The organism is Pseudomonas sp. KB-10, from assembly GCF_018221585.1.
GTDB classification, from domain to species: Bacteria; Pseudomonadota; Gammaproteobacteria; order Pseudomonadales; family Pseudomonadaceae; genus Aquipseudomonas; species Aquipseudomonas yangonensis.
In genome coordinates, this window is the sequence record NZ_QYYB01000001.1 from 230,687 (window position 1) to 288,357 (window position 57,671).

General features: G+C 62.3%; 48 protein-coding genes (2 of these 48 running past the window's edge). 23 read left to right on the plus strand and 25 right to left on the minus strand.

All coding sequences use genetic code 11. The annotated features are described in order from the left end of the window. The 6 genes from DXK50_RS01015 to DXK50_RS01040 form a co-directional block, all read right to left on the minus strand. A protein-coding gene (locus DXK50_RS01015; protein ID WP_212629062.1) for a glycosyltransferase crosses the window boundary here: on the minus strand, nucleotides 1-559 show its 5' portion. It extends 320 nt beyond the left edge of the window; 559 of the gene's 879 nt are visible here — the first part of the coding sequence; it begins with the start codon at nucleotides 557-559; the stop codon falls past the left edge of the window. After that, on the minus strand, nucleotides 559-1,704 hold the full coding sequence (locus DXK50_RS01020; RefSeq protein ID WP_212629063.1) for a glycosyltransferase family 4 protein: 1,146 nt from the start codon (nucleotides 1,702-1,704) through the stop codon (nucleotides 559-561). The genes DXK50_RS01015 and DXK50_RS01020 overlap by 1 nt, the downstream gene beginning before the upstream one ends. Next, entirely contained in the window at nucleotides 1,697-2,608 is a 912-nt protein-coding gene (locus DXK50_RS01025) for a glycosyltransferase family 2 protein (protein ID WP_161864670.1), read from the minus strand. Before DXK50_RS01025 ends, DXK50_RS01020 begins: the two co-directional genes overlap by 8 nt. Beyond that, nucleotides 2,608-3,660, minus strand: a complete 1,053-nt coding sequence (locus DXK50_RS01030) for a glycosyltransferase family 9 protein (RefSeq protein WP_212629064.1) — start codon at nucleotides 3,658-3,660, stop codon at nucleotides 2,608-2,610. The genes DXK50_RS01025 and DXK50_RS01030 overlap by 1 nt, the downstream gene beginning before the upstream one ends. Nucleotides 3,661-3,771: 111 nt before the next feature. Next, entirely contained in the window at nucleotides 3,772-5,586 is a 1,815-nt protein-coding gene (gene msbA / locus DXK50_RS01035; protein WP_212629541.1) for a lipid A export permease/ATP-binding protein MsbA, read from the minus strand. Between the two features lie 98 nt (nucleotides 5,587-5,684). Beyond that, nucleotides 5,685-6,359 (minus strand): lipopolysaccharide kinase InaA family protein, encoded by a 675-nt coding sequence (locus tag DXK50_RS01040; RefSeq protein ID WP_212629065.1) that lies wholly within the window; start codon nucleotides 6,357-6,359, stop codon nucleotides 5,685-5,687. A 125-nt stretch (nucleotides 6,360-6,484) separates the two neighbouring features. On the opposite strand from DXK50_RS01040, the gene DXK50_RS01045 reads away from it, so the two are divergent. Next, nucleotides 6,485-7,726 (plus strand): hypothetical protein, encoded by a 1,242-nt coding sequence (locus DXK50_RS01045; protein WP_212629066.1) that lies wholly within the window; start codon nucleotides 6,485-6,487, stop codon nucleotides 7,724-7,726. On the opposite strand, the gene DXK50_RS01050 is transcribed toward DXK50_RS01045, so the two are convergent. From DXK50_RS01050 to glnE, 16 genes are all read right to left on the minus strand, one after another. Then, nucleotides 7,707-8,567, minus strand: a complete 861-nt coding sequence (locus DXK50_RS01050) for a glycosyltransferase (RefSeq protein ID WP_212629067.1) — start codon at nucleotides 8,565-8,567, stop codon at nucleotides 7,707-7,709. The two genes, DXK50_RS01045 and DXK50_RS01050, sit on opposite strands and share 20 nt — an antisense overlap. A gap of 25 nt (nucleotides 8,568-8,592) precedes the next feature. Beyond that, the gene (locus tag DXK50_RS01055; protein WP_161864664.1) at nucleotides 8,593-9,384 is read right to left on the minus strand and encodes a glycosyltransferase family 2 protein; all 792 of its coding nucleotides are present in this window, start codon (nucleotides 9,382-9,384) and stop codon (nucleotides 8,593-8,595) included. A 20-nt stretch (nucleotides 9,385-9,404) separates the two neighbouring features. Then, nucleotides 9,405-10,478, minus strand: coding sequence for a CgeB family protein (locus DXK50_RS01060; protein ID WP_212629068.1), 1,074 nt, complete (start codon nucleotides 10,476-10,478; stop codon nucleotides 9,405-9,407). Nucleotides 10,479-10,584: 106 nt separating this feature from the next. After that, a complete protein-coding gene (locus tag DXK50_RS01065) occupies nucleotides 10,585-11,499 on the minus strand; it encodes a glycosyltransferase family 2 protein (protein WP_349292056.1) in 915 nt (304 codons plus the stop codon). Next, the gene (locus DXK50_RS01070; RefSeq protein WP_212629069.1) at nucleotides 11,496-12,632 is read right to left on the minus strand and encodes a glycosyltransferase; all 1,137 of its coding nucleotides are present in this window, start codon (nucleotides 12,630-12,632) and stop codon (nucleotides 11,496-11,498) included. The genes DXK50_RS01065 and DXK50_RS01070 overlap by 4 nt, the downstream gene beginning before the upstream one ends. Before the next feature lie 222 nt (nucleotides 12,633-12,854). After that, a complete protein-coding gene (locus DXK50_RS01075; RefSeq protein WP_212629070.1) occupies nucleotides 12,855-13,937 on the minus strand; it encodes a polysaccharide pyruvyl transferase family protein in 1,083 nt (360 codons plus the stop codon). A 2-nt stretch (nucleotides 13,938-13,939) separates the two neighbouring features. After that, on the minus strand, nucleotides 13,940-15,715 hold the full coding sequence (locus DXK50_RS01080) for a carbamoyltransferase family protein (RefSeq protein ID WP_212629071.1): 1,776 nt from the start codon (nucleotides 15,713-15,715) through the stop codon (nucleotides 13,940-13,942). Nucleotides 15,716-15,792: 77 nt separating this feature from the next. Further along, entirely contained in the window at nucleotides 15,793-17,223 is a 1,431-nt protein-coding gene (locus DXK50_RS01085) for a lipopolysaccharide kinase InaA family protein (RefSeq protein WP_212629072.1), read from the minus strand. Then, nucleotides 17,220-17,969, minus strand: coding sequence for a lipopolysaccharide kinase InaA family protein (locus DXK50_RS01090; RefSeq protein WP_212629073.1), 750 nt, complete (start codon nucleotides 17,967-17,969; stop codon nucleotides 17,220-17,222). Before DXK50_RS01090 ends, DXK50_RS01085 begins: the two co-directional genes overlap by 4 nt. Further along, entirely contained in the window at nucleotides 17,966-18,703 is a 738-nt protein-coding gene (locus DXK50_RS01095; RefSeq protein ID WP_212629074.1) for a lipopolysaccharide kinase InaA family protein, read from the minus strand. The genes DXK50_RS01090 and DXK50_RS01095 overlap by 4 nt, the downstream gene beginning before the upstream one ends. Further along, entirely contained in the window at nucleotides 18,700-19,527 is an 828-nt protein-coding gene (gene rfaP, locus DXK50_RS01100) for a lipopolysaccharide core heptose(I) kinase RfaP (RefSeq protein WP_212629075.1), read from the minus strand. The genes DXK50_RS01095 and rfaP overlap by 4 nt, the downstream gene beginning before the upstream one ends. A 130-nt stretch (nucleotides 19,528-19,657) precedes the next feature. Beyond that, nucleotides 19,658-20,779: a glycosyltransferase family 4 protein gene (locus DXK50_RS01105; RefSeq protein WP_212629076.1), complete on the minus strand. Its 1,122-nt coding sequence runs from the start codon at nucleotides 20,777-20,779 to the stop codon at nucleotides 19,658-19,660. A gap of 9 nt (nucleotides 20,780-20,788) precedes the next feature. Further along, nucleotides 20,789-21,793, minus strand: a complete 1,005-nt coding sequence (gene rfaC / locus DXK50_RS01110) for a lipopolysaccharide heptosyltransferase RfaC (RefSeq protein ID WP_212629077.1) — start codon at nucleotides 21,791-21,793, stop codon at nucleotides 20,789-20,791. Between the two features lies 1 nt (nucleotide 21,794). Further along, nucleotides 21,795-22,838, minus strand: a complete 1,044-nt coding sequence (gene waaF, locus DXK50_RS01115) for a lipopolysaccharide heptosyltransferase II (RefSeq protein ID WP_024306702.1) — start codon at nucleotides 22,836-22,838, stop codon at nucleotides 21,795-21,797. Between the two features lie 60 nt (nucleotides 22,839-22,898). Continuing rightward, the gene (locus tag DXK50_RS01120; RefSeq protein ID WP_143502430.1) at nucleotides 22,899-23,822 is read right to left on the minus strand and encodes a branched-chain amino acid transaminase; all 924 of its coding nucleotides are present in this window, start codon (nucleotides 23,820-23,822) and stop codon (nucleotides 22,899-22,901) included. Nucleotides 23,823-23,885: 63 nt separating this feature from the next. Further along, nucleotides 23,886-26,828: a bifunctional [glutamate--ammonia ligase]-adenylyl-L-tyrosine phosphorylase/[glutamate--ammonia-ligase] adenylyltransferase gene (glnE, locus tag DXK50_RS01125; protein WP_212629078.1), complete on the minus strand. Its 2,943-nt coding sequence runs from the start codon at nucleotides 26,826-26,828 to the stop codon at nucleotides 23,886-23,888. Nucleotides 26,829-27,099: 271 nt separating this feature from the next. Between glnE and aceE the strand changes: the two genes are divergently transcribed. From aceE to DXK50_RS01140, 3 genes are all read left to right on the plus strand, one after another. Then, nucleotides 27,100-29,745: a pyruvate dehydrogenase (acetyl-transferring), homodimeric type gene (gene aceE, locus DXK50_RS01130; protein WP_212629079.1), complete on the plus strand. Its 2,646-nt coding sequence runs from the start codon at nucleotides 27,100-27,102 to the stop codon at nucleotides 29,743-29,745. 11 nt (nucleotides 29,746-29,756) lie between these two features. Further along, nucleotides 29,757-31,736: a dihydrolipoyllysine-residue acetyltransferase gene (gene aceF, locus DXK50_RS01135; RefSeq protein ID WP_212629080.1), complete on the plus strand. Its 1,980-nt coding sequence runs from the start codon at nucleotides 29,757-29,759 to the stop codon at nucleotides 31,734-31,736. Nucleotides 31,737-31,895: 159 nt separating this feature from the next. Further along, entirely contained in the window at nucleotides 31,896-32,336 is a 441-nt protein-coding gene (locus DXK50_RS01140) for a CopD family copper resistance protein (protein ID WP_212629081.1), read from the plus strand. A gap of 15 nt (nucleotides 32,337-32,351) precedes the next feature. Here DXK50_RS01140 and DXK50_RS01145 read toward each other — a convergent pair whose 3' ends face one another. Then, nucleotides 32,352-32,858, minus strand: a complete 507-nt coding sequence (locus tag DXK50_RS01145; RefSeq protein WP_212629082.1) for a hypothetical protein — start codon at nucleotides 32,856-32,858, stop codon at nucleotides 32,352-32,354. A gap of 164 nt (nucleotides 32,859-33,022) precedes the next feature. Between DXK50_RS01145 and DXK50_RS01150 the strand changes: the two genes are divergently transcribed. The 4 genes from DXK50_RS01150 to DXK50_RS01165 all read left to right on the plus strand — a co-directional run bounded on the left by DXK50_RS01150 (nucleotide 33,023) and on the right by DXK50_RS01165 (nucleotide 37,977). After that, nucleotides 33,023-35,728, plus strand: a complete 2,706-nt coding sequence (locus DXK50_RS01150; protein WP_212629083.1) for a putative bifunctional diguanylate cyclase/phosphodiesterase — start codon at nucleotides 33,023-33,025, stop codon at nucleotides 35,726-35,728. A gap of 51 nt (nucleotides 35,729-35,779) precedes the next feature. Beyond that, nucleotides 35,780-36,433, plus strand: coding sequence for a peptide-methionine (S)-S-oxide reductase MsrA (msrA, locus tag DXK50_RS01155; RefSeq protein WP_161864647.1), 654 nt, complete (start codon nucleotides 35,780-35,782; stop codon nucleotides 36,431-36,433). 16 nt (nucleotides 36,434-36,449) lie between these two features. Further along, nucleotides 36,450-36,647 (plus strand): putative motility protein, encoded by a 198-nt coding sequence (locus DXK50_RS01160; RefSeq protein WP_212629084.1) that lies wholly within the window; start codon nucleotides 36,450-36,452, stop codon nucleotides 36,645-36,647. Nucleotides 36,648-36,723: 76 nt separating this feature from the next. After that, nucleotides 36,724-37,977: an HD-GYP domain-containing protein gene (locus DXK50_RS01165; protein WP_212629085.1), complete on the plus strand. Its 1,254-nt coding sequence runs from the start codon at nucleotides 36,724-36,726 to the stop codon at nucleotides 37,975-37,977. A 104-nt stretch (nucleotides 37,978-38,081) separates the two neighbouring features. On the opposite strand, the gene DXK50_RS01170 is transcribed toward DXK50_RS01165, so the two are convergent. Continuing rightward, entirely contained in the window at nucleotides 38,082-38,936 is an 855-nt protein-coding gene (locus tag DXK50_RS01170) for a 23S rRNA (adenine(2030)-N(6))-methyltransferase RlmJ (protein WP_161864644.1), read from the minus strand. 116 nt (nucleotides 38,937-39,052) lie between these two features. Between DXK50_RS01170 and DXK50_RS01175 the strand changes: the two genes are divergently transcribed. The 9 genes from DXK50_RS01175 (at nucleotide 39,053) to DXK50_RS01215 (ending at nucleotide 52,983) form a co-directional block, all read left to right on the plus strand. Further along, nucleotides 39,053-40,102, plus strand: coding sequence for an NAD(P)H-dependent flavin oxidoreductase (locus DXK50_RS01175; RefSeq protein WP_212629086.1), 1,050 nt, complete (start codon nucleotides 39,053-39,055; stop codon nucleotides 40,100-40,102). Between the two features lie 119 nt (nucleotides 40,103-40,221). Next, complete coding sequence (locus DXK50_RS01180; protein WP_212629087.1) at nucleotides 40,222-42,027, plus strand: acyl-CoA dehydrogenase; 1,806 nt, start codon at nucleotides 40,222-40,224, stop codon at nucleotides 42,025-42,027. Between the two features lie 200 nt (nucleotides 42,028-42,227). Further along, nucleotides 42,228-43,973 carry a potassium/proton antiporter gene (locus DXK50_RS01185; RefSeq protein ID WP_212629542.1) on the plus strand — a complete coding sequence of 582 codons (1,746 nt, stop codon included), beginning with the start codon at nucleotides 42,228-42,230 and terminating at the stop codon, nucleotides 43,971-43,973. Between the two features lie 125 nt (nucleotides 43,974-44,098). Next, nucleotides 44,099-47,449: a mechanosensitive channel MscK gene (gene mscK / locus DXK50_RS01190; protein ID WP_212629088.1), complete on the plus strand. Its 3,351-nt coding sequence runs from the start codon at nucleotides 44,099-44,101 to the stop codon at nucleotides 47,447-47,449. Nucleotides 47,450-47,467: 18 nt separating this feature from the next. Beyond that, the gene (gene selO / locus DXK50_RS01195; protein ID WP_212629089.1) at nucleotides 47,468-48,931 is read left to right on the plus strand and encodes a protein adenylyltransferase SelO; all 1,464 of its coding nucleotides are present in this window, start codon (nucleotides 47,468-47,470) and stop codon (nucleotides 48,929-48,931) included. A gap of 239 nt (nucleotides 48,932-49,170) precedes the next feature. Next, nucleotides 49,171-50,961 (plus strand): SLC13 family permease, encoded by a 1,791-nt coding sequence (locus DXK50_RS01200; protein ID WP_161864638.1) that lies wholly within the window; start codon nucleotides 49,171-49,173, stop codon nucleotides 50,959-50,961. A 59-nt stretch (nucleotides 50,962-51,020) separates the two neighbouring features. After that, nucleotides 51,021-51,455 carry a thioredoxin TrxC gene (trxC, locus tag DXK50_RS01205; RefSeq protein WP_212629090.1) on the plus strand — a complete coding sequence of 145 codons (435 nt, stop codon included), beginning with the start codon at nucleotides 51,021-51,023 and terminating at the stop codon, nucleotides 51,453-51,455. A gap of 163 nt (nucleotides 51,456-51,618) precedes the next feature. Further along, on the plus strand, nucleotides 51,619-52,062 hold the full coding sequence (locus DXK50_RS01210) for a YiiD C-terminal domain-containing protein (RefSeq protein ID WP_212629091.1): 444 nt from the start codon (nucleotides 51,619-51,621) through the stop codon (nucleotides 52,060-52,062). Nucleotides 52,063-52,185: 123 nt separating this feature from the next. Beyond that, nucleotides 52,186-52,983, plus strand: coding sequence for a universal stress protein (locus tag DXK50_RS01215; RefSeq protein ID WP_212629092.1), 798 nt, complete (start codon nucleotides 52,186-52,188; stop codon nucleotides 52,981-52,983). Nucleotides 52,984-53,029: 46 nt separating this feature from the next. Here the strand turns inward: DXK50_RS01215 and DXK50_RS01220 are convergent, their stop codons facing one another. Further along, entirely contained in the window at nucleotides 53,030-53,800 is a 771-nt protein-coding gene (locus DXK50_RS01220; RefSeq protein WP_161864634.1) for a ParA family protein, read from the minus strand. 252 nt (nucleotides 53,801-54,052) lie between these two features. Between DXK50_RS01220 and DXK50_RS01225 the strand changes: the two genes are divergently transcribed. The 6 genes in view from DXK50_RS01225 to DXK50_RS01250 are tightly spaced (at most 12 nt apart) and all read left to right on the plus strand, a layout consistent with a single transcriptional unit that may run on beyond the window. Beyond that, on the plus strand, nucleotides 54,053-54,769 hold the full coding sequence (locus DXK50_RS01225) for a beta-ketoacyl synthase chain length factor (protein WP_212629093.1): 717 nt from the start codon (nucleotides 54,053-54,055) through the stop codon (nucleotides 54,767-54,769). Beyond that, a complete protein-coding gene (locus tag DXK50_RS01230; protein ID WP_024306677.1) occupies nucleotides 54,742-55,551 on the plus strand; it encodes a lysophospholipid acyltransferase family protein in 810 nt (269 codons plus the stop codon). The genes DXK50_RS01225 and DXK50_RS01230 overlap by 28 nt, the downstream gene beginning before the upstream one ends. Beyond that, nucleotides 55,532-55,789 carry a phosphopantetheine-binding protein gene (locus tag DXK50_RS01235; RefSeq protein WP_212629094.1) on the plus strand — a complete coding sequence of 86 codons (258 nt, stop codon included), beginning with the start codon at nucleotides 55,532-55,534 and terminating at the stop codon, nucleotides 55,787-55,789. Before DXK50_RS01230 ends, DXK50_RS01235 begins: the two co-directional genes overlap by 20 nt. A 12-nt stretch (nucleotides 55,790-55,801) precedes the next feature. Next, nucleotides 55,802-56,068: an acyl carrier protein gene (locus DXK50_RS01240; RefSeq protein ID WP_024306675.1), complete on the plus strand. Its 267-nt coding sequence runs from the start codon at nucleotides 55,802-55,804 to the stop codon at nucleotides 56,066-56,068. A gap of 4 nt (nucleotides 56,069-56,072) precedes the next feature. Then, nucleotides 56,073-56,618: a COG4648 family protein gene (locus DXK50_RS01245; protein WP_212629095.1), complete on the plus strand. Its 546-nt coding sequence runs from the start codon at nucleotides 56,073-56,075 to the stop codon at nucleotides 56,616-56,618. After that, nucleotides 56,615-57,671, plus strand: partial view of an acyl-CoA synthetase family protein gene (locus DXK50_RS01250; protein WP_212629096.1) — the 5' portion only. It continues 749 nt past the right edge of the window; only the first 1,057 of its 1,806 coding nucleotides appear in the window; its start codon is at nucleotides 56,615-56,617; its stop codon lies off the right edge, out of view. The genes DXK50_RS01245 and DXK50_RS01250 overlap by 4 nt, the downstream gene beginning before the upstream one ends.

Below are 57,671 nucleotides of genomic sequence, written 5' to 3' on the forward strand. Positions count from 1 at the left end.
CCTCGATGCGGATGCTAGGATCGAAGCCGCCCACCTCCTCCAGCGCCTCGCGGCGAAACAGCAAGGTCGGTGCCGGCGGTCCCGGCTTGCGGTCCATGAACAAGTCATCGAAATCGAGCCGCCGAGCCGGGCGATGGCGCTGTTTCTTGTCGGGCAATGGCTTGCCATCCCCGTCGATAAGCACGATGCCGCCCGCACAGATGCCCGTTTCTGGATGCTGTTCCATGAACGGGACCTGCAGTGAAAATCGCTCGGGCAACATCACGTCATCGGAGCCCAATGGTGCGATGTAACGGCCCTTGCTTCGGCCGATCATCTCGTTGAGCGTTGTGCACAATCCTTTATTCGCCTGCGCCACGAAATCGAAGCCGAGCTCCGCCTGCAGTTGCCGGATCACTTCGACGCTGCCGTCGCGCGAGCCATCATCGACTACCAGCAGCTCGATGTTGGGGTAGCTCTGCGCATAGACGCTGCGAATGCTGGCCTCGATGAAGTCTGCATGGTTGTAGGAGGAGATAAGTACCGACACCAAGGGAGGTAGGTTGTCACTTTCGGTCATCAAGACGATCCTTTCAGCAGCTGATCGCCTTCGAGCAGCTCACGGTATTTACGACGGAAATCCTCGATGTCGTGTTCGCGCCTGAGGTATCGGTAGGCTCGCTCCCCCTGCTCGATCCGCGCGGATTCGCTATCGGCCAGACTGGCACGCAGCTGCTCGGTCAGCGAGGCGACATCGCCTGGGGTGAACAGCCGTCCGCCAGCCCCCTGTAACAACGGCCGCATCGCAGGAATATCCGAGCCCATCACCGGCAAGCGACCGCACATACCCTCCAGCAGCGCGAGCCCAAGCCCTTCCTGCAGCGAAGGCATAGCGAAGATATCAAAAGCCCTTACATAGCGCATGGCGTCGGGCTGTGTACCGCATAGATACACACGCCCCTGCAGACCGGACTCGGCGACCAGCGCCTCAAGATTACCCTGCTCGCGCCCACCGCCGATGATGGCCAGCTGTGCGCAGGGGAACTCCTGGCTGAGGGCCGCGAACGCGCGAATCAGATGAGTGTGCCCCTTGATCGGTACCAGGCGCCCAATGGCACCTACGATCACCGGTTCCAGCGGCAAACCCAGTGCCTGACGCGCCTCGTCTCGCGACAGCTGCAGTGACTCGGCAAGATCGATGTCCAGCGCGTTGGTGATCGCCACCGTATTCGCTTTCGTGAAGCCACAGCGCAGCGACACCAAATAATCGACCACCGCCGGTGACACGCCGACAAAGCGCCAGCACTCATCGATCAGGCGCCTGGCCTGCCAGCGCCGATAGAACCGGTCGTATTCGCCAAAACCGTGGGACACGCCGATGCAACGGGCGATACGCAGCTTTTTGTTAAGGTGCATGAACAGGTTGACGGCCTTGAAGCGGTGCAGTAATACCACATCGAAACCTTCCTCCCGACAGAATGCCAGCAGGCGCGCTCGTACCTTGCGGCGCAAACCGCTCATGTCCTTCTCGCTGAACTCGAAAAAAACTTGCCGGCGACCAGCTGGGCTAACCGCACTGTCAGCAGGCCGGCCTTCAAGGTATGCATTGACCACCTGGAAGCGTTCCGCAGGCAGCCCCTGCAAAATCTGTTCGCCCAGATCGGAGTTGGTGTCCGCAGCGTTGTAACGAGTCTGCAACTGCAGGACCTTCAGCATCCTAGCCATCCAGACGGCCCATCCACAGACGAATCGCCTTGCGGAGATAGGAAAGCTTGAGCAGCACTCGCCAGTCGCTCGCCACCGCCTGGCGATAGAATCGCTTGGCGGCTACCGGATCCCCCGCCAGACAGGCACTACGGAATAGCGACAGACAACGCTGCTGATAAAAGGCTGCACGCAGCGGCTGCAACTCTTCAGGCAACCTCCTGAATACCTCGTCGACCAGCTCGACGCCGCCGGCCAGGCTGGAACTGAAATCATGACGCAGGCTATCGCTGTGCTTGTGAATCAATGCCAAGGGCTCTGGCAGCAGCGTAACCGGAAAGGCCGCAAGCGTTTGTGCAAATACCGGAATGTCCTCAGCGTTGCGAAAGCGCTCTGGATAGTTGCCGGCCCGAAAAATAGAACGATGCATCACACAAGCGCCGTTGGAGATGCTCAAGGTTTTGTCGAGCAGGTAGCTTTTGACCCGCTGGATAGGCGTCTGCGGCAGCTTTTCAGGCGAATGCTGGCGACGACGCCCGCTCTGATCGACCGACCAATGCCCACCGATGACCATGCGCGTCTGACCGTTGGAAGCAAGATGTGCGCGAATCAGGGCCAGGCTGTCTGGCGCCATTTCGTCATCCGCATCAAGAAAGATCAGCCAGTCATGGCGAGCCCTCTCGATACCCAGATTACGCACCGAGGCCAATCCGCCATTGTCCTTGCGCAACGCAATGAATCTCGCGGGGAACTCGGCTTTCAATGCTTCGATGACTTGCGGCGTGTGATCCCTGGAGCCGTCATCGATGATCAGCAACTCATCGTCATTACTCAGCTGCGGCACTACCGAGCGAACGGTGCGTCCCAGGGTCTTGGCATAATTGTAGGCCGGAATGACGATCGTGATCGCGGTAGAGCCACTCATTATTGGTCCCCTCCGACCCTTCGACTCAACATGTGGAACCCCCTGGCCACCCGATTGACACTCATGAACATCGCCCATCGATCACGCATGAAGCTCAGCGAGAAGATTGGGCGCACGACCTGACCAATCCCCCAACCCGGGCGCCAGCAAAACCCATCACGTCGCTTGCGGTAAAGAGTCAGAACCGGCACCCCTAGCGCCGAGGCAAGATGGCCGACCCCCGAATCGTTGCCGATCACATAACCGGACTCGTACAGGTAGGCGGCCAGAGCTTTCGCATCTGGAAATTCGGGAACCTCGAACTCGGCTGCAAACACGTCGAGGTGATCGCAGCGCTCCTTGGGAGACAGCACGAACTGAGGCTGGTAACCCGCCGAACGCAAGCGCCTGGCCAAAGCGAGGTATTTATGTGCGGGCCAGTTTTTCTTCACGTTGTATGAAAGCGGGTGCAACATCACACGCCGTGCATGGCGGCGATACTGGAGCGTGGGGGGCATCTGCAGGCCGATATCGCTATTGGCATCATTCAGCCCCAGGCGTATGCGACAGAAGGCGACAGCCTGCTCGACCATGCTGACGCTATCGTCCGGCAGGCAACGCAGCGGCCCGGCGGCTGCAGCCAGAGGGGTGAGAAGGCGCGCTTTTTCCGTCGGCAGTCGCCCCAGGGTATCGACCGCCGGATCCTGCACGAATCGTGAGTCGACTTTCAGCGTGCCGACGAAGACATAACGTCTGGCCAGCTCATCGGCCGCCTCACCGTAGCGGGTCAGCATGCTGCCCATATCGGAAATCACCAGATCGAAATCATCAAGCACCGAGAACGTGTCCGCAGGCAACGGCAGCGGCTGGGTCTCAAACAACGGCAGCCAGTCGTTGAGCGCGCCGAAGTGATTGCTCAGCACCGTCACCCGGTAGCCAGCGCGCGCCAGATTGGCGGCCAGCACCAGATAGATGCATCCGTCCCCCAGGCCCATGGAAGGCACCAATGCGATACGACAATCGGCCGACACCACCGATAGATGGGTATCAGCGTGCGTTAAAACCTCGGCCATCAAAACTCCCGCATAATCCAATATCGTCCGTGATCAAGTGCTGCAAACCTTTACTGGACACATCCGCCCATTCGGAGCGCCATGTCGATGTCGCTTCGACGCTTCTTCCTATCAGGATTCGGGCTGCTCTTGCGACTCGTCCTTTTCCTCTAGGCCCATGGCATGAAGTCGGGCGTAGTAACCGTTCTGCGCGAGCAGCGACTCGTGGGTGCCGCGCTCGACGATGCGCCCCTGATCCATGACCAGGATCAGATCGGCCTTTTCGATGGTCGACAACCGATGCGCGATGACCAGTGTGGTACGACCTTCCATGACCTTGTCCAGCGCGGCCTGAATATAACGCTCGGACTCCGTGTCCAGCGCCGAGGTCGCCTCATCGAGAATCAGCACGGGCGCGCTCTTGAGCAAGGCCCGGGCGATCGCCAGACGCTGACGCTGCCCGCCCGACAGCATGACGCCATCCTCCCCCACCTTGGTGTCGAAACCCTGCGGAAGCAGATCGATGAATTCGCGGGCATAGGCAGCCTCGGCGGCCTGCTCCACCGCCTCGCGCGGCAAATTGCGCAGATCACCATAGGCGATATTGTTGACGACGGTGTCGTTGAACAGGGAAACCTGTTGCGTGACCAAAGCGATGTGCTTTCTCAGGTTCTCGATGCGGTAGTCTTCTATAGGCGTGCCATCGAGCAGAATTTGCCCTTGATCATGCTGATAGAAGCGCGGAATCAGATTGGCCAGCGTAGACTTGCCGCTACCTGAGCGACCGACCAGCGCCACCATCTGCCCCGGCTCGACGCTAAAGCTGATGTCTTGCAGGACGGTTTTCTCAGTGTCCGGGTAGACGAAGCTCAGATGTTTGACTTCGAGAGCTCCGCTGACCCGTTCTTTCTCGACTGTACCCCGATCCGGTTCGGGCGCCTCGTCCAATTGCTCAAAGATACTTTCGGCGCCGGCAAGCCCTTTCTGAATGGTCGAGCTGACCTCCGAGAGCTGGCGAATCGGCTTGGGCAGAAGTCCCGCAGCAGTAATGTAGGCAACCAGATCACCCACACTGGCATCGCCGCGCAGGAACAGCACCAGGAACATCAGAAATGCCATGGCGGCGTAGTTCACCAGTTGCAGGCTAGGCGTGTAGATCGCACTGGTACGCGTCATACGCAGTTGCTTGCGCGTACTGTCCTCGCTCGCGTCATAAAAGCGCTCACGTTCGTAGCGCTCGCCACCGAAACTGCGCACCACACGGTAATTCTGGATGGTTTCGGAGGAGACATGGGTCAACTCGCCCATCGCGCTCTGGATCTTGCGGCTCTGGCTGCGGAATTTCTTGCTCGCACTCTTAACCATCAGTGCAATGAGTGGCAGGATCGCCACCATCACCATGGTCAGCTTCCAGTTCATCCACAGCAGGTAGCCGAACAGGAAAACCACTGTCAGGCCTTCGCGCACCATGACCTTCAGGGCGTCCGTCGCCGCGCCGGTAACTGAACCGACGTTGTAAGTGATGCGCGAAATCAAGTAGCCGGTGGAGTGATTGTCAAAGTAACGGTTGGGCAGCGTCAGCAGGTTGTTGAACAGCGCGATGCGCAGATCCTGCACCAAGCCCAGCGACACCCGGGCAAGGTAATAACCACCGAGAAAGGAGCCGATACCCTGCCAGAATGTGATCAGCAACAATGCCAGCGGCACACCATAGAGCAATTGCATACTGCCGAGCAGCGGCAGCTCGACCATGCCGGCCTCGGGGCTGGCGAGCCCGTCGACGAAGTACTTGAGTAGCCCGGCGAGCATCGGCTGAGTCGAGGCGAAGATGATGTAACCGATCATGCTGACGCCGAACATCACCCAGTAGCGCCTCATGTAGCTCAACAGCCGCATGTACAACTTGAAGCTGGAGATCGGGGAGGCTTTGGTGCTTGAATCAGGCATGAGATGCTGGCTCTGGGGTGAAGCCGGCGATTGTACCACCAGGGAACACGCAACCAAATGCGCCTGAAAGCCGGTGTATTGCGACCGGCTCCCTGCGCTCAGAGCAAGCCTTGCAACTCTTGGGGTGGCCGCCAGCGCGTAGGCTTGCGAACCACACTTACCCCTTGTAGCCCAGCCAATACCGCCTGCGCATCGAATACCGGCGAATCGGTCGCTGAGCAATAGCTTGCGGCAAGCGTTTCGAGCATCTCGTCACTCAACCCCAGGTCACGCAGGCGCAACATGATTTTCTTGAAGTCATCCACGGCAGCTTCCTGACTGAAACCAGCCGCACGCTCGAAATCCAGCAGATAAGCCTGATCGGCCACGAGAAAGTTGTAAGGATTACAGTCGCCGTGGACGACCCCATGACCGTGCAGTTGGCCGAGCAAGCTGAGCGCCTGCTGAGCACCTCGCTGCAACGCCTCCCCCGCCAGAGTGGCCAGCGGCACCCCCGGCAGGAAACGGGTGAACAGCAGGCTTTCGTGAAAACCCGGGTGACGCGACTCTGTGTACAGCAAAGGCTCAGGCGCCGCGAAACCGAGCGTTCTCAGCTTGGCGAGCACCATCGCCTCGGTTCTCAGCGGAGAGTGATAGGGGCGGCGCAAAATCCGCTTCCACCAAGGTTTCATGGATCGTCTATAGCGCTTGACGAACAAGGACTCATTTCCCAGGCCAATCCTGGCGACCGCCCGTCCAGGTGCGAAGTCGACCAGATCGACGAGAGGTGCCATTAGCCTCTTGATCTGTTTGCGCCCCATATGCTCATTTTGGAAGACTAGGGTTTTTCCCACCTCAAGCCTCCAAGTGAGTATCAGGTGCTTGCGGTGCAGCCTGCCGCTGCCCGATGGACCCATTCATGTATAGCCTCTACGCCCAAACGAAAGAAAAGCTCAGGTTCGCCACCTATCGGGGCTACGACCTCTGCAACCCAACGGCAGCAGTGCTGGCGCACTTGCTGTTTGACAAGCGCTCACCCCGCAAAAAGATCCGTAGCGCGATCAAGCTGATACGCCTGACCCCGCGCTACAGCCAACATGAGCAGTTAAAAGGTGACGCGTACATCTGGCATTGTGATCGCGACGACCAGACCAAACTCGCCCTGAACATCGGCAAACGACTCAGCGAACAGCGCCGCCGGACCATCAGCTACATGCCCGCCATCAAGGAAGACAGCGTCAAGGCACTGGACTGGCGCGCCATGTACGCAGCCTGGAGGATAACACGGCGCTGTTCACTGCCTCTGCGGCTGAGGCTCTACGTATTCAGCGCACTGTGCCACACCATCAAGCACTTCAGAGCCATCGACAGACTGCAGATTACCCAGCAGCTAACCTCACTGGTCAGCTACAACAGCGCCAATATTCCCGAATGTTTTCTGGTTGCCGCCTGCCGGCAAAAGGGCCTGCCGACCTATTCGCTGCAACACGGCCTGTATCATCGTTACCGTGGCGAGCAGCCAATCGACATCATCAACTACGAAAACGTCACTGCCGGCACCTTGCTGGTCTGGAGCGAGTTCAGTCGCGCCGAGATTGTAGCGTTTCACCGCGATATCGGTCGCATGCCCGACTATCATATTCAGGTGGCAGGCTATATCGCACCGCCGGAGTCTCACCGCACTCCCCTTCCATCGGCACAGAGAGGAAAGCACATTCTCTGCGTGCTACCGGGCAAGCGTTATGTAGCTGACAGCATCGAATTGCTTGAGCTGTTGATGAAGCTGGCCTCTCAGTGTCGACTGACGGTGCGCCTGCATCCATTACTCGCTGATGACGCAGCATTGATGGCTGCGCTTCCATCGAACGCCTCCCTTGATGACAGCCCGACCCTAGCGCAAGCGCTGGCTAAAGAGCGCTACGACCTGGCCATCGGCTTCAACACCACGAGCCTGTTCGAAGCGATGCTGTTCGACGTGCCTTGCGCGCTGTACCGAGCGAACAGCCTGAACTTGATAGCCGACGGCGTGCCCGTTTTTTCAAATGCCGAGGAACTGGCGCAGCTCGCCGACGCCCCTATCGACACGCGCCAGCTTGCCGACTACCTGCTGGGCGCATCCTTCTTTCGCTACGCCGACATCATCAACGCAGCAGAAACCTGAGGGCCACGCGCCACTGGGCGGGGTAACGCAGTATCGCCACAGCCTGGAGCCAGCGAATGCGTAAGGGCAGCGGCAGATGCGCTCTTCTCAGTAGACGCAGCCAATAGCGCACCGCCAGTTCCTCCTTACGGCGTGTCCGGGCTGCAGTGGCAGGCGTGGAGCAAGAGAACGGCAGCGACACCGGTGCCGAACCGGCATAAGCGAGCGCCTGCCTGGCCCAGTCCTCCCGAAAGCTGCCCATTGAGAAGTGCAGAAGCTCAATGTCGAAAACCACGGCAACCTTGCGCTTCTGAGCGACGCGCAAGCTGAAGTCGACATCATAAAAATGAAAGCCCGTCAGCCGCTCATCGAAGCGCGTTTCAGCCCATACCGAACGGCGCACAAACAGCCACACCCCATCCAGCGCAACAACAGGCACGCATGGACTCGTGCCGCTGTCGCCGGGCCTGGCGAAAGCAGCGTCGCTGCACTCTCTTGACGGCCCGTGCCAAACATTGATGCACAGATCGTCCTCATCACCGCTGTGCCAGCCAGACGGCGTAGCCGCCTTGTAGCGGCTTCCCGCCAAACCGATAAGGGCAAGCTCTGCATCGCCTGAGAAATGAGCGAGCGCACGCGCCCCCCAATTCGGGCTCAGGAACTCGACATCCTCATGCACGAAACACACGAACGGGTGGCTCGCCCTGGACGCGCCCTCGTTGTAAACCGCGCAGATACCTCGTCCCTCGATGCTGTTGTCTATGGCAATCAGCTCGTGTTCGACTCCGATCGTGGCCTCGATATTGCGAGCCACTGCCTGCAACCGTGCGGGTTGAGCGCTGCAGATCACAACGGAAATCACGCGACACGTCCCGAAAAGCCACTGTTCATTTAACTTTCTTTAGTCCCAGATAATAGAGCGGAAACTTGAGGTACAGCTTGAGCTTCTTGCGCAACAGGTAGCCTCGACTGCGGCCGAGCCACTTTTCCTCGAAGACGTACTTGGCTCGCTTGGTCATCAACCACTGGCGAGCGGAGGTATGAGTGCTCAGGGTGCGGCTATCGAGATGATCGACCACCGAAGAGGTGACCAGCACATGCCGCAATCCGTTTGCCTGTAGCGTCAAGGCATAGTCGTTGTCGGCGTACCAGAAGAAAAACCGCTCATCCAGAGCGCCGATAACATCCAGAATCGAGCGACGAAATACCAGGCACCACCCGGAAATTTCCCGCAGCACGCCGTAACCCGGATAGACGCCGCTGTCCAGAGGAAATCCCTTGGCTGGATGATGCAGCGAACAAGCCGGGCTGGCACTGCTGACACTCGGGTCCTGTTCGAACACGCTGAGCAGCTCAGAAGCCCAGCCAGCATGGAAAGACAGATCGTTGTTGCAAATGGCCACGAAAGGCGCCTGCCCTTCGCGAATGCCGATGTTCATATAGGCATGGTAATTGAACGCGCCCTTGGGATAGAGCGTTTCCACTCCCGGCTGCGTATAGACAGGCGCTTGTGCATTCGACTCGAGCACCCAGATACGGAAGCGAATCTGCTCAGGATCTTCGGAGGCGACCAGAGAGTCCAGGCAATGCTCGGTAACCTGGCGCAGGGCGTCATCCCTGGCAAAGCTGAGTATCACCACATCAAACCACACGGGCGACGATGAGGAAAAATCGTTCATGCGATATCTCATCACCGCCATCAGGAGCAGGCCAGAATGCGCGCCACACGATGCGCCCAGGTGTGCTCCGCAAGGAAGCGCTCCCGTCCCTTACGAGCGATACGCTCACGCTCTTCAGGGTTGGCCAGATAATGACGCACCTTGTTTCTCAGTTCGGTTCCTGAGCGAAAGACCTCGATTTCCTCGCCTGGCGCGAACAGCTCAGCGATTTCCTCACAGTAATCGGTCAACAGGAAACAGCCTGCCGATAGCGCTTCGAAAATCCTTAGATTGACGCCTGTTTCGGCGCCATAAAAATCCGAGCGGGTGATGTTGAGCAGGACACGGGAGCTCTGCAGCAACCGCTGCAACTCCTCGCCCCATACCGTTCTGTCGTCAACGCGCTGCTGCAGGCCCGAAGACATCAGGGCCCGGTTACGACGCCAGCGATTACCGCGCACTGAGACGTGCTCACGGATATTTTCCAGTAGGAACACCCTGCGCAGATCGGCGCTGCCGACGAACAGCACATCATGCTCCGGCTGAACCTGCTGTTGCGGCAGGACCACGGCACCGAATGGCAAGTGCAGAGCCTCCAGCCCCAAGGTTTCCCGAAAGAAACGTGTCGTGACCGCAGAGAAGGAGAACAGCTGGTCGTAACGTGGCAGCTCCTGCCCGATGAAGTAGAGAAATTCCCGACGCTTGGAATACAGGTTGCAGCTATCGGTATCGTAGAGCATGAAGCGTGCACCGGCGCCACGCACCATACTCGCCACCTGATCAACATCGTAGTGCTTGTACAGGAAGCCGATCACCAAAACATGTGTCGGCTCCTCCTCCTCCAGCAGCTTGCGCAGCGGTTGCAGCGACAACCGCGGCAAATGGGTGAAGCCGTCGCGCTCACGGACTTTGTTTCTCGCCTTGTACAGCGCCGAGGCCACGCCATACCAGCGACGTGGCTTCTGCTGCAACGCATCCCAATGGACCGCTGACACGCCAGCAGCGAGAAAGGCATCGTACAATTCGCGCCCTAGCGGCACACCACTTATGCCATCCAGAATCAAATACTTGCGTTTGCCAACAGGCGTCATGTCGCTATCGAGCATTTGCTCCATCAGTCATCCCTAGGCTCCGAGTACTGCTTTGCAACACCAGGCCGGTAGCTCGAATTAATAATCGCTTGATTGCCAGGAGCCCGCGCTGCCGCACACTGCGGGCAGCTCAGCACGCTTGCCTGGCTCGCGGTTTGAACAAAAGGTGTCGAAAGCGCTTGAACAGCTGGCGATCCCATTGTCGCAGGGGAATCTGCGCAAAAAGGCTCCATGCGAACCGCTTGTCCTGCGTGACAGCAGGGCCAAGTATCTTGGTTAGCAGCCGCGCTTTTCCAGACTCGTAAGCCGGATGGTCGCGAAAAAGATCTAATAACTGCATCCCGTAACGATACTCGGCAAGATAGTTACGCGACAAACCTCCGTCGTGCTTGCGATAAAGGGTCACGGGGTCGGGTATGACATCGATACGGTAACCGGCTCGGGCGATTTTCAGGGTCATCTGAAAGTCCTGTACACGCAATGAAGGGTCATACATGCCGGCCGCAAGCATGGCATCGCGCCGATACATCACCAGATTCCCTCCTACCACCAAGGCCTGAGCAAGCGCTTGGGCGAAGTCATAGCTGCGAATCTCACGGGCCTTGTTTTTTTTCGGCAGTACCGCGCCATGCTGATCGATACGCAGCGCCCGCCCGCCAAGGCATCCGACTTCCGGGTGCATCATCAGGTAATGGGCCTGCAACGCGATGCGGCCGGGCACCATGACATCATCCGCATCGAACGTGGCCACGAATTCGCCATGCGCCAGTTCCAGCCCTTTGTTCAGCGCTGCGCTAACCCCTTGGTTAGGCTGACGGATGAACTCCACATGGCGCACGACCGGATAACTGCGCCAGTCGCGCAGCGCATCCTCGATACAGCGCGCGCTGTCATCGGTCGAGCCATCATCAATCACGATCAGCTCGATGGACGGGTAGTCCTGCTCAAGAATGCTGCGCAGTGCATCACCCACATATGACGCATAGTTGTAGCAAGGCACAATAACGCTGACCAAAGGCGCACTGATGCGCTCACTCGCACTCACAGGCGAAATGCCGGCCAGCGAGACAGCGTATCGAAGAACCGCGGAGCGACCGCAGAGTCGACGAAGCGGCTTTCCAGCCGGCCGCGCATGTCTTCGCGAAGCCGCTCCAGCTCTGCCTGCTGAACAGATGCGACGTTTCGCAGACTGGCAGACAGGGCATGCCAATCACCGAAGGTAAATAGCTCCCCGCTCTCGCCAACCACCTCACGCCCGCCACCACAATCGCTGCAGACCACGGGCAAACCAGCCGCCATGGCCTCGAGCAACACCATACCGAATGGCTCGTGGTCAGAGCTGAGGGCAAACATGTCAAAAGCGCGGAAGTAGCGCCGGGCCTGCGGCACCTGCCCGAGGAAGCGAACCTGCGCGGTGATACCCAACTCGGCTACCAAGGCCTTGAGCTTCGCCTCAAGCCGCCCCTCTCCCGCTATGACCAGCAGGCTGTTGTCCGGCAAGGTAGGAAGTGCATCGGCAAAGGCGCGGATAAGCGTTTCCTGATCCTTGTCGGGATGCAACCGTCCAACGTTACCGACCACCCAAGCCTGACTCGGCAAGCCAAGCGCCTGGCGAGCGGCCGTACGTGACAGCTGCTCGGACTGTACGGCTTGCAGATCAATCCGGTTGTACAGCGTCTGAATGCGCTGCTGCGGCCACCTCGGCAAGCAAGCGCGTAAATCATCACGGACGGCGTCGGATACCCCGAACAGATAGAGCCGCTTGCGAAACAGGTTGGCAAACAGCTGCCGCGACTTGCGCCGGTAATCACCAAGCGCGTGATGAATGCCGATCACCGGCAGTCTCGTACCCAGCATTGCTACATAGGCAGGCTTGGAGCGGTGCGCGATGCAGAGGGCGAAGTTACGTTGCGACGCGATGCGACGAATCGCCTGTATCGCGCCGAGCTTCAGGCCCCTCAACTGCTTACTACTGTACTCGAGAAAGACCACCTCATCAGAGGCAGATCCCGTCGCCACCTCTGGGTCGTACTTGCCGCTCAGATACACGGTCATGACCTTGTAGGGCGTATCGGCAAAAAGCACGGCATATTGCCGGGCACAATCGAGGAATGGCCCATCGTAGCCATGGCAGATCTGCAAGACCCATGCCTGGCTCTTATTTTTATTGGTCTTCATTGATCCCAACTCTGTTCACGCCGACAATTCAAATGCGAGGACGCACTTAGGAAAGTCGCGACGACTACCGCTGGAAAAGCGCCTTATCGCTGTAATCCAGGCGATTGAAAGCCTCGACTCGATTAGTCGGAGGTAAACATCTTCAGGTTGGTTCAGTCTTTTAGATGAGCGGTAGCAAAGAAACCTTGACTGATGAGTCATCCTCATCAACATGCATGATCATCACATGCAGAGGGTCTCTCGGCGACGTCTGGCTAGCGCCGCCATAGTTGCAAACATTTCCTGCGCTTGAATGCGCGCGTCTTGCAGAAAATGCTCGACGTCCCCTAGCTCCTTCTCAGTGAAAGCGATGGTACGAGCATCGACCACGGCATCTTCGTAGGACGAGCGGAGACGACCACTTAATCCGACTTGCGCCAGCAGCGCTTCGATCTTGTGGGTGTTGGACGGGATTGCGTAGAACGGAGTGCCGGTGACCAGACACAGGGTGACAAGGTGAAAACGGCCCGTGATTAAACCTTCTGAGCGCAGCAGCAGCTTCAGGAAGCGCGCGGGAGAAAGCACGGCGTAACGCCAGCGCAACTTGTCGATCCGCGAATTTGGCAAATCGGCGGGGTAATGGTGAAGGTAACTGGCAACAATACGGCGGTAGGCTTTGAACCGCTTGCGCAAGTTCTTGCGCAGGTACATATCGAAGCCTTTACCCAGCTGTAGCGGAGCGACCGTTCGAATGCTGACATAACGCAGCTGGGGATTGGCACAGCTGATGCGCCAGGCTTCACGCAAGCGCTCCGTGATAACGCTTCCATTGATCACCAGGCCACGGCGAGCAGGTGCACCGGCCTTGCATTCATAGGAGAGGGTCAGGTCTGGAACCACCTCGGCCGACACGCCAATCTCGTTCAGCGCAGCCTGACTCAGAACATCACGAACGAAAATGCGGGTAAAACAAGAGGCATCAGCGTTGAGCTTAACGTTGTTCTGCCAAACCGAATTGATCAGAAAACAGGGAACGCCGTGTTCCTGGCAATACCGCGCCAGCGCACCATAACGCAGAGCCAGCGGCGCATCATCGTGCATGGTGCCCTCGCCGTTGACCAAGCAGATATCCGCAGCACGGATGTCCTCTTGTAGCTGCTCGTCAGTCTGCCAGTCATGGTGCATCGGGCAGGCGCGCAGAATCTCCATGCCAGCCTGCTCAGCCAGCATGTAGACCTGCTGCATCACCAAATGGCAGCCGTGGTGCCCCTCCGAAGAGGTATCGTTGAAAAGCAGCGCTTTCAGCCTCGCCTGGCTGTCAGCCAACGCTATTGCTCCACACCGCTGTTTGCAGCGATAGCCGAAACAGCAGCATCTTCCTTGACCACCAGAATGTCTTCCATGATCAGGTACTGCAGATCCGAGCCGTAGAACATGTTCAGCGCGTCGGTGGGTGAACAGATCATTGGTTCGCCACGGCGATTCAACGACGTATTCAGGGACACGCCATTGCCGGTGAGTTTTTCCAACTCCAGCATCAGGTCATACCAGCGCGGATTGTATTCGCGCTTGAGCACTTGGGCGCGGGAAGTACCGTCTTCGTGAACGACTTCGCTGACGCGCTCCTTCCACTCGTCGTTGACTTCGAAGGTGAATGTCATGAAAGGGCTCGGATGGTCGACCTTGAGCATCTGCGGCGCCACGGTGTCGAGCATCGACGGGCAGAAGGGCCTCCAGCGCTCGCGAAACTTGATTTGCTCGTTGATACGGTCGGCCACACCAGGAATGCTCGGGCAACCGATGATCGAACGACCGCCCAGGGCGCGCGGGCCAAACTCCATACGTCCCTGGAACCAGGCCACTGGGTTGCCGTCTACCATGATCCTGGCGATGCGTTGCGGCATGTCATCGATCTTCTGCCACTTCGGCGCGTTCGGATGGCGGGCGCAGGCGGCAATGACGTCCTCATTGGAGTAAGCCGGGCCGAGGTAGACGTGTTCCATTTTTTCCACCGGCACGCCACGTTTGTGAGACACGTATGCAGCGGCGCCGACCGAGGTACCGGCGTCTCCAGAAGCCGGTTGCACGAACAGCTCCTTGACCTCCGGACGGGCAATGATCTTCTGATTGAGCTTGACGTTCAGCGCACAGCCGCCGGCGAAGGCGATCTTGCCGGTTTCGCGAATGATGTCGCCCAGATAGTAATCCATCATCTCCAGCGCCAGCTTCTCGAACAACGCCTGCATGCTGGCAGCGTAATGGATGTACGGATCGTCGGCGATGTCGCCTTCACGCTTGGGGCCGAGCCACTCGATTAGCTTGGGAGAGAAGTAATAGCCCTTGCCGTTTTCCTTGTAGCGACGGAAACCAATGACGTTGGCGTAATCAGTGTTGATGACCAGTTCGCCGCTCTCGAACTTGGCCAGACGCGAGAAATCGTACTTGGCGGCGTCACCATAAGGCGCCATGCCCATGACCTTGAATTCACCGTCGAGCATCTCGAAGCCCAGGTACTCGGTGATCGCACCATACAGGCCACCGAGCGAGTCCGGGTCGTAGAACTCCTTGATCTTGTGAATCTTGCCGTTCTCGCCGTAGCCGAAGAAGGTAGTGGCGTACTCGCCCTTGCCGTCGATACCGAGGATCGCGGTCTTTTCCTGGAAGCCCGAGCAGTGGTAGGCGCTCGAGGCGTGGGCCAGGTGGTGCTCGACCGGCTCGATCTTGATTTTCTTGGCGTCGAAACCCAGTTGCTCCAGGCACCAGACGATCTTCTTGCGATAACGCTTGTAGCGGCGATTGCCCATGAGGATGGCGTCGAGGGCACGATCCGGTGCGTACCAGTAACGCTTGGCGTAGTGCCAGCGCGCCTTGCCGAACAGGCTGATGGGCGCGAAGGGAATTGCCACTACATCGACATCCGACGGCTTGATACCGGCCTGCTCCAGGCAGAACTTGGCCGACTCGTAGGGCATCCGATTCTTCGCGTGCTTGTCTCGCACGAAACGCTCTTCTTCAGCCGCTGCAATCAACTTCCCGTCGATGTACAACGCAGCGGAAGGGTCATGACTAAGGGCGCCGGACAGGCCAAGAATCGTCAATGCCACGGATAAAGCCTCTTAACGCGGCTGCCTGACTCGACAACCGATACTGTTTGATTTCGATGAGCCTTCGCGTGAAAGGCTCAGGTGATAGTAGGCAAACGCCGGTCCAGCTCACGGTACAGGGCGCTGTCCGCCGGCCAGTTGCGCAGCAGCCGCGCCCGATCACGCGCATAGGCCGCCTTGAAGCTGCTGGCTTGGCCATGGTACTGCATGGCATCAAGATCGATCAGCGCCCAGCGACCGTCTTGCCAAAGGATATTGTTGCCCTTGCAGTCGCCATGACTGATGCGCTCACGCAAAAGGGCTGCGAACAGAGCCTCCAGCGCCAGCAGGTCCGCCTCAGGAGGCAGTTCGTCTGCTCCGCAGGGGGCGAAACGAGCAATTATATCCATACCGGGCGTATGTTCGGTAATCAGATAAGCCTGGCGGCGTAGCCAAAACGTGCGCCGTTCCAGCACGGCCAGAGGCTTGGGCGTCGCGATGCCGAGAAAATCCAGACGATTGCCTTCGCACCAGCTGTGCCAGGCACGGCTTGGACGCCAGAAGCGCCGCAACCAATGCCCGAAGCCTTTGATGTTGTAGCGCTTGATGACCAGATGCCGACCGCCCTGCCGGATACGCGCCACCGTGGAAGAACCGCCCAGCTTGAGCGGTTCACCGGTAGCAATCGCAGCATCGGGGTCGGCCAGGACAGGCGCCAGCGCCGCGTCCTCGTCACGCCTCACTACCTGCAGGCGCGACGGCCCGCGCCAGACGCGGAAGGCCGTGCACTCGCGGCGAATCTTGGCCATGAACGAATGCATGCGCAGTCCTCGCGCCTTGGCCACCGCCCTGAGCAACGCCTCCAACGGCAGCGCATGCTCGCCATTTGCCAGCAGATAATGCACCAGAAGCTCTTCGATGAAGTGATCGATAGCACGGGGAAACAGCGCGAAGAATAACCCTAGGTTCTCCAGCACCCGATCACGGGAAAGCGGCTGTCCGGGCGTCTCGGAACGTATGCCACCACCATCGATAAGGTATAGGCGGCCCTCATGGCGTAGCAGGTTGTCCAGGTGCAGGTCCTCCTGCCAAAGCCCGCGACGATGTAGTTGGCCGATGACACCAAGAGCCTCGCCAAGTACCGGCTGCTGCGCATCGCTCAACCAGGCCCCGTCGGCGACCCTCTGCCATTCATCCGCCAGGCTGCTGGCGACATCCAGGAACTCGAACAGCAGCCAGCCACCCTCGCCAGCAACAACGCCATGATCGAGCAGCAACGGCGTGCATAACCCCTGCTCAGCCAGCAAATGCGCGCCCTGCAACTCCCGCTCGAAATGCCGTTCAGCCTTGCTGCCAACCAGTATCTTGGCGAGCACACTGCGCCCTTGCCACTGTGCACGGCCCACGTAGCGCTGCCCGGGCAACACGCGCAGCAGACTGCACAGCTCGAGCGCGGTACCGCCTGGCAGGTCGATCAGCAAAGGCAGTGCGGGACTTCGTCCCGCCTCGTTCAGGAGGGCCAGCTTCATGGGCGTTGAGCCTTGTCTTTCAAGCGCGCCGTGAGACGCTGCAACCAGTGATCCACGTCCTTTCCACTGCCCAGATAGGCCGTCAGGAAGCCTACGTGGTCCGCCTCATTCCAGGAATTGGTGCGACGCAGCAGCGGCTCTAGATCCTTGACCCTGTCTCGCTCGCCAAGAACCAGCGGCCGGGTCTTCTCCAGATCGATCAGTTGAGCCGCGAAGCCGTCTTCCCGCGGCTGCAGAAAGATGTGCTTGGGATAGAAACAGCCATGCAGCTGCCCCTTTTCGTGTACTCGCCGGGCCAGGGCGCCGCAGGCGCTGACGATCGCTTGCCGCTGCTCGTCCGCGAGCTGACGCCAACCTGGCAGCCAGCTGTCGAGATCCTGCCAGCCCTCCAATGCATGGGTCAGCAGCACAGCCCTGCGCTCGCCAGCGATATGCCGCTCGGCATAAAACGCGGCGCTCATGGCTGGAATACCCAACCGCTGGTAACGGCGAATGTTACGAAACTCTCGCGCCAGCGTTGGCTCGCCCAGTGGTCGCGCCAAGCTTCGCGTAAGATAATTGCTCTGGCGCTTGAGGTAGTAAACCCGGCCGTCCAGATCGAGCCGATAAACACTGCTCCAGCCGCCCCGCGGCGCCTTGTTGGGCTCATCGACCGCATGCAGTTCCAGCGACCAGAGCGCCTCGAAACTGGCCAGGCCATGACGTTCGAGCAGCGCCTGATCATCGGCGCCGATAAAGTCCTTCATTCCCTTCCCTCGAAATACCGCACGATCTGGCTGATACGTTGTTTGTCGCTGTCATTGAGGCGATCACGACCTCGATATTGCAGGTAGAAGCGCAGACGCTGAGTGCGGGACAGGTGATATTTGGCCACCTTGTCGAGGCAGGCAAGGTCCTTGACGATGCGGCGGCGCAAAAACGGCCCCCACCAAAACGCCCCAGTCGGGCAGTCGATGAAATACAGGCGCCGATGCTCGTCGATCAGCAAGTTGCGCCATTTCAGGTCGTTATGGGCGAAATGATGATCATGCAGGATGCGCGTGGAGCGAGCCAGCTGACAGCTGACATCTTCAACCCAGGCCCGATCACGCAACCGCGCATCTTTCGTGGAAGCGAGCCGCCACATGTCGGTCGTACCGACCAGTTCCTGAGTAATCAGCGCGCCACGATGAAAAGCCGTACCCTTGCGTTCCAGGCCATAAGCGGCAATGGGCGCAGTGGGAATACCCCAGGCGGCGAAGTGCTTGAGGTTCTGCCATTCGGCTTTGACCCTTGGTCGGCCGAGGAAGCGTCTAATCCCCTTGCCGGCACCATGGTAGCGCTTGACGTAATAGCGCAACCCACCGAACTCGACGCGGATGACGTCCGATAGCGGGTCGTGGGTGATGGCCTCGCCTTGCAACGCGAAAACCGCATCCAGCGAAGCGAACGCCCTGGCCGCCTCGGGCGTGGTCAAGGCGGTGACACGCCACTGACTCATGCGGCGCCCTCCTTTTCGTACTTGCGCACATATCGCGAACGCAGCCGGTCGGCCTTGCGCTGCAACCAGCGCAACAACGCGGCCTCGTCCTGCAGTATCTGGCGCAACGGGCGCTTGTCGATAGTGCAGAAATATGTCTTGAGAAAACGCAGCAAATCACGCTGGGTCAAACCGATACCCAACGCCGAGAAATACAACCCGGCCAGGTCCTTGTTGCGCCAACGTCGCGGCACCGAATCACGCACTTGAGCCCGATGCAGATCGATCACCGACAGTCGGAAAGCATCGGCGTTGAAGGGTTTGTCGGTGTGCAACAGAAAATGACAGATGTAACAGTCCCGGTGGTTAACACCGGCAGCATGCATGCGTCCGGTCATCTGCGCGACGCGCCGGATAAGTGCCCATTTCAATACGGGTGCCGGCGGCTGATCGTGCCAGTTCAGCGTCAGCTGCTCCAGATCGACAGTAGGCGCCAGCTCCTCGGTAATGATGAAGGAATGCTGCTGTGCCGGATTGCTGCCATGCTCGCCGTAGGCGACTGCAGTCATGGTCGACACGCCGGCGTCGTTCAGACGCTGGATGGCCTTCCATTCCTGACCGGCGCCCAGTACCGGCAGGCGGACTGTAACGAGATTCTTGAGAATTTCTCCCCAGCCAATCCCGCGATGAATCTTGACGAAGTAGCCTTTGCCGTCCACCTCGGTACGCAGCGTTCGGCGCGCCTCGAGCTCACGGTAGACCTGCCCCTGCAGGCTCTCGACTTCTTCAAAGGCATCCTTGCCGGCCCATAAGGACTTGAATGGTTCAGCAAGAATCAACTGCATAAGCCTCCTTGTGGGAGCTGCGCCCTCGGGGTGGATACGGCGGACGAAGCAAATCGGTCGCAACGACCAAAATCGCCCCATAGCGAGGAAAGCGCGCCCGATTGGTCGATACCTCCAGCCGCCGGCATGCTCACGGATGCGCCGCCAGAATCACATCGGCAGCCTTCTTCGGCATCGAATACAGGTCGGCGCTGTCGGCGTAGGCCAGGCCGTTGCGCCCCCAGAAGCCACGGCGCTCGGGATCGGCGAGCATATCGGCCAGGGTGCGGTTGAGCTGCTCCTGCTCGAACGGGCTGGGCAAAACGCGGCCGCAATCGGCATCGGCGATGTAGTGGGCGTAGCCGCAGACATCGGTGACCAGCACCGGCAGGCCGGACACCAGCGCTTCCAGCAGCACGGTGCCGGTATTCTCGTTGTAGGCCGGATGGATCAGCAGATCGGCGCCGAGCAGAAAGCGCGGAATGTCGCTGCGCCCCTTAAGGATTTGCACCTGATCGGACAGCCCCAGCGCCTTGACCTGCAACAGGAAGGGTTTGGGATCGTCCTGACCGATGGCGATCAGCCGAGTACGCTTGCGCAGCTCGCGCGGCAAGGACGCCAGCGCCTTGAGGCTGCGATCCAGGCCCTTGGTCTTGAAGCCGGAACCGATCTGCACCAGCAGCAGGTCATCATCACTCAGCTTGAACTCGCGGCGAAATTCGGCGCGAATCTCGGCTGCATTGGCCGGCGCGCGGCGGTCCTGAGCGATGCCCGGCGGGAGCAGGTGGAAACGCTGCAGCGGCGTCTTGTAGTGTTTGATGAACAGCGGCTGCTGCACCTCGGAGATCATCAGGATCTCGGTTTTAGATTCGGGCGCGAACACCGCACGCTCGTAATCGGCGAAATGCTTGTAGCGGCCCCAGCGGCGATAGATCGGGTTGCGCAGGGTCTGCGCCTTGTTCTCGAAACAGCCGTCGGCGGCGTAGTACACGTCAAGGCCCGGCATCTTGTTGAAGCCGATCACCCGGTCGACCGGATCGCGTTTCAGGTCAGCTTGCAGCCAGGCCGTGAACTTCTCGTTGCGGCGATGATTGAACAGTGCCCGCACCGGCGCCACGCGCACGTCGAAGCCGCCAGGGTTTTCCCCTTCCCAGATCGGCGTGTAGACGCGAATGGCATGACCGCGCGCCTGGCATTCCAGGGCGATACGCATGAAATCGCGCTGCAGCCCGCCGAACGGGAAGTACTTGTAGAGAACGAAGGCCAGTTGCATAGCCGCTCCTTAAAGGGTGCCGGGAGGCGCCAGCAGCAGCGCCTCCAGTTCCAGGCCGACACGTTCGGCGCCGAGGCCATCGAAGCAGGGCTTGTCACGGTCACCGCTGCCGGCGCCCGGGCCGCTGGCACACAGGTGAATCTGGCTACGACCGTAGGCGCCCACCTTGCCGGGCAGGGTCGGGCCGTAGAGGGAAATGTTCGGTACATCCAGCGCCGCGGCCAAGTGGCCGAGCCCGGTGTCGACCGAGACGCAGGCGCTGGCGCCGGCGATCACCTTGGCTACGCCGGCCAGGTTCAGCTTCGGCAGCACCGCGGCGTGCGTCAGGCCGGCAGCGATGCGCTCGGCACGCGCCTTCTCGTGCTCGTTGCCCCAGGGCAGGCGTACGGCCCAGCCCAGTTCGTCCATACGCTCGGCCAGCGCACGCCAGTCGGCTTCCGGCCAGTGCTTGCTGGCCCAGGTGGTGCCATGCAGGAACACCAAGTAAGGCTGCGCGGTAGCGTCCATCATCGCCGCACGGTTAAGGCCGTAGTCACCGCTACCGGACGGCAGCGAATAACCCAAAGCCTTGGCAAACAACTGGCGCACGCGCTCCAGCGCGTGCTGATCCTTGGGTACCGCATAGCGGCGATCATAGAAGCGACTGGCCAGCGGCTCACGCGCCGAATCGCGATCCAGACCGGCCACCGGCGCCGACACGTAACGCGCCAGCCAGGCGCTCTTGAGCAGGCCCTGGGCGTCGATAACCAGGTCGTAGCGGGTTTCGCGCAGACGCTGCTTGAAACGCACCCATTCGCCACTGCGCCAGGTGCGCAGCGGGTGCTTGCGCCAGCGGCGGATGGCCACCGGAATCACCTGGGACACCGCCGGATGCCAGGCGGGAATCTCGGCGAAGCCTTCTTCCACCACCCAGTCGAAGCGGATGCCGGGAATGGCACGCGCAGCATCAGTCAGTGCCGGCAGGGTATGCACCACGTCGCCCAGCGACGAGGTCTTGATGATCAGCACCCGCAAATCAGTCGCCCTCGACCAGGGTCAGGGGCTCACCGACCAGCCGATCCAGCGCCTCGATCACCGGCCGTGGCTTGAGTTCGCGCAGGCAGTTGTAGTGACCAAAGCGGCAGGTACGCTCGAAACAGGGGCTGCACTCCAGGCCCAGGCGAACGATCTCGACCTGATCGGCCAACGGCGGGGTAAAACCCGGCGAAGTGGAGCCATAAACTGCTACCAGCGGACGATTCAGTGCCGCCGCCACGTGCATCAGCCCCGAGTCATTGGACACCACGGCAGTGGCCGCCGACATCAGATCGATGGCCTCGGCCAGACTGGTCTGTCCGGACAGGTTGCTGACCTCCTCGCGCAGGCCCGGAATCAGGCGCAAGCGGATGTCCTCACCACCGGCATGGTCGTTCTTCGAGCCGAATAGCCAGACCTGCCAGCCCTCACGGATCTTCACTTCGGCGACCTTGGCGTAGTGCTCGGCAGGCCAGCGCTTGGCCTCGCCGAACTCGGCGCCGGGGCATAGCGCCAGCACCGGACGGTCCAGCTGCAGGCCAAATTTGCTCAGAGCGGCGTCACGGCTCGATTCATCGATCTGCAAACGCGGCTGCGGATAGGGCTGCGGCAACAGAGCACCGGGCTCATAGGCCAGCGCCATGAAACGCTCGATCATCAGCGGGTAGCGTTCTTTGTCCAGCGTGCGGATATCGTTGAGCAGGCCATAGCGCATCTCGCCCTTCCAGCCGGTGCGCTTGGGAATGCCGGCAAACCAGGGCACCAGGGCGGATTTGAGCGAGTTGGGCAGCAGGATGGCCTGATCGTACTGACCGGCCAGCGACTTGCCGATACGCCGGCGCGTGGCCAGATCGAGGACGCCATGGCCGAGCGGCAGACTGAGCGCGGCGCGCACTTCGGGCATGCGCTCGAGGATCGGCCGGCTCCAGTCCGGCGCCAGCACGTCGATCTCGCACGCAGGGTGGCGCTGTTTCAGGCACTGGAACAGCGTCTGCGCCATTACCATGTCGCCCACCCAGCTTGGCCCAACGATAAGTATCTTCATAGTCTTTCCAGAAACGACCGGGGAGGCTTTCGCCTCCCCGTCGAGCCTTCGAGCAAGCGCTTATTTAACCAGCGTACGCCATTCGGCGTGGCCGCTGGTCTTGCCGGTGACCAGGTCGAAGTAGGCCTTCTGCAGCTTCTCGGTCACCGGGCCACGGCGACCGGCGCCGATCTTGCGGCCATCGACTTCGCGGATCGGCGTGACTTCAGCGGCGGTGCCGGTGAAGAAGGCCTCGTCGGCGATATACACCTCGTCACGGGTGATGCGCTTCTCGACCACCTTGATGCCGTGCTCTTCGGCCAGGGTCAGCACGGTGCTGCGGGTGATGCCGTTGAGGCAGGAGGTCACTTCCGGGGTGTACACCACGCCATCCTTGACCAGGAAGATGTTCTCGCCCGAGCCCTCGGCCACGTAGCCTTCCGGGTCCAGCAGCATGGCCTCGTCGGCGCCGCCGGAGATGGCTTCCTGCAGGGCCAGCATCGAGTTGATGTAGTTGCCGTTGGCCTTGGCGCGGGTCATGGCGATGTTGACGTGGTGGCGGGTGTAGGAACTGGTGCGCACCTTGATGCCGGCCTCCAGTGCCTCTTCGCCCATGTAGGCGCCCCAGTGCCAGGCGGCGACGATCACGTGCACCTTCAGGCCGGCGGCGCGCAGGCCCATGCCTTCGCTACCGAAGAACACCATCGGGCGCAGGTAGGCGCTTTCCAGGCCGTTCTCGCGCACAGCAGCGCGCTGCGCTTCGTTGATCTCTTCCTTGGAGAAAGGAATCTGCATGTTGAAGATGTGCGCGGAGTCGAACAGGCGATCGGTGTGCGCCTGCAGGCGGAAGATCGCGGTGCCGTCCGGAGTGTTGTAGGCACGCACACCTTCGAACACGCCCATGCCGTAGTGCAGGGTGTGGGTCAGCACATGGGTGTTGGCTTCGCGCCACGGCACCAGTTTGCCGTCGTACCAGATCACGCCATCACGGTCGGACATCGACATCTTGCCTGCTCCTCAAATTCGCTTCACGGTTCGAACAATAAGATGGGGCCGCAGCCCCGTCATTCAACTCAGCCCCAGTTCGCGCCACAGGCGCATCACAGCGCGTCGCTCATCCTGGAACTGATCCCCCGGCACCACCCCGGGCTGCTTCTGCAGCGCCTGGCGATGGGCGGCCGAGCGGTAATTCTTGTAGACCTCACGCAGCAAAGCGGCATCCTCGGCGCCCATCAGACCGACCCGCTCCAGACCTTCCAGAATGCGGATGTTATCGGTGAACTCGAGTAGCTGCGGGTGCTGCCACGACCAGGCCAGAGCCGCGTATTGCACCATAAATTCGATATCGACGATACCACCGGCGTCCTGCTTCAGATCGAAGGAGGACGTGGCCTCGAAGGCGTTCGGCGCCGTTCCGGCCGCGGTGTTTTTGTTGCCCAGGTTGTCGCGCATCTTCGCCCGCATCTCGCTGACCTCGACGCGCAGCGCCTCGATATCGCGCTGGCGCCCCAGCACCTCGGCGCGCACGCGGGCGAAGTCGCCGGCCAGCCGTGAACAGCCCACCAGCACCCGCGCGCGCACCAGCGCCTGATGCTCCCAGGTCCAGGCCTCGTTTTCCTGATAGCGCTGGAAGGCGCCGAGCGAACTGACCAGGAGCCCGGCAGCGCCCGATGGGCGCAGACGCATATCCACCTCGTACAGCGCGCCGGAAGTAGTCTGAGTGGTCAGCAAATGGATGATGCGCTGCCCCAGGCGGGTGAAGAACTGCGCGCCGTCGATGGGCTTGGCGCCATCGGTCTCGGCCTGCGGGTCGCCGCCATGGATGAACACCAGATCGAGATCGGAGCCATGACCGAACTCCAGGCCGCCGACCTTGCCGTAACCGACGATGATGAAATCCGGGTCGCACGGCGTGCCATCGGCACGCAGCGGCCGACCATGGCGCTGCACCGTGTGCTGCCAGGCCAGCGCCAGGACCTGATCGAGTATCGCCTCGGCCAGCCAGGTCAGGTAGTCCGAGACTTTCATCAAGGGCAGCGTGCCGGCGATCTCCGAGGCGGCCACGCGCAGACTGTGGGCCAGCTTGAAATGACGCAGCGCCTCCATCTGCTGCTCCAGGTCCTCTTCGGGAATACGGATCAGCCGTTCGCGCAGCTCGGCTGCCAATTCCGGCGCCAGTGGCGGCGAATAGAGGCGCCCCTCGTTGAGCAGCTCATCGAGCAACAGCGGGTAGCGGGCGATCTGCTCGGCGATCCAGGGGCTGGCGGCGCAGAGCGTGATCAGTCGCTCCAGCGCCCCCGGGTTTTCGCTCAAAAGCACCAGATAGGCCGAACGTCGCGCGACCTTTTCCACCAGCGGCAGCACCCGCTCGAGCACCAGGTCCGGCGCCGCGTGCTCTACCGTCTGCGCCAGCAGACGCGGAATGAAGGCGTCCAGTCGCTCGCGCCCCAGGCGCTGCATGGCGCGCACCTGCGGCCCATTGCGCAGGTCGGCGAGACGCCGACTGGCCGTGACGGCCTCGGCAAAACCGGCCTCCTGCAGCTGCTGCTGGGCCGCCTCGTCATCCAGCGCGCCCTGCCATAACGCCAGCCATTCGGCGCCGACTATCGCCTCGCCGGCCTGCGACTCATCCTCGTCGGGGTCGGCGATTACCTGCTGAAAATGCCATTCGATGCGGCCACGCCAATGCATCAGGCGCTCGTGAAAGCTCGCCCAGTCGGCAAAGCCCATGATCGCTGCCACGCGCGCCTGATCCTGTGGATCGGCCGGCAGCATTTGCGTCTGCCGGTCACCGATGCCCTGCAGGGCATGCTCGGCATAACGCAGAAACTCGTAACCTTCCCTCATCTCCGCAACCACCGCCGGCGGCAGATAGTCCTGCCCCTCCAGAGTCGCCAACACCTTGAGCAGCGGCCGCTGCTGCAGACTGAGGTCGCGCCCACCGTGAATCAGCTGGAACGCCTGGGCGATGAACTCGATCTCGCGGATACCACCCGCGCCAAGCTTGATGTTCTCGCTCATACCCTTGCGCCGCACTTCCTGCTGGATCAGCAGCTTCATCGCGCGCAGCGCCTCGATGGCCGAGAAGTCCAGATACCGGCGATAGACGAAGGGCCGCAGCATCTCCAGCAGCTCGGCGCCCGCCCTCTGGTCGCCACCGACCACGCGCGCCTTGATCATCGCGTAGCGCTCCCAGTCGCGCCCCTGGTCCTGGTAGTACTGCTCCAGCGCATTGAAGCTGAACACCAGCGCACCGCTGGAACCATAGGGGCGCAGACGCATGTCGGTGCGGAACACGAACCCGTCGACGGTGATCGCATCCAGCGCCTTGATCAGCTTCTGCCCCAGACGAATGAAGAACTCTTGATTGTCCAGCGGGCGCTTGACGCCCTCGGTCTCGCCACCCTCGGGATAGCCGAAGATCAGGTCGATATCCGAAGACAGATTGAGCTCATGCGCGCCGAGCTTGCCCATGCCGAGAATGACCATATGCTGCGGCTGGCCAGTGCGGCGCCCGATCGGCGTACCGAACTGCATACAGTGGCGCGGGTACAACCAGTGATAGGCCAGATCGATGCAGGCGTCAGCCAGATCGGAAAGATCGCGGCAGGTCTCGGCCAGCGCCGCCTGGCGGCTGAAGTCGCGCCAGATGATGCGCAACTGCTGCCGGTTGCGGAAACGCCGCAGACAACGACCCAGCGCCTCTTCGTCGGCACACTCGGCCAACTGCGCCTCCAACTGCTGACGCAGTTCACCTGGCGCCAGGCTGCGCTCCAGCTCACCTGATTCGGCCAGCGCGACGAACATCTGCGGATCACGCCGAGCCTGCTCGGCTACGAAGTCGCTCAGCGCCGACACCTGTCGCCAGGTCGTGAGCCGCGCCTGCGGCCAGACGGCAACGCTTTCGGCCAGGCCTTCATGCTCGACCAGCGCTGCTTGTAGTGATTGTTCGGCTCGCTCGGCGAGTGAGATCAGGGAGGGTGGCAAATCGACCAGCAACGGCAGGCTCATGGTCTATCCTTTTCGCGGACTGCCGGACGCACCGTGCAGGCACCCGGAACCCCGCTGGCTCAAGGCACACGCGGCCGGCGGCGCCGCGGATTGTAGTTTTACTACGAAAGAATTGTATCCAGAGGGCTGAATCCGGCGTCGAAATGTAGTAAAACTACATGCAGCCGGCCCTACCCCCGGTAAATCCAAGAATTTCAACTCGCCCGCTCAAAAAGCCGGCGAGACCCAACTGGCCTCCGATTCTGGAAGCCTTTCCGCCCTGGAGCAAGCCATGCAAGACCTCGATCCGATCGAAACCCAGGAATGGCTGGACGCCCTTGAATCCGTCCTCGACCGTGAGGGTGAAGACCGAGCCCATTACCTGATGACCCGTCTGGGCGAGCTGGCCACCCGTAGCGGTGCGCAACTGCCCTACGCCATCACCACGCCGTACCGCAACACCATCCCGGTTACCCACGAAGCGCGCATGCCCGGCGACCTGTTCATGGAACGCCGCATCCGCTCGCTGGTGCGCTGGAACGCGCTGGCCATGGTGATGCGCACCAACCTGGACGACCCGGATCTGGGCGGCCACATCTCCAGCTTCGCTTCCTCCGCGACGCTGTATGACATCGGCTTCAACTACTTCTTCCAGGCCCCGACCGAAGAACACGGCGGCGACCTGGTGTTCTATCAGGGCCATGCGAGCCCTGGCGTCTACGCCCGCGCCTTCATGGAAGGCCGCATCAGCGAAGACCAGATGAAGAACTTCCGCCGCGAAGTCGACGGCAAGGGTCTGTCGTCCTACCCGCACCCCTGGCTGATGCCGGACTTCTGGCAGTTCCCCACCGTATCCATGGGTCTCGGCCCGATCCAGGCCATCTACCAGGCCCGCTTCATGAAGTACCTGGAAGCGCGCGGCTTCATCCCGGCCGGCAAGCAGAAGGTCTGGTGCTTCATGGGCGACGGCGAGTGCGACGAGCCGGAATCCCTCGGCGCCATCTCCCTGGCCGGCCGCGAGAAGCTGGACAACCTGATCTTCGTCATCAACTGCAACCTGCAGCGCCTCGACGGCCCGGTACGCGGCAACGGCAAGATCATCCAGGAACTCGAAGGCGTGTTCCGCGGTGCCCAGTGGAACGTCAACAAGGTGGTCTGGGGTCGCTTCTGGGACCCGCTGTTCGCCAAGGACAAGGACGGCGCCCTGCAGCGCCGCATGGACGAAGTGGTCGACGGTGAATACCAGAACTACAAGGCCAAAGACGGCGCCTACGTTCGCGAAAACTTCTTCAACAGCCCGGAACTCAAGGAGATGGTCAAGGACCTCTCCGACGACGAGATCTGGAAGCTCAACCGTGGCGGCCACGACCCGTACAAAGTCTACGCGGCCTACCACCAGGCCGTGAACCACAGCGGCCAGCCGACCGTGATCCTGGCCAAGACCATCAAGGGCTACGGTACCGGCGCCGGTGAAGCGAAGAACACCGCGCACAACACCAAGAAGGTCGATGTCGACAGCCTGCGTCAGTTCCGCGACCGCTTCGACATTCCGGTCAAGGACGAGGACCTGGAAAACCTGCCGTTCGTGCGCCCGGAGCCGGGCAGCCCCGAGTACAAGTACCTGCACGAGCGCCGCAACGCGCTGGGCGGCTTCGTCCCGCAGCGTCGGCAGAAGAGCTTCAGCATCCCCACCCCGCCGCTGGATACCCTCAAGGCCATCCTCGACGGCTCGGGCGACCGCGAAATCTCCACCACCATGGCCTTCGTGCGTATCCTCGCGCAGCTGGTCAAGGACAAGGAACTCGGCCAGCGTATCGTCCCGATCATCCCGGACGAAGCCCGTACCTTCGGTATGGAAGGCATGTTCCGTCAGCTCGGCATCTACTCCTCGGTCGGCCAGCTGTACGAGCCGGTCGATAAAGACCAGGTGATGTTCTACAAAGAGGACAAGAAAGGTCAGATCCTCGAGGAAGGCATCAACGAAGCCGGCGCCATGAGCTCCTTCATCGCCGCGGGTACTTCGTACTCCTGCCACAACCAGCCGATGCTGCCGTTCTACATCTTCTACTCGATGTTCGGCTTCCAGCGCATCGGCGACCTGGCCTGGGCCGCTGGCGACAGCCGCACCCGTGGCTTCCTGGTAGGCGGTACCGCCGGCCGTACCACCCTCAACGGTGAAGGCCTGCAGCACGAAGACGGCCACAGCCACATGCTGGCAGCGACCATCCCCAACTGCCGCACCTACGACCCGACCTATGGCTACGAGCTCGCCGTGATCATCCGCGAAGGCATTCGCCAGATGGCCGAAGAGCAGCAGGACATCTTCTACTACATCACCGTGATGAACGAGTCGTACCAGCAGCCGGCCATGCCGGAAGGCGTGGAAGACGGCATCATCAAGGGCATGTACCTGCTCGAGGAAGACAAGAAGGAAGCCGCGCACCACGTGCAGCTGCTGGGTTCCGGCACCATCCTGCGCGAAGTTCGTGAAGCGGCGAAGATCCTGCGCGACGACTACAACATCGCTGCCGATGTCTGGAGCGTCACCAGCTTCAACGAATTGCGTCGCGACGGCCTGGCCGTGGAGCGCCGCAACCGCCTGCACCCGGGCCAGAAGCCGCAGCAGACCTACATCGAGCAGTGCCTGGGCGGTCGCAAGGGCCCGGTCATCGCTTCCACCGACTACATGAAGCTGTTCGCCGAACAGGTTCGTCAGTGGGTACCGAGCAAGGAATACAAGGTGCTGGGCACCGACGGCTTCGGCCGCAGCGACAGCCGCAAGCAGCTGCGTCACTTCTTCGAAGTGGATCGCAACTGGGTCGTGCTGGCCGCGCTGGAAGCCCTGGTAGACCGTGGCGAGATCGAAGCCAAGGTGCTGGCTGATGCCATCACCAAGTTCGGCATCGACGCCGACAAAGCCAACCCCCTGGACTGCTAAGGAGCGTAGCGATGAGTGAGTTGATTCGCGTACCCGACCTCGGCGGTGAAGGCGAGGTCATTGAACTGCTGGTCAAGGTCGGCGACCGCATCGAGGCCGACCAGAGCGTACTGACTCTGGAGTCCGACAAGGCCTCCATGGAAGTACCCTCGCCCAAGGCCGGCGTGGTCAAGGAACTGAAGGTCAAGATCGGCGACCGCCTTAAGGAAGGCGACGAGCTGCTGGTGCTGGAAGTCGAAGGTGCCGCTGAAGCGGCGCCCGCACCAAAAGCCGAGGCTGCGCCTGCCGAAGCCCCTAAAGCGGCCGCTCCGGCAGCCGCGCCCGCCGCCGCAGCGAGCGGCAGCAGCGTGCAGGACGTGCACGTGCCGGACATCGGCTCCAGCGCCAAGGGCAAGGTCATCGAGATCATGGTCAAGGTCGGCGACCGCATCGAAGCCGACCAGAGCCTGCTGACCCTGGAATCCGACAAGGCCTCCATGGAAATCCCCGCGCCGGCTGCCGGCGTGGTGGAAGAAGTGCTGGTCAAGCTGGATGACGAAATCGGCACCGGCGACCTGATCCTCAAGCTGAAAGTCGAAGGTGCCGCGCCGGCAGCCCCTGCGCAGGCTCCGGCTGCCGCACCTGCACAAGCTGCCGCACCCGCCGCAGCCCTTGCACCGGCCGCCGCAGCGAGCGGCAGCAGCGTGCAGGACGTGCACGTGCCGGACATCGGCTCCAGTGCCAAGGGCAAGGTCATCGAGATCATGGTCAAGGCCGGCGACAGCATCGAAGCCGACCAGAGCCTGCTGACCCTGGAATCCGACAAGGCCTCCATGGAGATCCCCTCGCCGGCTGCCGGCGTGGTGGAAGAAGTGCTGGTCAAACTGGATGACGAAATCGGCACCGGCGACCTGATCCTCAAGCTCAAGGTAGCCGGCGCAGCGCCTGCTGCCGCTCCGGCAGCGGCCAGCCAGGAAGTGCACCGCGTACCGGAAGGTGCAGCGCCGGAAGTGGCCGCCGAAGTGCGCGCCATCGCCTCGCTGTCGGCTGCCGCCGCCGAAGTGGCCAACGCGCCCAAGCGCGATGGCGCCAAGGTGCATGCCGGCCCGGCCGTGCGCCAGCTGGCCCGCGACTTCGGCGTGGAGCTGGCGGATATCGCCGGCACCGGCCCGAAAGGCCGCATCCTCAAGGAAGACGTGCAGGCTTACGTCAAGGCGATGATGCAAAAGGCCAAGGCCGCACCGCAGGCGACTGCTGCAGCCGCTACCGGCGGCGCCGGCATTCCGCCGATCCCGGCCGTGGACTTCAGCAAGTTCGGTGAAATCGAAGAAGTGGCGATGACCCGCCTGATGCAGGTCGGCGCCGCCAACCTGCACCGCAGCTGGCTCAACGTACCGCACGTGACCCAGTTCGACTCGGCCGACATCACCGACCTGGAAGCCTTCCGCGTCGCGCAGAAGGCCGTGGCGGAAAAGGCCGGCGTCAAGCTGACCGTGCTGCCGCTGCTGCTCAAGGCCTGTGCCCACCTGCTCAAGGAGCTGCCGGACTTCAACAGTTCGCTGGCCCCGAGCGGCAAGGCGATCATCCGCAAGAAGTACGTGCACATCGGCTTCGCCGTCGATACGCCGGACGGCCTGCTGGTGCCGGTGATCAAGAACGTCGATCAGAAGAGCCTGCTGCAACTGGCGGGCGAAGCGGCCGAGCTGGCCGACAAGGCGCGCAAGAAGAAGCTCTCGGCTGATGACATGCAGGGCGCCTGCTTCACCATCTCCAGCCTCGGCCACATTGGCGGTACCGGCTTCACGCCGATCGTCAACGCGCCGGAAGTGGCGATCCTCGGTGTGAGCAAGGCCACCATGCAGCCGGTGTGGGACGGCAAGGCCTTCCAGCCCAAGCTGATGCTGCCGCTGTCGCTATCCTACGATCACCGCGTGATCAATGGCGCAGCCGCTGCCCGCTTCACTCAGCGCCTGTCGCAGCTGTTGGCGGACATTCGCACCATCCTGCTGTAAATCCTTTCGAGCACGCCACGCTCGCATCCTCAACCCCGCCCAATCTGGGTGGGGTTTTTTTTCGCCCCGACCAAGCCACGGCTGACTTGATCCCGGTCATGGCATTTACCGCTGCAGCCGCCATGATCGAGCCATCGATATCGATCCGGCGCATTCCCCATGCTCTATCTGTTTCTGAAGTTCGCCCACCTGGCTGCCGCCACCTTCTTCATCGGCAGCGTATTCTTCGAAGTGATGATCCTCAGCCGCGCCACACGGGCGCTTCCGAACGAGGCCAAGGCGGGCTTCTCGCGCGCACTTGGACAGCGGGCGCGGCAGGTCATGCATTGGGTGGTACTGGTGCTCTACGGTGCCGGCCTGGGCCTGGCCTGGCACTACCGAGCGGCGCTGCATGCACCCTTGGCCAGCAGCTTCGGCATCCTGCTCAGCCTGAAGATAACCCTGGCCTTGAGCATCCTCGGGCATTTTTTGCTGGTGGTTTTTCTGATGCGCAGCGGCCGTATGACACCAACATACTCGCGACGCATTCACCTGAGCGTATTGCTGCAGATGCTGACGATCCTGTTCCTGGCCAAGGCCATGTTCCTGCTGCCGCTGTGATGACGGCAGGCAAGGTCAGCCCTTTTGCACGTTGCGAATCAGAAAGCTCAACGCCCTGGCCAGTTCAGCCGCGCCCTGGTGGTCACGCACGATACTCAGCAATTCGCTGCCATCGACCGGATTGAGTAGCACGCAGCGGATACCGCCGGTCGGACATTCGTAGCGGATGAACGGATCGATGCCGAACACCGGAACACGCTGATTGCGCACGGAGATGGCGATGCCCTGCGTGCCGCGACTCTCCTCACGCAGGATCAGTTCGCCGGCGTCGTTGACAGCGAAGCGGTACAGCAGGTCCTGCCGCTGCGCCTGGCCAACCTGGTAGGCGGCCCGCAGGGCGTAGGTTTCGAGCAGGGCGTTGTTGTGTGTCAGCAGCGCCTGGCGTTCGTTGTCCGTCAGATAGAGGCGTTTGAGTTGGTTCAGAAAAGCTGCCTGTTCAGCGCCCTGCAGTGCGCCCTCGTCATCGGCCCCGGCCAGCATGGGCACACCAGCGGAAAGCGCTGTTGCCAACAGCATGGCCATCAGTTTCCTTGTCAGTCTTGCTTGCATGATGCACCCTTGCCGAACGCTATAGTGAAGTAGGCCTGAGCCCTAGCCTCCGTCCGCGCCGCTGTGCCTTGGCAGCAGCGGCTCTGTGCAGAGAACGGAAGCCTCGCCTGGTCAGCATACTGGAAGCCCAACGCCCAATGAAAAGCCATCCCGATGCCGGCACCCGTCCGGCAGCCGAGGTTGTGACGCAGTTGCCAGTGCCCTCGCGGCTCGGCATGTTGCGTTTCGAGCGCTTGAACGAGCCAAGCTGGGCGCTGCTATTTCTCGATCCGGCCTGTGAGCGCAAACTCGGCATCAGTGCCGCCGATCTTTGCGCACTGGTGGATGCGCCCTACGCCAGCCTGATGGAGCCGGAAGCGCGCTATCGGCTGCACGACGCCATTCAGCAGCAGCTGGTCCAGGGCGCGCATTATCTGGTGCGCTATACCCTGCATACGCCACAAGGGGCGCTGAACCTGCTGGAGATCGGCGAACCCTTCAAACAGCGCAATCGCCAGCTGTTACGTGGCTATCTGCTGATCGCCAATGACAGCCTCGATGCCTTTCCCCCTGGCGAGCTGGAACTGCACACGCAGAATCAGCACCTGCGTAACTCGCTGCAACAGTACCAGCGCACCCAGGACAATCACCTGCAACACCTGGCCCGCTCGCATACCCAACAGCAGTTGATCGTGCGCCTGGCGCGCCAACGCTATGGCTCCAGCGATCCGCAGCAGGAGGCGGCCGAACTCATCACGCAGGCGGCCTGCGAGGTGTATGGTGTAGCCCGTGCAGGAATCTGGCGCCTGGGCAACCAGAGCCTCGACTCCGTGTCGCTGTACCGCCGCGATCTGGACCGCCACGAGCAGTTACCCTCGATCGATGCGCTCAACTTTCCGCACTACCTCGAAGCCCTGCACAGCGGCCGTGCGATTGACGCTCACGACGCGCAACACGATCTGCGCACCCGCGAGCTGGCTCCCGGCTACCTGGAGCCGCTGGGCATCACCTCGATGCTCGACGCCAGCATTCGTATCGAAGGCGAAGTGGTGGGCATTCTCTGCCTTGAACACATCGGCCCCAAGCGTATCTGGCAGGCCGACGAGATCGCCTTCGCCGGTGAGCTGGCCGATCAGTTCGCTCAGGTGCTGATCAATCAGGAGAAGCGCTCGGTTACCCATGCGCTGTACCTGTTCCAGCGCGCCGTCGAGCAGAGCGCCAGCGCCTTCCTGCTGGTCGACCGCGACGGCCGGGTGGAGTACGTCAACCCCAGCTTCACCGCCATCACCCTGTACAGCAGCGACGAGGTCTGCGGCCACCGCCTGTCGGAACTGCCGGCCCTGGCCAACCTCAGCGATCTGCTGTTCGATACCGACTCGAGCCTGGCCGAGCACAGCAGCTGGCAGGGCGAGTTTCGCAGCCGCCGCAAGAATCAGGAGCCCTACTGGGGCCACCTGTCAATCTCCAAGGTGTACGGCGACGATGGTGAGCTGACTCACTACATCGGCATCTACGAAGACATCACCGAGGCCAAGCTGGCGCAGCAACGCATCGAGCGCCTGGCCTATACCGACAATCTGACCAACCTGGGTAACCGCCCTTCCTTCATCCGCAGCCTGGAAGAGCGTTTTGCGCGCAATACCCAGAAATCGCTGGGGCTGCTGCTGGTGGACATCGACAACTTCAAACGCATCAACGACAGTCTTGGCCACCAGACCGGTGACAAGCTGCTCTCGGCGCTGGCCCGGCGCTTGCGCAACAGCCTCGGCGCCAAGGGCACACTGGCGCGCTTCGCCAGTAACGAATTCGCCATCCTGCTCGATGGCTGCGATCAGGACAGCGGCCTGCGCGTCGCCCATCAGGTGCTGCAGACCCTGGACAAACCGCTGTTCGTCGACAACCAGCTGATCAGCATCACTGGCTCGGTGGGCCTGGCCGTCGCCCCGGAACACGGCGACGACCCGCAGACCCTGATGAAGCACGCCGGCCTCGCCCTGCACAAGGCCAAGGCCAACGGCAAGCATCAGGTGCAACTGTTCACCGAAGCGCTCAACGCCGAAGCCAACTACAAGCTGTTCGTCGAGAACAACCTGCGCCGCGCCCTGACCCAGAACGAGCTGGAAGTCTTCTATCAGCCCAAGCTGTGCCTCAAGAGCGGTCAACTGCTGGGCATGGAAGCCCTGCTGCGCTGGCAGCATCCGGAGAAGGGCATGATCCGCCCTGACCAGTTCATCGGCGTGGCCGAGGAAACCGGCCTGATCATCCCCATTGGCAAGTGGGTGGTTCGCCAGGCCTGCCGCATGATCAAGCAGATCGCCGCCATCGGCCTGGGTGAGCTGCAGGTGGCGATCAACCTGTCGCCCAAGCAGTTCTCCGACCCGGACCTGGTCGGCTCCATCGCCGCCATCCTGCACGAAGAGCAGCTCGACCCGCGCCTGCTGGAGCTGGAGCTGACCGAGAGCCTGCTGCTGGAGGCCACCGATGACACCCGCCACCAGCTTGGTCGCCTCAAGAGCCTGGGCCTGACCCTGGCCATGGACGACTTCGGCACCGGTTATTCCTCGCTCAGCTATCTGAAGAAATTCCCCATCGACGTGATCAAGATCGATCGCAGCTTCATCAAGGACATCCCTGACAATCAGGACGATATGGAGATCACCTCAGCGGTGATTGCCATGGCGCACAACCTCAAGCTCAAGGTGGTCGCCGAAGGCATCGAAACCGGCGCACAACTCGCCTTCCTGCGTCGCCAGCGCTGCGACGTCGGCCAGGGCTACCTGTTCGACAAACCGATTTCCGGCCGCGAGCTGATCGACAGCCTGCGCCGCTATCCCTGCAGGCCCCAGGCCGACCAGCGGACGTAATACGCGGCACCGCGCGTAGTCCAAACCCCAATGACTTTTCAGGAGACCGCCATGGTTCTGCGCTCCCAGATTCTCGTCAACAAAAACGCCCTTCCGACTGCCGAGCAGGCTCTGCCCGGGCGTGCCGAGCCGCTGCCGGTGGCTGACACCCACTATGTCAACGGTAACCCGATCAAACCGCCCTTCCCCGCCGGCCTGCAGCAGGCGGTGTTCGGCCTGGGCTGCTTCTGGGGTGCCGAGCGGCGCTTCTGGCAGCAGCCGGGCGTGTTCAGCACGGCGGTCGGCTACGCCGGCGGCTTTACCCCCAACCCCACCTACGAGGAGGTCTGCTCCGGCCTGACCGGGCATACCGAGGTGGTGCTGGTGCTGTTCGATCCCAAGCAGACCAGCTTCGAGGCGTTGCTCAAGGTATTCTGGGAGGCACACAACCCGACTCAGGGCATGCGTCAGGGCAATGACCAGGGCACCCAGTACCGCTCGGCGATCTACTGCCAGGACGAGGCTCAACTGAGCGCAGCCAAAGCCAGTCAGGCACGCTTCCAGGCCGAGCTGGACAAGGCCGGCCTGGGCAGCATCACCACCGAAATTCTCGAGGCGCCGACCTTTTACTATGCCGAGACCTATCACCAGCAATACCTGGCGAAGAACCCCAATGGCTATTGCGGCCTGGGCGGAACAGGCGTATGTCTACCCCCAGAGTCTTGAATAAGGGTTAAGGGTCGTGGAGCTGAGCAGCATTTCCAGCCAGGTATCGAGTCAGGCATCGGCGCAAATTTCCGCTCAGATGTCGCTTCTGCTGCTGCGCAAGACGCTGGAACTGCAGGCTGCCAATATCACCGGACTGGTGCAGGCCGCTGCGCCGGTCAGCGCCCCCAGCAATCCGCCTCACCTGGGCAACAGCATCGATGTGATGGCCTGAGCGGAAGAACTGCTGCCATCACGCACTCGGCCGGACTAGAATTCGGGGCAATCAGCCATCATTGGACGAGCCCGGCATGTCTGCCACTGCGCCCTACATCACGCCTGATCAGCTATGCGTCGGCCTCTACGTCCAACTCGACCTGAGCTGGTGGGAGCACGATTTCGCCTTCAGCAACTTCAAGATCAAGGATGAGGCGCAGATTCGCGCCCTGCGCGCCCTGAACCTCAAGCAGCTGCGTTATGACCCGGCGCGTAGCGATTGCCCGCCTCTGGCGCTCGCCGAAGACGCACCGGCGCCCGCCCTCACCGAACTGCCCTTCGATCCGCAAGCACAGGAGCGTCAGGCGCGCGCGCAGAAACTGCGCCAGCTGCGCAGCCGCCTGGCCGATGTAGACCGCCGCTTCCTCGAAGCCAGCCAGCGCATCAAGGCTCTTAACCAGACCCTGCGCAGCCGCCCGGAAGACGCGATGCGCCAGGCCGGCGCCATTGTCGGCGAGATGGTCGAGACGCTGCTCGGCGCCCCGGGTGTGGTGCTGCACAGCATTACCGGCAAGGCCGCCGAGGACAGCTACTTTCACGCACTCAACGTCACCGTGCTGTCCCTGCTGCTCGGGCGCCAGCTCGGGCTCGACAGTGAGGCCTGTCATAGCCTCGGCCTCGGCGCGCTGCTGCACGATATCGGCAAGCTGGAAGTGCCAAGCAGGGTGCTGCTCAAGCCCGAGCCCCTGACGCGCCCGGAGCAGCAACTGCTGCAGATGCACACCGAGTTCGGCGTGCGCATGGGGCAGAAGCTGATGCTCGATGACGAGGTGCTGCGCATCATCCATGAGCACCACGAACACTGTGACGGCAGCGGCTACCCGCGTGGCCTGCGCGAAGCCGCTATCGGCCGCCTGAGCCGCCTTGTGGCAATCACCAACCACTTCGACGGCCTGTGCAACCCGCTCGACCCGCGCCAGGCGCTGAGCCCGCACGAGGCCCTGGCGCTGATGTTCAAGCAGCAGCGCGAGCACTTCGACGAGGTGGCATTGAAGGCCTTCATCCGGGTCATGGGCATCTACCCGCCGGGCAGCCTGGTGCAGCTGGAGGACGAGCGCTATGCGCTGGTGCTGGGCATGAACCCGAGTCAGGCGCTCAAGCCCACGCTGATTGTCTACGACGCCGAGGTCGCCAAGGAGGAAGCCCTGATCCTCGACCTCGTGCAGGAGCCGAAACTGGCTATCGCCCGCAGCCTGCGTCCTTCGCAGCTACCGCTGGAGGTGCTGGAATACCTCAGCCCGAGGCGCAACCTGAGCTATCACATCGAGCCCAATCACAAGCCTGCTTGACCCCCTTGTAGCCCGGATGCAATCCGGGGATCGGGGGCCACGGCTCCCGGATTGCATCCGGGCTACGCGCTGCAGGCAAGAGCAGTGTGCGGCTCGCTTGCAGCTTATGGCTTGCCGCTTGCGGCTTCTTCTATCAGCCAATCCAAACGCCAGCCACCCTGGCTCTGCCCGAGCGCGTCGGCCAGCCAGGGCAGCAGTTGCTTGAGCTCGTCTTCCAACCCCCAAGGTGGGTTGCTGATCACCAGGCCGGAACCGCTCAGGCGCGTGGCGTCGTCCGGGGCATGCACATAAAGTTCGGCCCGCAGCAGCTTCGGTGCGGCACTTTTTTGCAAATCGCGGTAGAAGCGCGCCAGCTGGCGCTCGTCCTTGATCGGATACCAGATCGCCACGATGGCCTGACGCATGCGCCCATGTGCCTCATTCAGCGCTTCGACGCAGCGCTGCAGCTCGTCGGTCTTTTCGAAAGGCGGGTCGATCAGCAGCAGCACGCGCTTCTCGCGGGTCGGCATCAGCGCCCGCGGCACCAGCCAGCCCTCGCCCAGGTGCACGGCAACGCGACGGTCGCCGCGCATGTTGTCCTTGAGCAGGCGGCCGTCCTCGGGGTGTTTCTCGTTGAGCTGCAGACGATCCTGCTCACGGCTGAGCAGGCGCGCCAGCTCCGGCGAACCGGGGTAGTAACGCAGCTCGCCATCCGGGTTCATCGCCCGCACCACCTCCAGATAGGCTTCCACCGCATCCGGCAGCTGCGTGGCCTGCCAGAGGCGGCCGATGCCTTCCAGGTACTCGCCGGTGCGGCTGGCCGCATCGCCCTGCAGATCGTAGAGGCCGAGGCCGGCGTGGCTGTCCAGATAGGCGAACGGCGCCTCTTTTTTCGACAGCAGGGCGAGCAGGCGGGTCAGTACCAGATGCTTGAGCACGTCGGCGTGATTGCCGGCATGGAAGGCGTGGCGGTAGTTCATGTGCGAGTCCTCGAATCAGGCGCGCAGTTTAACAGGCCGGCGCCTGGCATTGCGGCTTGCCCCTTCGCACCTTTACGGCCTAGGCTGCGCATCTCCCTGGATAGCGAGAACCCGCCATGTCTCTGCAACTGCTCGGTAGCGAACTGCCCCTGATCCAGGCGCCGATGGCCGGCTCGCAGGATCACCGTCTGGCTGCTGCCGTATGCGAAGCTGGCGGCCTTGGCTCGATTCCCTGCGCCATGCTCACACCCGCCGCCCTGCGCCAGGCGCTGCAGGCGATGCGCGAGCTCACCGATCGGCCGTTCAACCTCAACTTCTTCAGCCACGTACCGCCGCAACCGGATGCAGAGCGCGAGGCAGGATGGCGCGAAGCACTGGCGCCCTACTATGCCGAGCTGAGTGTGGACCCGGAGAGCATTGCCGGCGGGCCCGGGCGCCTGCCGTTCAACGACGAGGCCGCCGCACTGGTAGAAGAATTTCGCCCGGCGGTGGTCAGCTTCCATTTCGGCCTGCCGCAGCCGGACCTGCTGGAGCGAGTCCGGCGCAGCGGCGCGAAGATTCTCTCCAGCGCCACCACGCTGGACGAGGCGCTCTGGCTGCAGGAACGCGGCGTCGATGCGGTGATCGCTCAGGGGCTGGAAGCCGGCGGCCATCGCGGACATTTTCTCGATCACGACCTGAGCCGCCAGCTCGGCACCTTCGCCCTGCTGCCGCAGCTGGTCGATGCACTGTCGGTGCCGGTGATCGCCGCCGGCGGCATCGGCGATGCCCGCGGGGTGGCCGCCGCCATGGCCCTCGGCGCTGCCGGGGTGCAGGTCGGCAGCGCCTACCTGCTGTGCCCCGAGGCCGCTACCGGCGCCATTCACCGCGCTGCCCTGCAGAGCCCGGCGGCACACCATACGGCGCTGACCAACCTGTTCAGCGGCCGCCCCGCGCGCGGCATCGTCAACCGTCTGATGCGTGAGCTGGGGCCGATCAGCGCGCATGCGCCAGAGTTCCCCCTGGCCACCGCGGCCATCGCGCCGCTGCGCGCGGCGGCCGAGGCCCAGGGCAGCGGCGACTTCTCGCCGCTGTGGGCCGGGCAGAACGTCGCCAACTGCCGGCAAATGCCGGCGGCCGAGCTGACCCGCGAGCTGGCGCGGGGTTTCGAAGCACATCGCGGCTGAAGCCGCTCCTGCGGTCCAGGGCTGACAGGTGGTGTGGTGATTTATCACCATGACTGATGATGCTGGGCAGCCGGGCGACCGCCTGCCTAGACTCGGTCGATCATCTGGAGGCCCGTTCCATGTCCGAGACCCTGCTCAGCTCCCGCAACCTGGCGTTCGAACTCTATGAAGTACTCGACGCCGAAGCCCTGACCCAGCGCCTACGCTTCGCCGACCACAACCGCGAAACCTTCGACGCGGCGATCGGCACCGCACGCGGCATCGCCGAGGAACTGTTCGCCCCGCACAACCGCAAGAACGACGAACACGAACCGCAGTACGTCGACGGCGGCGCGGTGCTGATCCCCGAGGTCGAGCCGGCGCTGCGCGCCTTCCACGAGGCGGGCTTCCTCAACGCCACCCGCGATTTCGAGCACGGCGGCATGCAGTTGCCCAACCTGCTGTCGCAGGCCTGCTTCGCCCATTTCCAGTCGGCCAATATCGCCACCAGCTCCTACTCGATGCTGACCATGGGCGTGGCCAATCTGATCGAGGCCTTCGGCAGCGAGGAGCAGAAGGCCCGCTACCTGCAGCCGATCATCGATGGCCGTTTCTTCGGCACCATGGCGCTGACCGAGCCGCATGCCGGCTCCTCGCTGTCGGACATCAGAACCCGCGCCGAGCCGCATGCCGACGGCAGCTACCGCATCAAGGGCAACAAGATCTTCATCTCCGGCGGCGACCAGCCGATTTCCGAGAACATTGTGCACATGGTCCTGGCCAAGCTGCCGGACGCACCGCCCGGGGTAAAGGGCATCAGCCTGTTCCTGGTGCCCAAGTTCCACGTCAATGAAGATGGCAGCCTGGGCGCACGCAACGACGTGACCCTGGCCGGCCTGTTTCACAAGATGGGCTGGCGCGGCACCACCTCCACGGCGCTGAATTTCGGCGACAACGGCGAGTGCGTCGGCTATCTGGTGGGCAAGCCGCACGCCGGCCTTTCCTACATGTTCCAGATGATGAACGAGGCGCGCATCGGCGTCGGCATGGGCGCGATCATGCTCGGCTATGCCGGCTATCTGTACTCGCTGGACTACGCGCGCAATCGCCCACAAGGGCGCCAGCCGGACGGCAAGGACCCGACCAGCCCGCAGATTTCCATCGTCGAGCACGCCGACGTGCGGCGCATGCTGCTGACGCAGAAGGCCTATGTCGAAGGCGCCTTCGACCTCGGCCTGTATGCTGCCCGGCTGTTCGACGACACCCAGACCCTGGAAACCGCCGAAGATCGCACCCGCGCGCTGGAGCTGCTCGATCTGCTCACGCCCATCGTCAAGTCCTGGCCCTCGGAGTTCTGCCTCAAGGCCAACGAGCTGGCCATCCAGATTCTCGGCGGCCACGGCTATACCCGCGAATACCCGGTGGAACAGTACTACCGCGACAACCGCCTCAACCCGATCCACGAGGGTACTCACGGCATCCAGTCGCTCGACCTGCTCGGGCGCAAGGTGTCGATGAACGGCGGCGCCGCGCTCAAGCAGCTGCTCAAGCTGATCAACGACTGCTGCCAGCGCGCCAGCGAGTACGAATCGCTCACTGCCCTGCGTCAGCCGCTCGAACAATTGCTGGCGCGCCTGCAGGCTGTAACCCTGGCCCTGCTCGGCGACCTGATGAGCGGCAAGGTCAACCAGGGCCTGGCCAACTCGGCGCTGTACCTGAAAGTGTTCGGCCACACCGTGATCGGCTGGCGCTGGCTGGAACAGGCCATTCGCGCCGAGCAGGGCCTGGCCCGCACGGACAATGCCGAAGAACAGGCCTTCTACCGCGGCAAGCTGCAGGCCGCGCGTTACTTCCTGATCTGGGAAGTGCCGGGCTGCCACCACGACCTGGCCATCCTCGAAGCGCGCGACGATACCTGCCTGGGCATGCAGGACACCTGGTTCTGAGGAGCGGCCTCAGGCTGCAAGCTGCAAGCTGCAAGCCTGAGGCCTGAAGCCTGAAGCCTGAAGCCTGAAGCCTGAAGCCTGAAGCCTGAAGCCTGCAAAATGTAATAACCTTTTTGACAGCGGTACGAAGGCTACGGTTAGAATCCCTGGCACGCGCCATGCATAGGCGCCCCATGTTTGTCAGCCAGGAGTACACGCAGTTGGATGCCAGCGCCATCAACAATCTGTTCTTGATCGGCGCCTTTCTGGTAGCGGCCAGCATTCTGGTCAGCGCGTTCGGCACGCGTTTCGGCATCCCCATCCTGGTGATCTTCCTTGCGGTCGGCATGCTGGCCGGTACCGACGGCCCCGGCGGTATCGTCTTCAACAACTATCCCCTGGCCTACCTGGTCGGCAACCTGGCGTTGGCGGTGATCCTGCTCGACGGTGGCATGCGCACACGGGTTTCCAGCTTCCGTGTGGCCCTGTGGCCATCCTTGTCATTGGCGACGGTCGGGGTGGTGATAACGGCGGGTTTGACCGGCCTTGCCGCTGCCTGGCTATTCAACCTGACGCTGCTCGAGGGCTTGCTGATCGGCGCCATCGTCGGTTCCACCGATGCTGCGGCGGTATTCTCCCTGCTGGGCGGACGCGGCCTCAACGAGCGGGTCAGCTCCACGCTGGAAATCGAGTCCGGTAGCAACGACCCGATGGCGGTGTTCCTCACCGTGACCCTGATCGCCATGCTCGCCAGCGGCCAGACCGGTTTCAGCTGGGACCTGCCGATCCAGCTGGTGCAGCAGTTTGGCCTCGGCGCTCTGCTCGGCCTGGGGGGCGGCTGGCTGCTGCTGAAACTGATCAATCGCATGGAGCTGGCTACCGGTCTGTATCCGCTACTGGTGGTCAGCGGCGGCCTGATCATCTTCGCCATCACCACCGCCGTGGGCGGCAGTGGCATCCTCGCCATCTACCTGTGCGGCCTGCTGCTGGGTAACCGGCCGATCCGTTCGCGTCACGGCATTCTGCACATGCTCGACGGGCTCACCTGGCTGGCGCAGATCGGCATGTTCCTGGTTCTCGGTCTGCTGGTCACGCCGCACGAGCTGCTGCCCATCGCCCTGCCGGCGCTGGCCCTGGCGCTGTGGATGATTCTCTTCGCGCGGCCATTGTCGATCGCTCTTGGTCTGCTGCCGTTTCGTGCCTTCCACGACCGCGAGCGGATCTTCATCGCCTGGGTCGGCCTGCGTGGCGCGGTGCCGATCATTCTCGCAGTATTCCCGCTGATGGCCGGCCTGCCCAATGCGCAGCTGTTCTTCAACGTCGCCTTCTTCATCGTGATCATCTCCCTGCTGCTGCAGGGCACCAGCCTGCCGCTGGCGGCCAAGCTGATGCGCGTCACCGTACCGCCGGAGCCGGCACCCGTGTCACGCGCCGGCCTGGAGGTGCACCCGACCAGCCAGTGGGAACTGTTCGTCTACCGCCTGGGCGCAGAAAAATGGTGCATTGGCGCCGCGCTACGCGAGCTGAACATGCCGGATGGCACCCGTATTGCCGCACTCTTCCGTGGCCGAGAACTGCTTCACCCTTCGGGCAGCACGCGCCTGCAAGCCGGTGACCTGCTCTGCGTGATCGGTCACGAACATGACCTGTCGGCACTCGGCAAGCTGTTCAGCCAGGCGCCCACCCGAGGCCAGGACCTGCGCTTCTTCGGTGATTTCGTGCTGGAAGGCGACGCCGAGCTGAGCGCCGTTGCTGCGCTCTACGGCCTGAAGCTCGACGAAACGGAAGGCAATCAACCGCTGGGCCGTTTCATCGCCCACGAAATCGGTGGCGAGCCGGTGGTCGGCGACCAGGTGGAGTGGCAGGGTCTGACCTGGACGGTCGCGGCCATGGAAGGGAACAAGGTGCGCAAAGTCGGCGTCAGATTCCCCGAGGGCACACGTCCGGGCCCAGGGCTGCACTTTTAGCAGACGAGCGAAACACCCCGCTGGGACTCTGCTAGCATCAGCATCGCGCGGGCCAACAGGCCCGCGCCTTCGTTGTATCGCGGGTAATGTCAATCGCAACCGTCCACTCAGTAGATCAATCGACCATGCATCTGTCGCGCCTTTCCCTAGCAGCCGTTCTGTTCGCCTTGTGTCTCGGCATCCCGCAGGTGTTCGCCCAGGAGCCACCGACCAGCGAAAGCGTGCAGCAGAGCCTGGACGGCCTGGCCGACCGCAAGCTGCCGGAGGCCGAACAACTGGCGCTCAAGCAGACGCTCGAGCAGACCCTGCGCATGCTGCAGGACCGTCAGAACGCCGAGCAGCGCCTCAACGATCTGCGCAAACAGCTGGACAATGCCCCGCGCCTGATCAGCGAGGCCCAGCGCGAGCTGGACCGACTCAAATCCAGCCCCGAACCCCAGACGTCCACGCGCCATGCACGCACCCCGCTCGCCCAGCTCGAGCAGTTGCTCAACGAACGCTCCAGTCAGATCAGCGAATGGAACAAGGCGATCATCGAGGCCAACAGCCTGGTGATCACCGCACAGACCCGCCCGGAACGTGCCCAGGCAGAGATCAGCCAGAATCAGGCGCGCAGCCAACTGATCAACGACGCACTCAAGAGTGGCCGCTTCGAAGGCAAGGCGCTGACCCAGGAGCGCCGCAATCAGCTCAATGCGGAGCTGTCGCTACTCGCCGCGCAAACCCAGCTGCGCCGCCAGGAGTTGTCCGGCAACAGCCTGCTGCAGGACCTCGGCAGCGCTCAGCGCGCCCTGCTCGAAGAACGCATCAATCGCGCCGAGCAGGAGCGCCAGGCCCTGCAAGGCCTGATCAACGAACGACGCCGCGCCGAATCCGAGCAAACCGTCGCCGAGCAGTCACGCGAGGCCGAGCGCGCCAGCTCCGACCGTCTGCTGGCCAGGGAGAGCTCGCTCAATCTTAAGCTTTCCGACTATCTGCTGCGTGCCACGGAGCGCCTGAATGCCCTGACCGAGCAGAACCTGCAGACCCGCCAGCAACTGGACAACCTCAACCAGGCCAACCAGGCGCTGGACGAGCAGATCCGCGTGCTGCAGGGCAGCCTCCTGCTGTCGAGAATTCTCTACCAACAGAAGCAGGCGTTGCCCAAGCTGAAGCTCGATGACGGCTCGCTGGCCAATGAGATCGCCGACATTCGCCTCTATCAGTTCGAGCTGAACAAGCAGCGCGAAGAGATCAGTGATCCCGCCCGCTATGTGGAAAACCTGCTGAGCGGCCAACCCAGCGAGGAAGTCACCCCGGAACTGCGCAACGCGCTACGCGAGCAGCTCACCACCCGACGCGAACTGCACGATCGCCTGAACCGCTCGTTGAATGCACTGCTCAACGAGTCGATCACCCTCCAGCTCAACCAGAAGGAACTGGAAAGCACGGCCAGCAGCCTGCGCGCCACCATCGACGAGCAGATGTTCTGGATTCCCAGCAACAAGCCGCTGGATCTCGACTGGCTGAAGTCGGCGCCACGTCACTTCCAGCAGCAACTGGCCGACATGCCATGGGGCATGGCCATCAGCGAACTGGGCGCGGGCCTGATCGAACGTCCGCTGGTATTCCTGCCGCTGATCCTGCTCTGCGCGCTGATCCTATGGCGCCGCCAGTACCTGTTCGACAAGCTCAGTGCACTGCATGGCGATATCGGCCATTACAAGCATGACAGCCAGCTGCACACGCCAATGGCACTGGGTCTCAACGTCATACTGGCGTTGCCGGTCACGCTGTTCCTGGCGCTGTGCGGTTATGCCCTGCTGCACGACGCGCGCGGGCAGAACCTCTATCTGGGCGCTGCGCTCTACGAGATGGCGGAAGCCTGGCTGGTGTTCTACACCCTGCACCGCATTCTTTCGCCGGATGGCGTGGCCATCCTGCATTTTCATTGGCCGCCGGCCAACGTCACCTTCTTCCGCCAGCATTTGCGTCGTCTGGGGCTGGTGGTGATGGCCCTGGTGGCCGTGGTGAGCATCGCCGAGCACCAGCCGGCGAGCCTTGCAGGCGACGTGATCGGCATCGCCGTGGTGATTACCTGCTACGCCCTGATGGCCTGGCTGCTGTTCCACCTGCTGTTCAACGCGCCATTGCGCGAGAACGCTTCGGGACTGCGCACCGCCCTCGGCGTGCTGTTCAACCTGCTGCCACTGGCGCTGATCGGCGCGGTCGCCTTCGGCTACTACTACACCGCGCTCAAGCTCACCGACCGACTGATCGATACCCTGTATCTGCTGATCATCCTGCTGATCGTCGAGGCCACTCTGGTGCGCGGTCTGAGCGTTGCGGCACGGCGCCTGGCATACCAGCGCGCCCTGGCCAAACGCCAGGCACAGAGCAAGGAAAGCCTGGACGGCGAAGCACCGGTGGAAGAGCCGACCCTGGATATCGAGCAGGTCAACCAGCAGTCTCTGCGCCTGATCCGCCTAGCCCTGCTCGGCGGTTTCCTGGTCTGCCTGTACGCGGTCTGGGCCGATCTGATCGGCGTGTTCACCTACCTCGATACCATCAACCTCTACGAATACAGCAGTGGCACCGGGGACAACGCGGCCCTGGTCCCCATCAGCCTGATGGACGTGATCGGCGCGCTGATCATCGTCGCCATCACGGTGGCGCTGGCGCGCAACCTGCCGGGCCTGCTCGAAGTGCTGGTGCTGTCGCGCATGCGCCTGGCACAGGGCAGCGCCTACGCCACCACGACCCTGCTGTCCTATGCATTGGTCGCTATCGGCATCGTCAGCACGCTGTCCACCCTTGGCGTAAGCTGGGACAAATTGCAGTGGCTGGTGGCGGCGCTGTCGGTCGGCCTGGGTTTCGGCCTGCAGGAGATCTTCGCCAACTTCATTTCCGGCCTGATCATCCTGTTCGAGCGCCCGGTGCGCATCGGTGACGTGGTCACTATCGGAAATTTGTCCGGCACGGTGAGCAAGATCCGTATCCGCGCCACCACCATCACCGATTTCGACCACAAGGAAATCATCGTTCCGAACAAGACCTTCATCACCGGTCAGTTGATCAACTGGTCGCTGACCGACACGGTCACCCGCGTCACCCTCAAGGTGGGTGTCGGTTATGGTTCGGATCTGGACCTGGTGCGCAAGCTGCTGCTGCAGGCCGCGCAGGAAAACCCGCGGGTGCTCAAGGAGCCGGCGCCCATCGTCTACTTCCTCAACTTCGGCGAGAGCACGCTCGACCACGAACTGCGCATCCACGTGCGCGACCTCGGCGACCGCAACCCAGCGACCGACGAGATCAACCGTTTCATCGACCGTGAGTTCCCGAAAAACGGCATCAACATCGCCTTCCGCCAGGTCGAGGTGTACGTGAAAAATCTGGAGCATGGTGAAAAGAAACTCGACCAGAAAGACCTGGCGAAAATCGCAGCGGCAGGTGCCGCTGGCGTGCAAGGTACGCCACCGCCGCCCATCGCGCCCTGACCTGCAGAGGAGCCACAGGTGAAAAGCCTCGACCAGCTGACCTTCGACAACCGCTTCGCCCGCCTCGGCGACGCCTTCTCCACCGAGATTTTGCCTGAGCCCATCGAGCAGCCGCGTCTGGTGGTGGTCAGCGAGTCGGCCATGGCCCTGCTCGATCTGCAGCCTGCCGAAGCACAACGCAGCGAGTTCGCCGAGCTGTTCGCCGGACACAAGCTGTGGGAACAGGCAGAGCCGCGCGCGATGGTCTACTCCGGGCACCAGTTCGGTGGCTACACGCCGCGCCTGGGCGACGGTCGCGGCCTGCTGCTGGGCGAAGTGCTCAACGAGACTGGCGAGCACTGGGACCTGCACCTCAAAGGCGCCGGCATGACGCCCTACTCGCGCATGGGCGATGGCCGTGCGGTGCTACGTAGTTCGATCCGCGAGTTCCTCGCCAGCGAACACCTGCATGCCCTCGGCATACCCAGTTCACGCGCACTGTGCGTCACCGGCTCGGACACCCCGGTTTGGCGCGAGAAGAAGGAAAGCGCGGCGATGGTGCTGCGCCTGGCGCAGAGCCACGTGCGCTTCGGCCACTTCGAATACTTCTACTACACCCGCCAGCACGAGCAGCTGAAAACCCTCGGCGAACACGTCATGGCCTGCCATTTCCCGGCCTGCCTGGAGCAGGACGAGCCTTGGCTGGCGCTGCTGCGCGAGGTGATCGAGCGCACCGCCGCGATGATCGCCTACTGGCAGGCCTACGGCTTCTGTCATGGGGTGATGAACACCGACAACATGTCGATCCTTGGTATCACCTTCGACTACGGCCCCTACGCCTTCCTCGACGACTTCGACGCCAATCACATCTGCAATCACTCCGACGACACTGGCCGCTACAGCTTCAGCAACCAGGTGCCCATCGCCCACTGGAACCTGGCCGCCCTGGCTCAGGCCATGACCCCATTCGCGTCCGTGGAGAAACTGCGCGAGGCGCTGGATCTGTTCCTGCCGCTGTACCAGGCGCACTACCTCGATCTGATGCGCAAACGCCTGGGTTTCACCAGTGCCCAGGACGACGACGAAGCGCTGATCCAGCGCCTGCTGCAACTGATGCAGCAGGGCAAGGCTACCGACTACACGCTGTTCTTCCGCCACCTTGGCCAGCAGGCGCCTGCCGAAGCGCTGAAAGTCGTGCGTGACGACTTCGTGGATCTGGCCGGCTTCGATGCCTGGGGCAAGGACTACCTGGCGCGCTGCCAGTTGGAAGGCGGGGAACAAAATGAACGCCAGGCGCGCATGGACGCGGTCAACCCCAGGTACATCCTGCGCAACTACCTGGCGCAGCAGGCCATCGAAGCGGCCGAGTCCGGTGACTATGGCCCGGTGCGCGAACTGCACGCGGTATTGTCCCGCCCATTCGATGAGCAGCCGGGCAAGGAGCGCTACGCCGAGCGCCCACCGGAGTGGGGCAAGCATCTGGAGATCAGTTGTTCGTCCTGAGGTGCTGCTCGGTGGCACTACTTATCTGTTAAACCGAAAAGGCATATCAATCTACCCAAACATTCTTAGACTATCTAAGAGAACCCCTCTATCTTGGCGCCCAGCCAGGCCGCCCAGTGCGTGCCCGATACCTCACACGAGATTCGACGCAAAAGAACCTGCCTGCCGCCCCGCCAGCTGAGAGCTACTGCCCAACAGTCAGGCGTCTTGCGGGTCAGAGGCCGGTTCTAAGGATTTTCATGTTCTGGGATTCCCTGCCCCTCTTTTTCGTCGGCGCCCTGCTGATCTGGGTGCTCTATGCCTTCGTCCGCGAGAAATGGAGCCCGGATATCGTCGCGGCCATCGCCGTGGCGGCCCTGCTGGTCAGCCAGTTACTGACGCCGGGCGAAGTGCTCAGCGTGCTGTCGAACTCGGCGCCTGTGACCATCGCCTGCATGTTCGTGCTCTCTGCGGCGCTGGAACGCACCGGCTGTATCGACGCCCTCGGCAACTGGCTGGGCGATCTGGTCGGCACCAGCCCAATCCGCGTCCTTACCGGCCTTACCGTCACCGCGCTGGTGGTGTCCGCCTGCCTGAACAATACCCCCGTCGTCGCCATCCTCACCCCGGTGGCCATCGCCCTGGCGCGCCGTGCCGGCACCCTGCCGTCCAAACTGCTGATTCCGCTGTCCTATGCCACCATTCTCGGCGGCACCCTGACCATGATCGGCACCTCGACCAACATTCTGGTCGATGGCGTGGCACGCAAGGCCGGCATGACACCCTTTGGCATCTTCGAGATCACCGGCGTCGGCCTGGTCATGGCTGCCTTCGGTATGCTCTATCTGCTGACCATCGGCCGTCACCTGCTGCCCGAACGCGAGACTCTGTCACGCCAACTGCGCCCGGACCTGTCGCGTACCTTCATGACCGAACTGCTGGTGCCGCACGACTCGCCGATGATCGGCAAGACCCTGCACGAGGCCAACCTCAACGGGGGTAGCGGCCTGCAGGTGCTCAAACTGTTCCGTGACGAGCAGGAACTGACCGAACCCGGCGCCGACACCCTGCTGGCCAGCGGCGACCGGCTGGTGCTGCACGGCCAGGTCAAGGATGTGGTGGAACTGCGCGAAAGCGGCCATCTGAGCTTCAACCGTGGCGACGCCTTCGAAACCATCAGCAGCCATGACGTGATCCTCGCCGAGGCCATCGTCGGACGTAACTCGCGCTACAGCCACCGCCCCATGCGCGACCTCGACCTTACCGCGCGCTATGGCATCGCCGTGCTCGCCGTGCACCGCCAGGACGAGAACGTGCAAGGCAACCTCGACGAGTTCGAGCTGCAGTTCGGTGACGTGATGCTGGTCGAAGGTACACCGGCGCAAATCAAGCGTTTCGCCGATAACGGCGAGCTGATCAGCCTAAACGCTGTGCAGGAGCGCGCCTTCCGCCGCGACAAGGCGCCGATCGCGATCAGCGCCACGCTGGCAGTGATGCTGCTGGCGGCTTTCGGCGTGATGCCAATCGAAGGCCTGGCGATCATCGGCGCGGTGACGGTGCTGGCGACCCGCTGCCTGGACGTGGAAGATGCCTACAAGGCGGTGGACTGGAAGATCCTCAGCCTGATCTTCGGCATGCTGGCCATCAGCATCGCCATGGACAAGGTCGGCCTGGTCAAACTGCTGGTGGAGAACGTCATGGGCTGGCTGCCCTGGGCCGGGCCGCTGCTGATGCTGAGCTTCATCTACCTGTTCACCTCGATCCTCACCGAGATGCTGTCGAACAACGCGGTGGCGGTGCTGGTGACGCCTATCGCCATCGGTATGGCTCAGCATCTGGGCGTCGATCCGCGCGCCTTCGTGGTCGCGGTGATGTTCGCTGCCAGCGCCAGCTTTGCCACCCCCATCGGCTACCAGACCAACACCTTCGTCTATAACGCCGGTGGCTATCGCTTCACCGACTTCATGAAGGTCGGCATTCCGCTGAACCTGCTGCTGTGGGGCGTGGCAACGCTGGTCATTCCCTGGTTCTTCCCGCTGACGCCGGTGTGACTTGATATGAGGCGGCGGCGACTCCATCTGTGGAGCTTGTCCCACGGAGTTTCGCCGTCATGTCCGATACCCTCCTGATCCCCTGCCCGCACTGCAACGGGCTCAACCGCATTCCTGCCGAGCGCCTGCGCGATGCTCCACGCTGCGGTCGCTGCAAGGCCGAGGTGCTGCCTGCGGCCCCCATCACCCTCACGCAAGGCAACTTCGCCAGCCAGCTCAAGGGCGATCTGCCGCTGCTGGTGGACGTCTGGGCCAGCTGGTGTGGTCCTTGCCAAGCCTTCGCACCGACCTTCCAGCAGGCCGCCGCACAGCTGCAAGGCCGCTGCCGCCTGGGTAAGCTGGACAGCGAAGGCAACCCCAGCCTGGCCGGGCAACTAGGCATTCGCTCCATCCCCAGCCTGATCCTGTTCAAGGGCGGCGTCGAAGTGGCGCGCCAGAGCGGCGCCATGCCACTGCCGCAACTTCAGGCCTGGCTGCGCCAGCAGGGTATCTAGCGCGCAGTAGCCCGGACGCAACCCGGGGTGGCCGACATGCAATTTCCCGGATTGCATCCGGGCTACGCCTGAGCGCTTCGGTCAGTTACCACGGGCGCTGCGGTCAATTGCAGCGCACGGAGCAAGCCTTAGTCTGGCGGGACGCCGCACAAGGAGCTACGTCATGCCGCTGCCCACGGAAATTGCCCGCCAACTTACCGAAGAACAGATCGCCTTCGTCAAACGCAGCGGCCTCAAGGCCGAGGTGCTGGAGCCCGGTTTCGTACGCCTGCGCATGCCCCTGCAAGGCAACCAGAACCATATCGGCAGCATGTATGCAGGCGCGCTCTTCACCCTCGCGGAAATTCCGGGCGGCGCGCTGTTTCTGACCAGCTTCGACGCCCGTCGCTTCTACCCCGTCGTCAAGGAAATGAACTTGCGCTTTCGTCGTCCGGCCATGGGCGACATCCTGGTGGAGGCGCGCCTGTCGGCAGAGCAGATCGCTCAGCTCGAAGAGCAGGCGAGCCGAGAGGGCAAGGCCGACTATCTGCTGGAGTTACAACTGACCGACGGCAACGGCGAAGTGGTCGCGGAAAGTCGCGGCCTTTACCAATTGCGTTTACGCTGAACGGCGTCGCTAGCGGATTCGCAATCAGTAACAGTCCCCGACCTTGCCACAGGTCAAAAGAGCGGCTATCTGAACAGGCACAATAAAATTGCCGACGGGCATCGGCAGGAGAGAGCCGCCACCATGTTCAATCACATCCTCATCGCTCATGACCTGCGCGACACCGCCGACATGGCGCTATGCCGCGCCACTCAACTGGCCCAGCAGCACAACGCCCGCCTGACCATCCTGCATGTTCTGGATCCGAGCCAGAGCAGCGACCAACACGAAAAGGCGCGCCAGGCGCTGGATCGCAGCCTGACCCAATACGCGCCGCCCGGCACCGAACTACGCATGCTCAGCGGCAAGCCTTCGGAGGTGGTACTGCAACAGGTGCAGGACAGTGGCTGCGACCTGCTGGTGGTCGGTGGGCATCAGAAACGCCACGACTTCTTTTCCGGCACCAGCCTCGACCGCATCGCCCGTCGCTGCACCGTGCCACTGCTGCTGGTGGCGCGTAACGACTTCCAGCCTTACAAGCGCGCGCTGGCTGCAATCGACTTTTCCCTGTGTGCCTGCAGCGCCCTGGGGCAGGCCTATCTCCTGCTGCCAGAAGATGCCGAGCTTCATGCCTTGCACGTGTTCGAACCGGACAAGGGCACACCGCAGCAGGTGGAACAACAGCTGCAGACCCAGCAGGGCCTGATCGATCAGTTATTGCATGACGAGGCGCAAAAGCTTCCGGCTGGCGGCCCCAAGCTGAGCCATGAAGTACTGCAGGGCGGCATCCTGCGCAGCCTGCAAGAGCAAATCAAGACGCGCCGTGGCGAACTGCTGGTGTTGGGCAGCCATGGCCGCAGCGCGTTCTCTCAGGCGCTGCTGGGCAGTCTCGCGCAGCATTTCCTGCACAAGGCGCCCTGCGACGTGTTCGTGGTGCGCTAGAAGCAGCGGTTTACGAAAAAGGCGCCTCCAGGCGCCTTCTTCATTCTCAACTGGCGTTGAGCAGATCGTGCAGTTCGACAAACTGCTGCGTCAGCTTGTGTCGCGTATCCAGATAGATCAACGGTGTGCAGACCTGGTGCGACTCACGCATCTTCACCGAACTCATGAGGTTTACAGGCAACACCGGCAGCCCCTCGGCGATCAGCTCATCCAGCAGCTGCTGTGGCAACGCCGCTCGCGGCTGGAACTGATTGACCACGATGCCCTCCACCTCCAGCGCGTCGTTGTGATCGTCCTTGAGCTCTTCGATCTCGGCCAACAGCCCGTATAGCGCATTGCGCGAAAAGCTGTCGCAGTCGAAGGGAATCAGCACACGGTCCGCCGCGATCAACGCGGATACCGTATAGAAATTCAGTGCTGGCGGTGTATCCAGGTAGATGTGGTCGTAATCCTCGGCCAGCTCGTCGAGCAATTTCCGCAGTTTGTTGATCTTGTGCTTCTGCTCAAGCTTGGGTTGCAGCTCGGCCAGCTCGGCCGTTGCGGTGACCACATGCAGATTGTCGAAGGGCGTCTCATAGATATCGACCTTGCCTTTTTTGGAAAATGGCCCGGACGAGAGCGTCTGCTTGAAGAAGTCGGCGATGCCCATCGGGATTTCCTCGCCGGTCAGCCCCGTGAGGTAATGGGTCGAGTTGGCCTGAGCGTCGAGGTCGATCAACAACGTGCGATAACCCTGCGCCGCACTCACCGCCGCGAGATTGCAGGCGATACTGGACTTGCCTACGCCGCCCTTCTGGTTGAACACCACACGTCGCATCGCTGCTCTCCCTGTTCTGGAATGTTCCGAATTCTATGCAAAGCCCATGACAGACACGAGAAGCAGACCACATTGCCATCATCCGCCTATCAGAAGAAGCTGCACAACATTTGCACAGTTCTGTGCGCATCTAGATAATGCCCGACCGAACAGATACCGGCACTATGCCATGGACGCGGACTGAGCTCTTTTCGTTCAGGCGTATCTTCGTGCCGAACAGAAGTATGCCCGGAGTGGCGAAAGCCTCGTGCTATGAATTTCCAGATCGAAGGACTGCGCGCCTGGGCCCCCGGCCTGGAGTCAGAGGATGACTGGCGTGCCTGGTGCAGCGCCCCTGTGGTCGTGCCCGACGACCAGCAGCAGCCGGACGTCAGTTTTCTACCCGCCATGCAACGTCGCCGCCTCAGCCGGTTGGCACGAATGCTTTTCCATGTCGCCTGGCCTCTCGCTGAAGGACGAGGCCCGCTCCCTCTAGTGTTCGCATCGCGTCACGGCGAAACCCCCCGCACGCTTGCCATTCTTAACGAACTGGCGAAAGGTGAACCACTGTCGCCCACCCAGTTCAGTTTATCCGTGCACAACGCGATCATTGGCCTGTGGTCGATCCTGCGCGAGGACAGCAGCGAAATGACCGCCATGGCAGCGACAGGAGACGGTCTGGAGCATGCCATGGTCGAGGCTGGCGGGCTACTCGCCGAGGGTGTCCCCGGCGTCTTGTTGGTCGTCGCAGAAGAATCGCCGCCCAGCCTCTATCGACCCTATATAGATGACGTACCTTTTTCCTACGCGGTGGCTCTGCTGCTGAAACCCGGCAAAACCTGGACCTTGAGCCTCGCGCCCGCCGAATCCGGCTTATCCGCCGCATGGCCACATCCCTTGAACCTGTTGCGCGCCTACCATGGCGGGCAGCGAACGCTGATTCACTACTGGAAAGACCGTCAATGGACCTGGTCACGCAACGAGGACTGAGTACCTACAGCCCGCCGTATGCCTGGAGGCTCATTGCGACGGCACTGAGTTTCGCCCTGTTCGGCATAGGCGGCGTACTGCTGCGCGTGTTGGTTTTTCCGGTACTCGGCCTGCTCCCTGGCGACCTGCTGCAGCGCCGCACTCGCGCGCGCGCAGTGGTCAGCTGGACCTTCCGTGTGTTCGTGCAGTTCATGTTCCGCACGGGTGTACTCACGTATGAGGTGGAGGGTGCAGAGCGCCTGGGGCGTCCTGGGCAGATGGTGATCGCCAATCACCCCTCGCTGATCGACGTGGTCGTGCTGATCGCCTTCATCCGCGACGCCAACTGCGTGGTCAAGCAGAGCCTGTGGGAAAACCCCTGCATGCGTGGGCCGATTCGCGCCGCTCAGTACATCAGCAACAGCGGCAGCATGGACATGCTCGACGAGGCAGCAGGCGCCCTGCAAAGCGGCGAAACCCTGATCATCTTCCCCGAGGGCACCCGCACGGTGCCCGGCACCAACCCGGAGTTTCACCGCGGCGCCGCAGCGATTGCGGTGCGCGGCGCCAAGGTGGTCACCCCCGTTGTCATCAGCGTGACGCCCACGACCCTGACCAAGGCCGAGCCCTGGTACAGCATCCCGTCGCGTCGTTTTCATTTTCGCTTGCGGGTCGGGGAGGATATCGACCCGCGGCAATTCACCGAGCAGGCCCCATTGCCGATTGCCTCGCGCAAGCTCAACGACCATCTGCATCAACACTTTATGAAGGAGCTCGCCTTAGATGAGCGATCTGCAACGTGAAATCAAGAACCTGATCATCGATGCCCTTGGCCTCGAGGACATGAGCGCCGACGATATCGGCACTGAACAGACTCTTTTTGGCGAAGGCCTGGGCCTGGACTCGGTAGACGCTCTGGAGCTGGGGCTGGCGATCCAGAAACGCTTCGGCATCAAGATCGACGCCGAAGCCAAGGATACTCGCAAGCACTTCGCCAATGTCGCGAGCCTGGCTGCGTTCGTTTCCGCCCAAACCGCTTGAGGATTACTCCAGATGCAAAGCCGCGAAGAAATCTTCGTCACCCTGCGCAGCGCCCTGGTAGAGCTGTTCGAGCTGGATGAAGAGCGTGTGACCCTGGAAGCCAGCCTGTATGAAGATCTGGAGATCGACAGCATCGATGCAGTCGACCTGATTGACCACATCAAACGACAAACAGGCCGCAAGCTCGCCGCCGAAGAATTCAAGAGCGTACGTAGCGTGGGCGACGTGGTCGAGGCCGTGTACCGCCTGATCAACGAAGCGCCTCAGGCGCAAGCCTGACCCCATGGCTCGCCTGTTTGGCCTGCTGCTGCTGATAGCCGGCGTACTCTATCCCTTCGCCGTCTACTACGGCATGGAGCACTGGTCACCCCGCCTGTTCGCTGCCCTGCTGGGCGGACTATGGCTCGCCCGTGCGCTAACGGCGCGCCGTCGCCCAGGCGGCCTGTGGCTGGCCGCGGCTGCCCTGGTGTTCTGCCTGGTACTCGGCATGGCGGACGAACCGGCGCTGTTGCGCTGGTATCCGGTACTGCTCAACGTCATGCTGCTGGCACTGTTCGGTCTCAGCCTGAAGTTCGGCCCGCCGCTGGTCGAGCGCATGGCGCGCCTGCGCGAGCCCGAATTGCCGGAAATCGCGGTGCGCTATACCCGCAAGGTCACTCAGGTCTGGGCACTGTTCTTTCTCGGCAACACCTTCCTGTTGATGGCTCTCGCGGCCTGGGCTCCGCTCTCCTGGTGGACGCTTTACACCGGATTGATCTCTTACGGCCTGATTGGCCTGATGTTCGCTGGCGAATGGCTGATCCGTCAGCAAGTAAGGAAACACGAATGACCTGGCTGCCCCTCACCGACCTGCTGCTGGAGGCTCACCCGGAGCGCCTGGTCGCCCTGGAACCGAACCTTCACCAGCCTGAGCTGCGCCACCGCGCCTTGTCTCTGGCGGCGGCCCTGCAGGCGCGCGGAGCTCAGCGCGTAGCGCTGTATCTGGAAGATGCCGGTGAACTGGCCGTCGCGCTGCTCGGTGCCTGGCGCGCCGGTGTGCAGGTACTGCTGCCGGCCGATGCCCAGGCGCAAACGCGACAGCGTCTGGCCACGCAGGTCGACCTGTGGCTGGACAGCCTTGACCAATTCGAGGCCGCCACCGCGCTGCCTGGCGCTCGCCTGCAGCTCGACGCCTGCCGCCTGACCCTGTGTACCTCAGGCTCCAGCGGCGAACCCAAGCTGATCGACAAGAGCCTGACGCAGCTGGCCAATGAGGTCGAGGCTCTGGAACAACTCTGGGGCGCCAATCTGGGTGCGGCGACCATACTCGGCAGCGTGGCCTGCCAACATATCTACGGCCTGCTGTTCCGCCTGCTCTGGCCCTTGTGTGCCGGTCGCCCTCTGTATCGTAGAGCCCTGCCTTTTCCCGAAGACCTGCAACAGGCGAGCCTGGCTATCGCCAGGGGCAGTGCATGCGTAGCGAGCGAAGAGGATGCAAGGCGAGAAGAGGCGAGGCCGTGGAGTTTACAGGCGGTAAATGAGCAGGCCGAGCCGCTTCTCAACGCGGCAGCATCGAGCGCAGTAGCTTGCGCCGCCCCTGGCTTCGCCTGGGTCGCCAGCCCGGCCCTGCTCAAGCGCATGGGCGACAACCTCGACTGGCCAGCGCTGAGCCGGGTCAAACAGGTCTTTTCCTCCGGCGGTGCCCTGCCGGCAGAAGCAGCTCAGGCCCTGCACGAACGCCTGGGTCAGTGGCCAACGGAAATCTACGGCAGCTCGGAAACCGGCGGTATCGGCTGGCGCCAGGGCGACACGGCCTGGCAGCCATTCCGCGGGGTCGAATTGAGCCTCGATGAAACCGGCGCCCTGCGCATCGTCTCGCCATACCTGCCGGCAGGGCATATCG

What these genes read in the sequence shown, in the direction of transcription:
- DXK50_RS01020 (WP_212629063.1), bottom strand. Translation starts at nt 1,704, where the DNA reads ATGGCTAGGATGCTGAAGGTCCTGCAGTTGCAGACTCGTTACAACGCT.
- DXK50_RS01025 (WP_161864670.1), bottom strand. Translation starts at nt 2,608, where the DNA reads ATGAGTGGCTCTACCGCGATCACGATCGTCATTCCGGCCTACAATTAT.
- DXK50_RS01030 (WP_212629064.1), bottom strand. Translation starts at nt 3,660, where the DNA reads ATGGCCGAGGTTTTAACGCACGCTGATACCCATCTATCGGTGGTGTCG.
- msbA (WP_212629541.1), bottom strand. Translation starts at nt 5,586, where the DNA reads ATGCCTGATTCAAGCACCAAAGCCTCCCCGATCTCCAGCTTCAAGTTG.
- DXK50_RS01040 (WP_212629065.1), bottom strand. Translation starts at nt 6,359, where the DNA reads ATGGCACCTCTCGTCGATCTGGTCGACTTCGCACCTGGACGGGCGGTC.
- DXK50_RS01045 (WP_212629066.1), top strand. Translation starts at nt 6,485, where the DNA reads ATGTATAGCCTCTACGCCCAAACGAAAGAAAAGCTCAGGTTCGCCACC.
- DXK50_RS01055 (WP_161864664.1), bottom strand. Translation starts at nt 9,384, where the DNA reads ATGAACGATTTTTCCTCATCGTCGCCCGTGTGGTTTGATGTGGTGATA.
- DXK50_RS01060 (WP_212629068.1), bottom strand. Translation starts at nt 10,478, where the DNA reads ATGGAGCAAATGCTCGATAGCGACATGACGCCTGTTGGCAAACGCAAG.
- DXK50_RS01070 (WP_212629069.1), bottom strand. Translation starts at nt 12,632, where the DNA reads ATGAAGACCAATAAAAATAAGAGCCAGGCATGGGTCTTGCAGATCTGC.
- DXK50_RS01085 (WP_212629072.1), bottom strand. Translation starts at nt 17,223, where the DNA reads ATGAAGCTGGCCCTCCTGAACGAGGCGGGACGAAGTCCCGCACTGCCT.
- DXK50_RS01090 (WP_212629073.1), bottom strand. Translation starts at nt 17,969, where the DNA reads ATGAAGGACTTTATCGGCGCCGATGATCAGGCGCTGCTCGAACGTCAT.
- DXK50_RS01095 (WP_212629074.1), bottom strand. Translation starts at nt 18,703, where the DNA reads ATGAGTCAGTGGCGTGTCACCGCCTTGACCACGCCCGAGGCGGCCAGG.
- rfaP (WP_212629075.1), bottom strand. Translation starts at nt 19,527, where the DNA reads ATGCAGTTGATTCTTGCTGAACCATTCAAGTCCTTATGGGCCGGCAAG.
- DXK50_RS01105 (WP_212629076.1), bottom strand. Translation starts at nt 20,779, where the DNA reads ATGCAACTGGCCTTCGTTCTCTACAAGTACTTCCCGTTCGGCGGGCTG.
- waaF (WP_024306702.1), bottom strand. Translation starts at nt 22,838, where the DNA reads ATGAAGATACTTATCGTTGGGCCAAGCTGGGTGGGCGACATGGTAATG.
- DXK50_RS01120 (WP_143502430.1), bottom strand. Translation starts at nt 23,822, where the DNA reads ATGTCGATGTCCGACCGTGATGGCGTGATCTGGTACGACGGCAAACTG.
- glnE (WP_212629078.1), bottom strand. Translation starts at nt 26,828, where the DNA reads ATGAGCCTGCCGTTGCTGGTCGATTTGCCACCCTCCCTGATCTCACTC.
- aceE (WP_212629079.1), top strand. Translation starts at nt 27,100, where the DNA reads ATGCAAGACCTCGATCCGATCGAAACCCAGGAATGGCTGGACGCCCTT.
- aceF (WP_212629080.1), top strand. Translation starts at nt 29,757, where the DNA reads ATGAGTGAGTTGATTCGCGTACCCGACCTCGGCGGTGAAGGCGAGGTC.
- DXK50_RS01140 (WP_212629081.1), top strand. Translation starts at nt 31,896, where the DNA reads ATGCTCTATCTGTTTCTGAAGTTCGCCCACCTGGCTGCCGCCACCTTC.
- DXK50_RS01145 (WP_212629082.1), bottom strand. Translation starts at nt 32,858, where the DNA reads ATGGCCATGCTGTTGGCAACAGCGCTTTCCGCTGGTGTGCCCATGCTG.
- DXK50_RS01150 (WP_212629083.1), top strand. Translation starts at nt 33,023, where the DNA reads ATGAAAAGCCATCCCGATGCCGGCACCCGTCCGGCAGCCGAGGTTGTG.
- msrA (WP_161864647.1), top strand. Translation starts at nt 35,780, where the DNA reads ATGGTTCTGCGCTCCCAGATTCTCGTCAACAAAAACGCCCTTCCGACT.
- DXK50_RS01165 (WP_212629085.1), top strand. Translation starts at nt 36,724, where the DNA reads ATGTCTGCCACTGCGCCCTACATCACGCCTGATCAGCTATGCGTCGGC.
- DXK50_RS01170 (WP_161864644.1), bottom strand. Translation starts at nt 38,936, where the DNA reads ATGAACTACCGCCACGCCTTCCATGCCGGCAATCACGCCGACGTGCTC.
- DXK50_RS01175 (WP_212629086.1), top strand. Translation starts at nt 39,053, where the DNA reads ATGTCTCTGCAACTGCTCGGTAGCGAACTGCCCCTGATCCAGGCGCCG.
- DXK50_RS01180 (WP_212629087.1), top strand. Translation starts at nt 40,222, where the DNA reads ATGTCCGAGACCCTGCTCAGCTCCCGCAACCTGGCGTTCGAACTCTAT.
- mscK (WP_212629088.1), top strand. Translation starts at nt 44,099, where the DNA reads ATGCATCTGTCGCGCCTTTCCCTAGCAGCCGTTCTGTTCGCCTTGTGT.
- DXK50_RS01200 (WP_161864638.1), top strand. Translation starts at nt 49,171, where the DNA reads ATGTTCTGGGATTCCCTGCCCCTCTTTTTCGTCGGCGCCCTGCTGATC.
- trxC (WP_212629090.1), top strand. Translation starts at nt 51,021, where the DNA reads ATGTCCGATACCCTCCTGATCCCCTGCCCGCACTGCAACGGGCTCAAC.
- DXK50_RS01210 (WP_212629091.1), top strand. Translation starts at nt 51,619, where the DNA reads ATGCCGCTGCCCACGGAAATTGCCCGCCAACTTACCGAAGAACAGATC.
- DXK50_RS01215 (WP_212629092.1), top strand. Translation starts at nt 52,186, where the DNA reads ATGTTCAATCACATCCTCATCGCTCATGACCTGCGCGACACCGCCGAC.
- DXK50_RS01220 (WP_161864634.1), bottom strand. Translation starts at nt 53,800, where the DNA reads ATGCGACGTGTGGTGTTCAACCAGAAGGGCGGCGTAGGCAAGTCCAGT.
- DXK50_RS01225 (WP_212629093.1), top strand. Translation starts at nt 54,053, where the DNA reads ATGAATTTCCAGATCGAAGGACTGCGCGCCTGGGCCCCCGGCCTGGAG.
- DXK50_RS01230 (WP_024306677.1), top strand. Translation starts at nt 54,742, where the DNA reads ATGGACCTGGTCACGCAACGAGGACTGAGTACCTACAGCCCGCCGTAT.
- DXK50_RS01235 (WP_212629094.1), top strand. Translation starts at nt 55,532, where the DNA reads ATGAGCGATCTGCAACGTGAAATCAAGAACCTGATCATCGATGCCCTT.
- DXK50_RS01240 (WP_024306675.1), top strand. Translation starts at nt 55,802, where the DNA reads ATGCAAAGCCGCGAAGAAATCTTCGTCACCCTGCGCAGCGCCCTGGTA.
- DXK50_RS01245 (WP_212629095.1), top strand. Translation starts at nt 56,073, where the DNA reads ATGGCTCGCCTGTTTGGCCTGCTGCTGCTGATAGCCGGCGTACTCTAT.